Source organism: Actinobacillus genomosp. 1 (assembly GCF_029774175.1).
Lineage (GTDB): Bacteria > Pseudomonadota > Gammaproteobacteria > Enterobacterales > Pasteurellaceae > Actinobacillus.
The window spans coordinates 533,871-591,281 of record NZ_CP103834.1 but is presented as its reverse complement, the minus strand read 5'-3'; the positions used below and the strand labels follow the sequence as shown (position 1 = coordinate 591,281).

Below are 57,411 nucleotides of genomic sequence, written 5' to 3'. Positions count from 1 at the left end.
ATTTTTGATATTTTTCACGATCTAATTTACGTGGTTCATCTGCTAATTTCGGCAACGTATCACGCCATGCAAGACGATTTAACGCTGTATCTAATTCCTTTGGCTTATAGCTGACGAAGCTCTGCCACGCTTCATCCGGCGACTGTTTTAAATAATGCGTTGCCTGTTCTAAAGCGGTCAAAAATGCAGAAAATTTTGCATCGTTCGCTTTATCTTTATGAGCGACAAGAATTAATTCTTCATAAACCGGCACGCCGAAATCTTCCACAAAGAACGCTTTACCTTCCTGTTTTTCTAATTGCATCTGATTTAATTCAAAATTGCGAAAACCGCCGATAATCGCATCAACCTGCCCGCTAATCAGACTGGGAGAAAGTGACCAATTGACATTAACCAGTTCCACATCTTTAGCCGCTAAACCCGAATCGGCTAACATGGTATTCAGCAACGCATCTTCAAACCCGCTTACCGAATAACCGATTTTCTTACCTTTCAAATCGGCGATACTTTTTACCGAGCCGTTTTTTAAAACGATTAGGCTATTCAACGGTGTGGGAACTAGTGTACCGAAACGGACTAATGGCAACCCTTGATCAACTTGTAGCTGTAACTGCGGCTGATAATCCACTGCAATATCCGCCTGCCCTGCGGCAACCAGTTTCGGTGGCATAGACGGATCCGCCGGCTCGACAAGTTCAACATCCAAACCATTTTGCTTAAAATAACCTTTTTGTTGCGCCACAATAATCGCAGCGTGATCAGGATTAACGAACCAATCTAATAAGACGGTCATTTTCTCGCCCGCGTGTGCTTGTAATGCCAAGCTACAAGCGGTCAAAAAAGCCAATTTTTTTACATATTTCATCATTTTCTCCTTTTAAAAACCGACTACATGGCTTGATCAAGCCCCATTTGCCAAAATGAAATTTCCATACGTGTTGCGGTGGTAAATATCTCTTGTAGTTTTGCAAGATGTTCTGCCGGTAAGTTTTCACATAACTGATTAAGATAATCAGCCAGTTTTGCCACTGCCGCTTGGTATTCGGGAGCCGCATAGGTATCAATCCATACCTGATACGGCGTATTTTCTACCGCAATGTCGGCTAACTTTTTACCGATTTCCGCATAGCCGATTGCACAAGGTGCTATCGCTGTAAACAATTCGGCTAATCCGCCTCGCATACCGCAATCGAGTACATACCGTGTATAAGCAACACAAGCCGAACTTTCCGGCGTTTTACGTACTTCTTGTTCCTCAATGCCCCATTCACGACAAAACTGCAAATGCAATTCCACTTCATTCAAAATAGCTTGCGTTGCCTCTAGCGCATAACGCATTTGCTCAAAATTTTCCGCTTTATAAATACCAAGCGATAATGCCCGACAATATTGATAAAGATACAGATAATCTTGTTTCAAATAATGCTGAAAACAACTTTTCGGCAAGCTGCCGTCCGCCATTTTTTGTACAAAAAGATGTTCGGTATATGCTGTCCAATAAGGTTCTGCATTTTGGATAAATTGTTGAATAGCGGTCATTTTTTCTCCTTTTCTAACCATACAACTTAAGATAATGATCTGCCTAAATAAGGTTCCCAATCTTTCCAAACCGGTTGTAATCCTCGTTTAACCAATTCTGCGGCAATAATATGTGGTGGTCGTTCATCGTCCGGCGAAAATTGTTCGAGATGTTTATCATCTTCTTCTGCATAACCACCGGGCTGTGTTTTAGATCCTGCGCTGATCGTATTAATCGCAATCGGAATCACATTATTACGGAAATTGGCACTTTCACGAGTAGAAAGCGAGAGTTCGACTTCCGGGAAACAGATGCGGAATGCACAAATAATTTGTAATAGTTGCTTATCACTCATTTGCGAAGCCGGCTGCAAGCCACCGACACAAGGTCGTAAACGAGGAAATGAGATTGAATAACGGCTTTGCCAATATTTATTTTGCAGATAATTTAAATGCTCGCCGACAAAGTAAATATCAGTACGCCAGTCGTTTGAAAGCCCGATTAATGCACCCAAACCGATTTTATCAATGCCTGCTTGACCTAAACGGTCTTGGCTGTCCAAACGATAAATAAAATCTTGTTTCTGACCACGTAAATGATGTTTAGCATATTCGGCGGCATTATAGGTTTCTTGATAAACTAATACGCCGTCCAAGCCTAGCGTTTTTAACTCGGCATATTCCTCAGATTGAAGCGGCTGTACTTCCATGAATAATGCGGAAAAATGCGGACGAATCAGCTTTAGTTTTTCTCTAAAATAAGCCATACCGACTTTGGCTTCGTGTTCACCGGTCACCAATAATAAATGCTCATAGCCCATAGACTTAATCGCTTTGATTTCTTTGAGAATTTCTTGCTCATCCAGAATCTTACGTTTAATTCGATTACTCATCGAAAAACCGCAATAAGTACAGTCATTGGTACACACATTAGAGAGATAAAGCGGCAAATAAAAACCGACCGTATTACCGAAACGCTGACGAGTGAGTTGCTGTGCAAGTTGTGCCATCGGTTCCAAATAGGCTTCCGCCGCCGGCGATATTAATGCCATAAAATCATTTAAATCTCGGTTTGATGTTTGCAAGGCATTCTCTACATCCATAGCCGTTTTCGCTCTTAACGATAAAGCGAAATGCGCCCAATCCAATGTCTGCCAATAATCGCTAAAATGCGAGAACTGATTCGTTTTCATGGTAACTTCCCTAGCCTAAAAAGCCGGTTAATGGACTGGTTGCCTGTGCGGTTTGGCTCACTTTGCCTAACCCGGCTAAATAACCTAAACGACCGGCATCCACCGCTAATTTAAAGGCTTGTGCAACTTGAATCGGATCACGAGCTACCGCCATTGCCGTATTGACTAATACCGCATCTGCGCCCATTTCCATCGCTTGTGCGGCATGGCTCGGAGCACCGATACCGGCATCAACCACCACAGGTACTCGGCTTTGTTCAATAATAATGCGTAAGAAATCTTGCGTTTTTAGCCCTTGATTGGTACCAATCGGCGCACCTAATGGCATTACCGCCGCACAACCGACTTCTTCCAAGCGTTTACATAACACCGGATCCGCACCGCAATAAGGCAATACGATAAAGCCTTCTTTGACTAACATTTCCGCCCCTTTTAGTGTTTCAATCGGATCCGGCAGCAAATAACGAACATCCGGGTGAATTTCAAGTTTTATCCAGTTCGTTTGTAGTGCTTCGCGTGCCAGTTTTGCCGCAAAGACCGCTTCTTCCGCCGTTTTCGCTCCCGAGGTGTTCGGTAACAGTTTTACCCCACTCTGAATCAACGGCGTTAAAATATCGTCTTGTTCCTGTGCTAAATCCACACGTTTCATCGCCATTGTTGCAAGCTGGGAACCTGATGCGACAATACTTTGTTGCATCACTTTAGGGTTTGAAAATTTGCCCGTACCGGTAAAAAGACGGGAGTGAAATTCGGTATCACCAATTTTAAGAAGATCTGTCATATTCTTTTTCCTTATTTATATGCTTTCCGAATGAAGGATGTTTTTCTAAAATGTTACTATTCCTAATTTGTACTAAACGTTATCAACCACCGGCTATCGCTTTAAATACGGTGAGTTTCGCCCCTTCTTGCAACGGATAATTTTGCCATTCGCTTTTCGGTACAATCTGTTGATTTAATGCGACCGCCACACCTTGTAAATTAGCCTGCGAAAGTGCTAACGCCGTTTGGATAGACGTATTTTCCGCTACGTCAAGCGGTTGATTATTAATGAAAATTTGCATATTTCCTCATTCTGATTCAAAACTTAATTATGGTCTGCCGCATACTCGGCAATGTTTATCTTTTACCATTTCAAGCTGCTGCCACATCAAAGTTCTTCCGTCAAAAACACCGAACTTTCCGTCACAAGAAACCGCTAATCCCAGTAAAAACTTCAGCGTTTCTAATGCTTGTAAACTGCCGATAATGCCGACAATCGGTGCTAAAACACCGGCAGTTCGACAATTCAGATTACCAATCTCGGTATCGGAAAATAGACAGGCGTAGCAGCCGTGTTGATAAGGTGGAAACACGCCCAATAACTGCCCGTCCATACCGACCGCCGAACCGGAAATCAGCGGAATTTGGTTTTCGACACAAACTTTATTGACTGCGTGACGTGTTGCCATATTGTCCGAACAATCCAACACTACATCGACTTTATTCACCCAATACGCCAAATTGTCTGCGGTTAATTGCTTATTGACGGCGACAATTTCGACGGACGGATTAATCTCTTGTAAATTTAGCCGAGCTTGTTCACTTTTCGGCTTATTCAAATCTTTCATACCGAATAGCGTTTGGCGTTGTAAGTTGGTTAAATCCACCTTATCAAAGTCGGCAAGGTAAAGTTTTCCAACGCCGGCAGACGCTAAATATTGTGCAACCGGCGAACCTAGTCCGCCGCAGCCCACCACCAATACTCGACTTTTGGCTAACTTTTGTTGCCCTTCGATACCACACTCTTCTAATAGAATTTGGCGGCTATAACGCAAGAAATCTTGATCAGACAAATTCATAACTATCTCTTAGTAAAAAATCTTAGAAAATCAACCGCTTGTACGCTATCGCATATATTGAACCCACGGCAGCCAACGGCGTAGCAGCCTATCAGTCACAAAATACAAGCAAAGCGTCATCAGTAATAAAATGGTTAAAGCAGCAAATAATAAATCGGTTTGCATTCGAGCATTGGCGTGTAACATTAAATAACCTAGCCCCTGTGAAGATCCGACCCATTCCCCGACAACTGCTCCGATAGGGGCGACCGAAACTGCAATTCGTAATCCGGAAGCTAATGCCGGTAATGCTGCCGGCAGACGTACCCGAAGTAATATGGCAAGCGGTTTAATTTCTAAGGTTTTTGCCAATTCCAAATAGGCTTTGGGCGTATTGCGCAGTCCGTCATAACAGGCTGCCGTAACCGGAAAGTAAATGATCAAAATGGTCATCGCAATCTTGGAAGCCATACCGTATCCGAGCCAAAGCACTAATAAAGGTGCAATCGCAAAGACCGGAATGGCTTGAAAAATCACTAATAACGGCAATAAAAAACCGTTTAACCACTTAGAAAGCGAAAGTAATAAGGCAGACATTACTCCAAGCAAGAAACCCAGACTTAGGCCGGTAATAATTTCAATAAAGGTAATTTGGCTATGCTGCCAAAGTAGCGGAAATTGATTGACGATTTGCTCAAAAACGGTGAGTGGTGTCGGCAACATATAATACGGTAACGCAAACCCCATCACAGTTAATTGCCATAAGAGAATCAGCAATAAGCTCAAACCACTTATTTTGAGTAAGCGTTTAAACATTTTTGCCCCCTTTAGTATCGTTAGAAAGCATATCCAACAGGCGTTGTTCTAATTGCCATTGTTCGGTGTTTGCACTAAAACGAGGGGCTTTGCTTAACGGCTCAATTACATCCGATAGTTGAGTCGGCTGATGTTTAAGAATATAGATTTGATCAGCAAGGCGAATCGCTTCTTGCGGATCATGAGTGATTAACAGCACTGTTTTATCGGCTAAAAGCTGTGCTGCCAGTTGTTGTAGCTGTAAACGCGTAACGGCATCTAAGGCGGAAAATGGCTCGTCCATAAGGATAAGATCCGCATCTCGCATTAATGTACGAGCCAAAGCTACTCGCTGGCGTTGTCCGCCGGAAAGTTGGTAACAAGGCTTATTTTTATGTTCCGACATATTTACCGCCGCTAACAATTGCTCTGCCTTAGCTAAGGTTTCCGCATTTTTCCTACCTTGTAAATGAGCATCTAACTGCACGTTATCTAATACGGACAGCCAAGGAAATAAGGAGTCTTGTTGAGCAAGCCAAGCAATTTTCGTACCGGAGGCAAGTTCGATTGAACCGATTGACGTTGTTTCCAATCCGGCAATTAAACGCAGTAAGGTTGATTTACCAATCCCCGATGCACCGAGCAAAGCGCACCATTTACCTTTCGGCAATACGAAGTCGAAGTTATTAAAAATAACCTGCTGTTTGAATGCAAAATGCAACTGATGAATTTCGATACAATTCATTGAATACCTCGAAAAATGGGTATGAAAAACGACCGCTAATTAACGGCTAAAATGAATTGAACGAGATGAATTTAATGAAAAAAAGATTGGAATAATTGAAATGAAAATAAGCATATTAGTTTCCTACGTCAGTACTAACTGTATCAGGTTCACGGGTTTAATCTCAGCCTCATTGGAGGCACCCCGACTAAAAATTGTTATCAGTTTAAAGAAATTACCGAAAAAAGCCAACCGTTTGCTTAAAAAAATAAGAGAAATCTCACAGATTTAATCGGCAAGCGGTCTAATTTTATTCAAAATTAACAAAACCCGTACTTGTCGTCGGATATAAAAAAGCGATAACACCATAAGATATTATCGCTTCTTTAGCTAATGCTAATAGGTTATTTATTAATCTTCTTTAGACTTCCAAATTAACGGATCTACACCGCGATGAATTAAATCTTGATGTTCTTCAATCTTAAATACCGGCTCTTGTCCCGCTTTTAGCTGACGAAGGTAATCTTTCAATAAACGCCATACAATTGGTGCAAGAATCAAGATTGCAATTAAGTTAATCACCGCCATAGATGCCATTACCGTATCGGCAAACGCCCAAACGATACCGCCGTCACGCACTGCGCCAAAATAAACAAAGAATAGAACGACGGCACGGAAAGCCCAAACAAACCAAGGTTTATTTTTAATATAACGAATATTGGTTTCCGCATAAGCATAGTTACCAATAATTGAGGTATAGCAGAATAATAACAAAATAAACGCTAAGAAATGTACACCGAACTCACCTAAATGGTATTGCAGAGCGGTTTGGGTTAATTCAACCCCTTTTAACGTTTCATTACCGTAGTTATCCGACATTAAAATGATAATTGCCGTACAGGTACACACCACTATCGTATCGACAAATACGCCTAACATTTGGATCAAACCTTGGCTTGCCGGATGTTTTGCATCGGACGTCGCCGCTGAATTCGGTGCGGAACCCATACCCGCTTCGTTTGAGAATAAACCGCGTTTAATCCCCATCAGCATTGTTTTTGAAACCAAAGCACCGAACATACCGCCCGCCGCTGCAGAAAAATCAAAAGCACTATCAATAATTAACCCTAAAACTTCAGGAACTCGTTCTATATTCATACCTAAAATGATGACGGCAATAATCAGATAAAATAACGCCATCATCGGTACAACTTTCGCAGAAACTTGTCCGATAAGTTTTACCCCGCCGGAAATAATAATACCGGTTACAATCACCAATACCAAACCGATATATTGCCCGTCCCATTCCCATGCTTTACTGGTTGCCGCCACAATCGAGTTGGATTGCACCGCATTAAACGCAAAACCGAAGGTAAAAATTAATGTCACCGCAAACGCAATCGCCATAGGCTTAAATTTTAAACCGCGTGTAATATAGTATGCCGGACCACCTCGGAACATACCGTTCGGATCACGTGTTTTATACAACTGGGCAAGTGACGATTCCGCAAACGCCGAACTCATACCCATTAATGCGGTTACCCACATCCAGAATACCGCCCCCGGACCGCCTAATGCGATTGCCGTTGCTACGCCACCGATATTACCTACACCGACACGACTGGCTAAGCCGGTTGTAAATGCTTGGAAAGGCGTTAAAGAATCGCCTTCAGCCGAACGTCCGCCCCACATTTCACGTAAGCTACGCGGTAGCAATCGAAGTTGTACAAAGCCGGTTGTGATCGTAAAAAATAACCCGGTTCCTAAAAGGATTAAAATAGTAATATCCCAAAGCGGACCGTCAATCGTATTCACGATCCACGTCAGGACATTTTCAAAACCTGAAACAATAAAATCCATTAAAGACCTCTATAGTATGAAAAAATAAAAACGAAAACGTTTGCATTTTAATGATTTTTTAACTTTTGAAAAGATTTTTTAATCTTCCGCATGATTAAAATTTATCGTTTAAATAATCCGTTTCCGCTAAAAGTATCAATAAAGCTACTATGGAATAACGTCGTACCAAAGATAATTAATACCATACCGGCAAGAATTTTCAACACTAATACCATATGCTGACCGGTTTGCTCGGAAATGTACCACATACTTAAACGAATAGCTTTATTACGCGCAAGGATCACTAGCCATGCAAAGAGCGTTAATGTCATTCCCGTGCCTATCGCCATAGCTAATGCGGATAACATTCCCCATACGTAAATATCTAACGTATAAGCTAAAAAGAGGACAAGAATCGCACCGGAACACGGTCTGGCTCCGATACTCAAAATAATCATCGCTTGCGCTTTCCAATCTTTTGCTTGATGTATTTGGGTTGAAGACGGTAAATGTTGATGTCCGCAACCGCAATTTTCCGTATGTAAATGAGATTGAGGCTTGATAAGCGGTGTAATTTTGTTATTTTTTTGCAAACTTATTACAGAGATTTTATGAATTTTAGGAACGGTAACGGATTTGCGCTTAAACGCTTTAACCGCCTGATAACACCAATAGACGCCAAATAAGATCATTAAAACGAAGCTGCCTCGTTCCACCCATTTTAAGGTGAGATTGAAATAGCTGCGAGAAAGGGTAAAAGCCACAACAATAATCGAAACAAGCACAATCGCCACCAAACCTTGCGCCAAAGCGGATAGAAGGCTGATCTTCATTGCCTGATTTAATTTGGTTTTTTCCAGAGATAAATAGCTGGTTAAAATAAATTTACCATGCCCCGGCCCGACCGCATGAAATACACCGTATAAAAAACTGATGATAATTAAGGTAATACCGGCCTGCTGACGATTTTCACTCAGACCTGTAAGTGCGGCGGAAAGCTGCTGATTGAAACTTTTCTGCCATTCCATCACTTTGAACAGAAATAAGGAATAATTATTATAAATAGCGAAAAATAACAGAAAACCGACCGCTATCCCGATGATATGTTTTATTCGCATACCGCCACCACTTTCTGAGCAAATTGCGCACCTAGCGTGTTATCTTCGCCTTCAGGCATATCCGGTATTTGCGTTTTATCCAAACTTGAAGCATATAAACGTAACTGGCTATTTACTTTAGGTTGTTCAAGCGTTGCTTTACATACCGAGTTACTGATAGTTAAATCATCTTTGTTATTATATTCCATCGCCATATAATAACTCGGTTCATAAGTATAAAAACGAACCGGATTATTTTTTAAATCATAAGGACGGCTTAAATAGAAGGTAACATAAAAAATGACTTTATTTCCGGCTATTCTAAAGGTCGTATTTGACGGTTTTGTCGTAAATTTTAGCGGTTCGTCTTTGGCATTATACAAATAACTGAAATAGTGGTTTTCAATCGCCGTTTGTACCATTTCCGCCGTAATGGATTTCTTTGTCGCTTCTCTATCCGAACTGCTTTTCACCTCATAAATCAATTCGGCCGAAGCAATTTCATCCATCGTCCATTCCATTTGAAAACCTTTCAGGGATGTTCCCTCTACTAGAATTTTATTTTTAAGGTCAAGAAAGGAATGGGGATGTGCCGCTACTTGTGTAGAAACAAATGAAATGAAACAAAAAAACGCAAATTTAATTAATTTCATTAATTCTCCTTATAAAAGCAAAAAGCGAACAAGTCACCCTGTTCGCTTTCCTAAAAAATAAAATGAGTCGGTCGATAAGCCGAGTTCTGTCGCGGACAATCATTCCTCTAGGCTTGCATTCGCATACAAGCTCAAGCAACCTACCCGAACTCTGGACGGGCCATCCATTGAGTTCCTATTTGGTCTTGCTACGAGTGGAGTTTACCGTGCCGTGGAATGTTGCCACCCACGCGGTGCGCTCTTACCGCACCCTTTCACCCTTACCTGCGCTAATGCACATCGGCGGTTTGCTCTCTGTTGCACTGGTCGTCGGTTCACACCGCCCAGACGTTATCTGGCACTCTGCCCTGTGTAGCTCGGACTTTCCTCTCGTTTACTTGTCCCGCTAGGTCGTTCTTGCGAACAATTAAGGGCTTCAATAAACCAGCGATTGTCTAACCAACTCAGAATAGCGAGTATAGCGGATTTGCAAAGTTTTGCCAATATTTAACCGCTTGTTCGACTAATTATTGGCAAATAAAAAAGGATTAAGTTCCGAAAAACTTAATCCTCTTACTAATTCACATCACGAGCTAAATTAAGCGCGTTTGAAGTCTAAGTGAACTAATTTTGGTTTGGTCGGGTGACGTTGAATCGCTTGTACTTTAACTTGCTCTTCTTTACCCGCTACAACGATAGTTAATACTTCGTTATAGAACGCATCGTGTGCTTGTGCGTTGTTCACTTTATCGTGATCTAAGATGATTGATACAGGCTCTGCGTTACCACCGTAGATGATCGCAGGAACTTGACCATTGTGACGCAGGCGGCGGCTCGCACCCTTACCTTGCGCAGAACGAACTTCAGCTTCAAATTTGAATGACATTGTTTGATTCTCTTAAAGTAAAAAGGAACATAACGTTCCGTGAATATAAAAAATAGCAGGCGACCCAGCTATTTCACAAAATAATTTCGGCTGAAAAAGCCGAGTGCATATTCTACGCACTTTTTTACCAAAATGCAAAACAAAAAGAGGCGAATAATCTCGCCTCTTTCAATTATTTTAAACCGTTAAGCGATAAGCGCTTTCACTTGTTTTGCATACGCATCCCAATCGGTAATCGGGCGAGTCGCAACGCCTGAATCCATCGCAGCTTTAGCAACCGCTGATGAAACCGCCACGATTAAACGTGGATCAAATGGTGTCGGGATGACATAATCTGGACCGAATGATAATTCACCGTAGGTTGATAACACTTCAAACGGAACCGGCTCTTTCGCTAAATCCGCAATCGCGTGTGCCGCTGCCATTTTCATTTCTTCATTAATCGTGGTTGCACCTACGTCTAACGCACCACGGAATAAGAATGGGAAGCAAAGTACGTTATTTACTTGATTCGGATAGTCAGAACGACCGGTACATACGATCGCATCCGCACGTACAGCTTTCGCTTCGTGTGGCGTAGTTTCCGGCACAGGATTCGCTAATGCAAGAATTAACGGATCTTTCGCCATGGTTTTGATCATATCTTGAGTTAATGCCCCCGCTTTAGAACAACCTAAGAATACGTCCGCACCTGCGACCGCATCGGCAAGGGTACGCCAGCCGTTATCTTCAATCGCATAGAATTGTTTGGTTTCATCCATATTATCACCACGACCTTGGTAAATTACTCCTTTAGAGTCGCACATTGTGATATTTTCTTTTTTGAAGCCTAATGAACGTAATAGATTGGTACAAGCAATCGCAGATGCACCGGCACCGTTCACTACTAAACGAACTTCACCAATATTTTTACCTACGATTTGTAAACCGTTTACTGCCGCCGCACCGACAATAATCGCCGTGCCGTGTTGGTCGTCGTGGAATACCGGAATACCCATACGTTCACGTAATTTTTTCTCAATGTAGAAACATTCCGGTGCTTTAATATCTTCTAAGTTAATGCCGCCGAACGTCGGCTCTAATGATGCGATAATATCAACTAATTTATCAGGGTCATGTTCATTAATTTCGATATCAAATACATCAACACCGGCAAATTTTTTGAATAATACACCCTTACCTTCCATTACCGGTTTAGACGCTAACGCACCGATATTACCTAAACCCAATACCGCCGTACCGTTTGAAATTACCGCTACTAAGTTACCACGAGCGGTATAACGGCGAGCTGCAGCAGGATCTTTCTCAATTTCCAAACACGGTTCAGCAACCCCCGGCGAATACGCTAAAGCTAAATCATGTTGCGTTGCAAGTGATTTAGTCGGAGTGACTGAAATTTTTCCCGGTACCGGAAATTCATGGAAGTCTAATGCTTGTTGTTTTAAATCGCTCATGGATATATCCTTTGACATAAATAATTTTGATGATGTGTATTTTATTTATTCATCACTCGGATATCTATTTTATTTTCTTCCGACGTGCTAAATAAACTCTTTGAATTGTACTGCAAAAGTTATTATTTTTGTGTGATTTAGATCTAATTTTTAACATTCCCTTAAAGATAACAAAAAACGGTGAAACGTTGCAAAGCCTATACGGATATTTAGACGTAAAACTACTCTAATTAGGTAGATGGCTGACATATACGATATTCTCGCTTGATTCTTTATATATACTCATTCAAGATAGTGACAAAGTTCCTTTCAGATTTTATCTTCGATTCACTATGTTATTGCTGACCAAACTTCTTACCGCAATTATTTTGCCACCGTTCAATTCGCTTATTCTATGGTTCTCGTCCTTACTGCTGTATAAATTACAGTTTAGAAAATTAAGCCGTTTCTGTACGGTATTTGGGATTGCGATTCTCTATATTTGTAGTACGCCGTATTTCTCTCATAAATTGATTCAAGCGGTCACTTTTAGTGAAAAATTTACTATTGAAGACTACAAAAAAGCCCAAGCGATTATTGTGCTGGGCGGCGGAGTACGTAATAGCGATGAACTTTTCGGTGATTATGCGATTGCCGCTGCACCGTTGGAACGTATGCGTTATGCTGCTTACCTACATAGACAGACCGGTTTACCGATTTTAGTTACCGGCGGTAGCCCGGAAGGTAGAGAACCGGAGGCTAAAATTATGACGCAAGAGTTGCATGATTTCTTTGGCATACAAGTAAAATGGCTTGAATCGAAAGCCAATACTACAGCACAAAATGCACGATTAAGTAAAAATATACTTAATCGGGAAAGTATCAGTCATATTATTCTCGTCACAAATCAGTGGCATATGAAACGGGCAAAAATGCTGTTTGAAAGAGAAGGGTTTAACGTGCTTGCCGCCGGCACCACCGCCCATCAAGCACTGGACATGGGTATTTTACCTTTTATCCCACAAGCGCAAGCACTACAAAACAGTAGTATTGCCCTTAAAGAATGGATTGGATATTGGAAAGAAAAATTGACGGGCTGATAACGTCCCTCAATGAGGGACGTTTTGTTTATTGAGCAGATATTCAATCATTAAACCCGCAATATCTACACCGCTTGCATTTTCAATACCTTCTAAGCCTGGGCTGGCATTCACTTCCAATACGGCTAAACCGTTATAAGAGCGTATTAAATCCACTCCGGCCACATCTAAACCGATAGCTTTCGCCGCATCGACCGCTAATTTTTGTTCTGCTTCGTTTAGATAAATCCATTTAGCATTACCCCCTCGGTGAAGATTCGCTCTGAATTCGCCCTCATTACCTGAACGTTGCATTGCAGCAATTACACGATCACCGATAACAAAAGCACGAATATCTTGCCCTTTTGATTCCGTCACAAAATCTTGCAATAAATAATTAATGTTGGCTTGATGTAATGTTTCCAATACGCTTTGAGCGGTCGGATAACTCTCCGCCAACATCACTCCGACACCCTGTGAGCCGGATAACGTTTTCATTACCATCGGCAAATGATGTTGCGATAAATGACCGTTAAAAGAACAAAGTTCTCCGGCAAATGAGGTAGCAGGAACGGTAATTTGCGCCTCCGCCAACACTTGCAAACTTTGCCATTTATCTCTTGCCAAACGAAAAGCGGTTGCATTGTTCAAGACCTTAATGCGTTGAGCTTCAAAATAACGTAAAACTCGGCAACCCATTTCGGTACTAGCCGTACCGAAACGAGGTAATACCGCATCATATTTCGGTAACAATTCGGGCAACGGTCGATTTTTATCATAAGGTTCTCCCGCTTGATAATAAAGGCGGAAAATCGATTTACCTTGCTCTACGGCTAATTTTATAAGCATCCGATTCGGGTCAAGAATATCTAAGCTAATTCCCCGTTGCTCACAAGCCTGTTGTAAACGCTGACAGCTATATAAACGAGGCTCTCGACATAACATTAAGAATCTCATCGTTTCAGCAATCCTTGTTGTTGAAAAAACGGTAACATATGCGGGCGAACCGCTTTATTTAACGTTTTATCAATCGCCGTTTGCCATTGTTGTCCTTCACCGGTTCTCGCCTGATAATAAGCGGTCAAAATTTCGTTATATTTTGCAAGCTCAGCTTGATCTAACGCTTGATATTGATCTTCATAGCATACCAAACTTAGCGGCAAACGCGGTTTTCGTTCGGGATCTTGAGCCGGATAACCTAAACACATACCGACTAACGGCACACAATATTGCGGTAATCCCAGCACCTCCGCCACTCTGGCAACATCGTTACGCAATGCACCGATATATACGCCGCCCAAACCGACGGACTCCGCCGCAAGCAAAACATTCTGTGCAAAAATGCCCGTATCGACCGCACCGATTACACTCACTTCCGCCCAATCCAATTGGGAATCCGGCACTAATTGCTTATGTTTGTTAAAATCGATACAAAAAACTAAAAACTCGGCACATGCGGTAACATACGTCATACCCGATACGTCACGTAAATGTCGGCGAATCACAGGATCTTTTACACGAATGACGCTCACACATTGTAAATGATTCGAAGTTGATGCTTGTTGTCCGGCTTGAATGAGCGTTTGGAAGAGTTCTTCTGAGATAGGTTGTTCGGTAAATTTACGAATTGAACGATGAGAAAGGATCGTTTCTAATGTTGGTTTGCTTATCATATTTGCCTCCGATGAATAAACGCCGCAAAGTACACGTTTTTTCAATCTTATGTGGCAGTGATGCAAAAATCAAATTATTCGCAATAAAATTTATATAATACCCCTAAAATCGCTTTCACTTTTTCATCTTCTATTCGATAAACTCGTTCGCGATGATTCACTTCCGCCACAATAATTCCGGCTTCTCGCAATATTGCCAATTGGTTAGAAGTTGCGGCTTGCGGTATGCCGATAGCTTGGCATAACTCGCTGACATTGCACTCTTTTTCCAATAAACAGCATAAAATCGCCAATCGATTCGGGTTTGCCAATAATTTCAGAAAATTACTCGCATCGCCCGCCTTTTCAAAAATCTCATTCATCTGACTTTTCTCTTTAATTTAAAAATTCCAAAAATCTTTATTTATTTTAAAAAATTTATTGACAGAATTCAATCACAAAAATATTATATAAAAAAATCGTTATATAACAACTTAATTATATCAAACAATGTAAACATAAGGAGTAATCTATGAAAGCGAATGTCGGTGGCATTGATAAAGTATTACGTATCGTAATCGGCGCACTGCTTACCTTACTTGCCGTAACCGGTACCGTAGGTATTTGGGGATATTTAGGGGTAATTATACTGCTAAGCGGTGTTTTTTCCCGCTGCGGATTGTACGCACTGTTCGGCATTAATACCGCTCAGAACTGCCCGGTTTGTCCGTTCAAAAAGAAATAATAAAAAGCTTAAGCTTAATAAGCTCGATATATAAGGAGCAGATATGTCTGATAAAATCCAACATTTTGATCTTACCCGTCGTTTATTCTTACAAAGTAGTGCATTAGGCTTAACTGCGACAGCAAGCGGTCTATTATTGCCTAAATCCGTACAAGCCGAACCTAAAGTGTCCGCCGCAATAAAAATTGTTATTGCCGGCGGCGGTGCTGCAGGGCTTGCCACCGCATCCCGTTTAGCCGAACGTTTGGATGAAAAAGCCGAAATTATTGTTATCGAGCCGAATAAAAGTCATATCTACCAACCGGGTTTTACCCTAATTGCCGCCGGTTTAAAACCGGCCGATTATTCAGTATCCGAGACAGCCAGCTATCTTCCGTCTCAAGTGAAATGGATTGAAGCCAAAGTCGAAGAATTTAATCCGGATGCCAATCAAGTACGATTATCTAACGGCGAAAATTTAAATTACGACTATCTGTTCGTAACGACCGGACTAAAACTGGATTATGACGCTATTGAAGGAATGGATACCAAGTTAATCGGTACTAACGGTCTGGGTAGTATCTACCATAGTCCTGTCGGTGCGGAAAAAACTTGGAAATTACTTGATGAGTTTAGTCGTAAAGGCGGAAATGCCGTATTACTCCGTCCGAATACCGAAATGAAATGTTCCGGCGCACCGCTAAAATATACTTTTATTGTGCGTGATTACCTCCACCGTCGCGGTACATTAAGTAAATCCCATATCAGCTATAACAGTAACAACGGCTCGTTCTTCAGCGTACCGATTGTTTCTGAAAAAGTACGTATGATGTTCGAAGAACGCGATATTCATTACCACTACCATCGCATCTTAAAAGCGATTGATCCCGTCAAACGTATTGCTACCTTTGAAAGTAAAGACGAAGGTAAAGTAGAACTACCGTACGATTTTATTAATGTTATTCCACCGCAAGTTGCGCCTGATGCCGTTCGAAACTCACCGTTAGCTTGGCAAACCGGCCCATGGAAAAACGAAGGTTGGATGGAAGTATCGAAAAGCACCCTTCGCCATGTTCGTTATCCGAATGTGTTCGGGGTAGGCGATATTGCCGGCGTACCGAAAGGTAAAACGGCCGCCAGCGTAAAATGGCAAGTGCCAGTTGCAGTGGATCATCTGATTTGCGAGCTGCAAGGCAAAGAAAGCAAACAAATTTACAACGGATACACCTCTTGCCCATTGATTACCGAAGTCGGACGAGCGATGTTGGTTGAATTTGATTATAACAACAATTTGCAACCGTCTTTCCCGGGCATAATCCACCCGTTAGAAGACTCGTGGACAAGTTGGTTGCTCGAAACTATCGGTTTAAAACCGACTTATCTCAGTATGTTACGTGGTAAAGCCTAAGGAGCCGAAATGAATAGTTTAGAACTGACGATGCTGATTTCCGTCGTACAAGAAATGTTGGCATGGGCATTTTACCCGTTATTAATTTTAGCTGTGATATTAACGCTTGCTTTAGTCATCTTACTCGTTAAAGAGAAAGGATTTCATCTCAAACGTTTAGTCCAAGCGGAAGTCGTCGGCTTTATCGGCGGATTTATCGGTGTGTTTGTCCTGTTTTGGCTGACTCAATCAGGCTTATCCGATATCGGCGCGCCTATCGATGCCTTTGCGTTACTCGGTACTTATGCGGTGAACTTCGTTGGTTTTGCCGTATTGTACTATACCGTTAAAGGTTGGTTGTTTAAACACACAGAATAGACTAAGAAGGAACTATGTTAAACGAAGCAAATCCGAATCCCTCAGCGGGAAATCCGACAAGCGGTCAAAAATTGGCAAATTTTCCCGTACCGTTATTTGCCAGTGTAATGGGACTCAGCGGACTGACGATAGCTTGGTATAAAGGACACGAAGTGCTGAATTTACCTAGTGTAGTCAGTGACTGTTTACGTTATTTCACCACTTTGATTTGGCTGCTACTGTTCATGATTTATCTGTTGAAAGGCATTCGCTTTCCGCAACAAGTTAAAGCGGACAGTATGCATCCGGTTAAAATGAACTTTTTAACCGCCGTTTCTATCGGTTTACTGCTGTTATCGGTGGCATGGAAGCCCGCTTCAATAGCGGTTTCACAAAGTTTATGGATGGTCGGAGCTATCTTGCATTTAGGTTTTACCTTCTTTGTGATAGATCGTTGGATTTTCAAAAGCCAATTTAAATTGGCACAAATGACACCGGCGTGGTTTATTCCGGTTGTGGGTAACATTATTGTCCCGGTCGTGGGGGTTAATTATGCGCCTAGTGATGTGAACTGGTTCTTTTTCAGTATCGGTTTTCTGTTCTGGATTGTATTGCTAACTCTCGTATTACATCGAATGTTCTTCGCTGATCCGTTACCGACGAAACTGAATCCGACCTTATTCGTTTTAATCGCACCGCCTGCGGTCGGCTTTCTCAGCTACACTAAATTAGTAGGTGAACTCGCACCACTCGGTCAAATACTGTATTTCTTTGCAATGTTTTGGACACTATTTTTAGTCTTGAAAGCACGCTTGTTTTTCAGTACGCCGTTCTTTCTTTCAGCGTGGGGCTACTCTTTCCCACTGGCGGCATTCAGTATTGCCAGCCTTGAAATGAGTAGTTTAGCGAGTATGGAAATGGCAAGTTATTACCGTATTATCGGTGCGGTCATGCTGATTATCAGCACTTTCATTATCACTTATTTAACCGTGAGAACGTTACGGGAAATTATTAACGGTAGCGTTTTCCAACCCGATTAATTCATGCAAATACAAGGAGCAAATCATGTTCACTAACTGGAAAGAACAAACACAAATCACTAAACAAGCATTCGGTAAAATGGCACAAGCCCATCCGAAAATGTTACAAGCAATGGGTGCTTTAAATGCAGCATCGGCAGAAGAAGGGCTAGATGCGAAAACCCGTGAGTTAATTGCGCTTGCTGTTGCGATCACTACACGCTGCGAAAGCTGTATTAGCGTTCATGCAGAAGCGGCAATTAAAGCCGGCGCAACCGATAGCGAAATTGCAGGTGCGTTAGCGACTGCTATCGAAACTAACACCGGTGCTGCCTATGCTTATGCGTTAAGAGCTTTTGAAGCGGTAGAAACCCAACGTTAATTACTCAATCCCCTAAAATAAAAGCGGTGAAATTTACAAATTCTTTTGCAAATTGATCTGACCCCAAAAAGTTAGACTGTTTAATTTAAAGACTGAGTTCTGTATTGTACAGGGCTCAGTCCTTTTAATTTCACTTGAATACGCTCATTGTTGTAATAATGAATGTACTCGTGAATCACTTTCTCAAGCTGTTCGAAAGTTTCAAATCGCTTACCAAAGTAACATTCCGTTTTCAATCGCCCAAAGAAACTTTCCATTGCCCCATTATCCAAGCAATTTCCTTTTCTCGACATACTTTGTTTAATATGATGTTTTCTCAGCATGTCTTGATAGTCAGCCATCTGATATTGCCAGCCTTGGTCGGAATGTAAAATCGGTTTAGCGTCCTTAGGCAGTTTTGCGACCGCTTGCTTTAGCATCCGCATCACTTGCTCAAAGTTCGGGCTTCTTGCTAAATCATGGGCAATAATTTCACCATTAAATAAGTCCTTAATGGGCGATAAATAGAGCTTGCCTTCCGCACATTTAAACTCGGTGATATCCGTGACGAGCTTTTCATTTGGCGCTGTTGCGTGAAAATCTTGTTGCAATACATTCTCGGTAATTTTACCCACTTCACCTTTGTAAGAACGATATTTCCTCTGCTTACATTTTCCCTTTAAATCAAGCTGTTGCATTATCGCTTGAACACGCTTATGGTTAATCGCACCCAAAAAATCACGTAACTTTAATGTAATACGACGATAGCCATAATTGCCATCATTATCCTGATAAATCTCAATCACTTTCTGCCTCATCACAGCATTTTTATCGATTTTAGGCGGTAAGTGATAAAAGAAAGTACTGCGTTTTAAACCTATCAAAGGGAGGAGGATTTCTAAGGGAAAATCCACCCGCAACGTTTTCACGATGGCTGTTTTTGCCGCATTTTTTGTTGGTTGAACTCCCGCAACTTTTTTAGGTAAGCTACCTCCGCTTCCAGCTCTAAAATACGATAACGCAGACGTTCTTCTTCAGTTTTAGGTGGAGGAGGCATTTTCGGGTATTTGGGTTTCATTGTCGGACGACCTTTAGGTTTGGGTAATAAACCGTTTATACCTTGTTCTTCAAAGGTGTGCAACCATTGGCTAATCGAACCTGAATTAGCAATGCCAAAATGAAGGGAGGCTCTTTCCGCAGAAAATTGTCCTTTTTTGACCGCTTGTATGACGGTTAATTTGAATTCGGGGGAATATTTTTGCTTCTTAGCCATTACCGCTAACCCATTAATTCCGTTATGATTAAATTGAGCAATCCACCGAGTTAAGGTTTTCTTGGATAATTGAAAATGTCGTTGAGTGAATGAATAGTTTTTGTCATTTTGAAGATAAAACTCGATGACTTGTTGTTTGAATAGTGGGTTATATTTAGTCATAAAAAATCTGCACCTTAATCCGTTGGAGGTTTAGTCCAACTTTTGGGGTGCAGATCAAATTCCACCGCTTTTTCTATAGTTTTTCTAAGTAATCACGTCCGCCTAATGCGCTAACTTGGCGCATGATCCACGCCTGACGCTTACGCATCGTTGGACCCGGTTTATTCACCCTAAACACTAACGGATTAGGTAACGAAGCGGCTAATAATGCCGATTCTTGTAAAGTCAGATCTTTGGCACGTTTTTTAAAAAAGTGCTTTGCTGCCGCCTCTACGCCAAAAATACCGTCACCAAATTCAGCGATATTCAAATACACTTCCAAAATACGGCGTTTGCCCCAAGTATTTTCCATCACGAAAGTGAGCGGCAATTCAATGCCTTTTCGTAACCAACTTTGTCCGTGCCATAAAAACATATTTTTAACAGTTTGCTGAGAAATGGTGGAAGCTCCCCGCATTTTTTTCGACCTGGCATTGCGCTGTAATGCAATTTCAATCGCTTGTAAATCAATCCCAAAATGACTTTCGAATTTTTGATCTTCCGACGCAATGACCGCCATCTGCATTTGCCAAGCGATTTTATCTAAACTGACCCAATCATATTGAATTTTATAATTATCACCGGCAATCAAATGCTCAACTTTTTTCTGCGCCATATAAGCGGAAAACGGTACGGGTAGTACAGAAAAGGTCATTAAAAACGTCACAAAAAAACCACCAAGTCCCGCACCTAAACGACTCGTTCCGAACCATAACCAACCGGATCGGGAACTTATCGCCTGCGGAATAAAAAACTTGATGATTCTACGGCATAGACGTTTGATCAAACTAAACATACTAACTGACTTCTTTTTGCGCTTTCGTTTACGCCTTGCCATTCAGTTTCTCGTTTAACCATTCGATAAATTGCGGCTCCAATGTTTTCAGCATATTGGAAGCGCGCGTAATGGTTGCGGCACTGGTGTTCAAATTTTGTTGAATCTCCCGCTGCGGAACTTCGCCCTTTAACAAATTACCGACAATTTGGGCTCGTAATCCTAAAGAGTTACGCTCATCCGCCGTTAAAAACGAGGAAAAAAATTGCTCTAATTTATCTTCTGCAACCGCCTGTTGTATTAAAACCATAAACTGTTGCCACTCTTGCGGATCACGCTGACTATAAAGAATTTTCATTGAACCTCCAAAATAAGGAAAGCGGTCTGATTTTGGCAAAATTTTGCGAAAATAAAACCGCTAGTAATATAGATTATTTCTTAGATTTTTTACCGCCGCGTTGGTCGTCTAATTCTGCACCTTTCGGTACGCTGAATTTAAATAAATCGGATGATACGCCACCACCGGTAATATTACGTAATACGTATAAATTGCTCTGTCCGTCTCTTTCAATGGTACTGAAACCTTTTAACATACCGCTTTGATCGATACGCACATCAAACTGTTTTAAATTACTTTTTTTCGATTTCGGTTTTAATACAAAAGTATCCGCATTTTGCATTACATCATATTGATCCCAATGGCTTTTATCGCTGCTGGTTAATAACACGAACGGCGTATTATTAACCGCATCTTGCACCGTATTCACCGTCACTTGCGATACAAACGGATCATAAAACCATAAATTCGCTCCGTCAGAAACAATTAAATTTTCTTGCGGTGATTTAGTATCCATACGGAACAGATTCGGGCGCTTCACTTGGAATTTACCTTTACCCGATTGAATTTGTTTACCTTTGCTCGAACGTACCGTTTGATCAAAATCCGCACTATATTGGCTAACTTGCTCTAAACGTCGTTGTAATTCGGCAACCGACTGCGCATCGGCAAATGCTGCACTAGTCATAGAAAATAAAGCAAAACCTAATAATGATTGCTTAACTAATTTTTTCATTTTTTGTTCCTTCTATCAAAGAGCATCAAGTCCCCCTTTGACAACCAATTCTGTAAAAGTTTCACAAGGTTCGTACTAGCGTAACGATACAATAAAATAAGCCAAACACCAAGAGGCATTTGGCTTTTATTTTACTCACTTAAGCAAGCGGCGGATATAACCGACGAGTATGTAAAATGGTAAGGATGATAATTTCTGACTTCTCATCATCTATTTCATATACAACTCTGTATTTTCTCGGATAAATCTCTCTTGTACCTTTTATATACCCTTCGACCCCCATTTGGGGCATAAACCCGAGTAACTCAATCGAAGCTTTTACATCATTTAATACATTGATAGCACTAAAACACCTGTGAATTCAGTAATATTCACAAAAATATCTTCGATATCTTTTTGAGCGTCACTTGAATAGATAATTTTATGCTGCATCTTGTGTATTTTTCTCAGCTAACACTATCGCCCTCATTGCTCGTTCCCATACTTCTTCATGGGAATAAACATCGCCACGCTCAATACTTTTTCTTGCTTCTGATACTTTTTTCTCAAGAAACTCACGATATTCTTCTGTCATCATTCTCTTTCTCCTTATTTAAATTAAAGGATAAATAGCCTATCAAAAAACAAACAAATTATGTTTATATTCTGTTTGTTTTTCGATCTAGTTCACAAAATTAATGCGCTTCGTCCCAGTTATCGCCAACGCCGACTTCGGCAATTAACGGTACTTTAAGCTGAATCGCTTTTTCCATTTCCGCTTTAATTAATTGGCTGTAATGTTCGATCAATTCTTCTTTCACTTCAAACACCAATTCATCATGCACTTGCATAATCATTTTAATATTGTCATCGCCTCGAATCGCTTTATCGATACCAATCATCGCTACTTTGATAATATCTGCTGCCGTGCCTTGCATTGGTGCATTAATTGCGACACGTTCCGCCGCTTTACGACGCATTGCATTACTGGATTTAATCTCAGGTAAATATAAACGTCTGCCGAAAAGTGTTTCCACATACCCTTTTTCACTCGCACTCTCGCGAATATCGGTCATAAATTGTTGAACCGCCGGATAACGTTGGAAATAGCGTTCCATATATTTTTTCGCATCGGCACGTGAAATGCCTAACTGGTTTGATAAACCGAATTCCGACATACCGTAAATTAAGCCGAAATTAATCGCCTTAGCACTACGGCGTTGCTCACCGGTCACTTGATCCAACGCTAAACCGAAAATTTCCGCTGCCGTTGCACGGTGAATATCTTTGCCTTCGGCGAAGGCGGCAATCATTCCTTCATCACTTGCCAAATGCGCCATAATACGCAACTCAATTTGCGAATAGTCGGCTGCGACAATTTTATAGCCATCACGGGCAATAAACGCTTGGCGAATGCGTCTGCCTTCTTCATTACGGATCGGAATATTTTGTAAATTCGGATCGCTCGATGAAAGACGACCGGTCGCCGTTACCGCTTGGTGATAAGAGGTATGCACTCTACCTGTTTTTTGATTAATCATTGACGGTAACTTATCGGTATAAGTCGATTTCAACTTACTTAAACCTCGATGTTCCATTAATAATTTCGGTACTAAATGCCCTTGCCCTGCTAATTCATCCAACACTTCTTCATTGGTAGAAGGTGCTCCTTTCGGTGTTTTTTTCAAGACAGGCAAACCGAGTTTAGTAAACAAAATCTCTTGTAATTGTTTGGTAGAAGCAAGATTAAAGACTTCACCGGCTTCACTATGTACTAACTGTTCCACCTCAGCTAAACGCTGTTCAATTTCTGCCGATTGCGCCAGTAATTTTTCCGGATCAATCAATACACCGTTACGCTCAATACGAGAAAGTACTTCAACCAACGGCATTTCAATTTCATTAAACAACTTAACCAGTGTCGGCGTTTTGTCTAATTCCGGAGCAAGTACCTGATGTAATTTCATCGTGACATCCGCATCTTCCGCCGCATATTTAGATGCGACATCAATCGTAATTTTATCGAATGTCAGCTGATTTTTACCTTTACCGGCGATCTCTTCAAACTCAATCGTTTTATGCCCTAAATAGCGATCCGCCAATTCGTCCATATTATGACGACCAGTACTATTTAGCGTATAAGATTCCAGCATCGTATCAAATGCAACGCCTGCCACCTGCACACCGTGATTAGCAAAAATGGTCAGATCGTATTTAATGTTTTGCCCGATCTTTTTCACATCCTCACTTTCTAATAACGGCTTAAGTTCGGTTAAACAAGCGGTTAAATTTAGCTGATTTTTTGCAAGTTCAAAGCTTGTGGTCGTTTCCGCTTCTGCCGGCTCGGCAAACAGATCGCTTTGTTGAGGCTCAAGTGTCACCTGTTCTTTGTGTGTTAAGGGAATATAGCAGGCTTCGCCGTTAGCCAAACCGAATGAAATCCCGACTAAATTTGCCGACATAGAATCTAAATTATCGGTTTCGGTATCCACCGCCACTAATTTTGCTTGGTTGATCTTTTCAATCCAACTCTGCAACTGCTCCATTGTGGTTACCGTTTCATATCGGCTACGATCAATCTCCACTTTTGCAAAAGTTTGCTCAGTTTCGACCGCTTGTGGTACTGAAGCGGTCGCTTGATAATTGTTAGGCATTTTTTCTGCTGGATTTTGTGTAACCGGATTGGCATCATTCATCACTTCATTCAGCCAACGCTTAAATTCATAACGCCCAAATAACTCAACTAATTCGTCACGTTTTTGCTGTTGTACCACTAATTGCTCATGGGTGACTTCCAGTTCAACATCGGTCTTAATTGTCGCAAGCAAATAAGATAGATCCGCCGCTTCTTTCTCCGCTTCTAATTTCGGTGCAAGTGTTTTAGCGCCACGGAACGAAAGCGTAGCCACTTGATCCAAATTCGCATAAATCTCTTTTAATGAGCCGATTCCTTGCAGCAAGCCTAATGCGGTTTTCTCACCCACGCCCTTCACACCAGGAATATTATCCGAAGCGTCGCCTTGCAATGCTAAATAATCAATGATCAGCTCCGGCGGAATACCGTACTTATCAATCACGCCTTCACGATCAAGCAAGGTATTGTTCATCGTGTTAATCAGCATAATGTGATCGTTCACCAGTTGTGCCATATCTTTATCGCCGGTACTGATTAACACATTTTTGCCATCATTCGCCGCCTGCACCGCAAGCGTACCGATCACGTCATCCGCTTCCACGCCTTCAATTGAAATCAACGGGATTCCTAACGCTTTAATAATCGTATGTAACGGCTGCACTTGCGCACGCAAATCATCCGGCATCGGCGGACGATGCGATTTATATTGCTCAAATAACTCATCACGGAAGGTTTTACCCTTAGCATCAAAAACCACCGCAATATGGCTCGGCTCAACCTGAGCTATCAAACTTTTCAGCATATTTAACACGCCATACATCGCCCCCGTCGGCTCACCATTTTTATTAGTCAGCGGCGGAAACGCATGAAACGCACGATAAAGATAAGAAGAACCGTCCACAAGAACGAGTGGATTTTGAGCAATTGTAGCCATTTTAACCTTTATTTTAGAAATGAAAATTGTCGTGATTATAGCGGATTTTTCTACTTAAATCTGAAGAAATCGATAACTTTTCGAGTTATATCGAAAAAATCGTTTTTGCCGATTGAAGAATAAAAGGAAAAACTTATTCTCAATTTATCTGATTTAAATTTGTATATACAAAGGTAAAAAATGCTGATAATCTCATATCAAATTTATTTAAAATTGATTCAAAAGCATGGACTTTCTGATCCGGAAACAGAAATTCTCGAAGCATTTTCAAATATAAACGGACAATTTTTAATTGATACTCGTGAAGAACATTTGAGTGATCCGCCAACAGAATGGTTTATTGCGGAGACCAATAGGGGAATAAAACTCAAAGTCTGTTTTATTCGAAAAAATAACGACATTTATATTCGAACAGCTTATCGCCCTAATACGGAAGAAATTCGAATTTACGAAAAATATAAATAGAGGTAAGTATGCAAAATATTGAAAAATGGGAAAACAGAGAACTTGGGAAAGATGAAAAATTTGTACAACGTTCAACTCATACAACGCCAGAAATGTTAGAAGAACTACTTGCTTTACAGCCAATCTCAATTCGCTTATCTAAGGGATTAATTCAAGATCTCAAAGATATCGCCCAACTTCACGGACTAGGCTATCAACCTCTAATCAAACAAATCCTAACGCGTTTCGTTGAGTCTGAAAAACGAATGTTAGCTAATGAAAAGATTCAAGAAGATCTCGCCAAATTACATAATGCAGCTTAAACACAAGCGGTTAAATCCCCTTTAAATTTTGCAAAATTTTTAGAGGATTTAACCGCTTGTCATAGAAAAAACTTTATGCCTGAATATAAGGATAGAAAGGCTTTCCCCAATCCAAATCATTATGATGCTGCATCATAATCTCTAACATAGCCGGAATGAAAGCAATCAAAATATCGCATCCATCTCGTAACTGTTCCCGATTTGCCTTACTGTTAAACGTTGAACCGCCGTGTAAAATCTGATTTCGCAACGTATATAAACGACGGAACAATACATCTAACAATCGTTCGGTATTCTGTTTTTCTAAAGAGGAAAGTAATTTTTCTCGCTCTCTCATTTCTTCAACACGATACTCTTTTTCCGTGATTTTTTGGTTATGAAAATCCCAAAACGGCTGAAAAATATATTGATTATCCGTTAGCATACGAATTGAGTTAGAAAACTTCTTCCAGATAATGTTATAAATTACCTTCTCATCATCATACAGACAGATACGTAAAAGAAACTCATTAAAAGTTGCTCTATCTCTCGCAATATCATCTAAATCTCGAGCATACGCTGCATTAAATGCGATCCATAAAGCGATAAATTGCGTATCTAAATCTTCTGCCACACTCACTTTTTTCAGCCAACTCAGCGAACGATGAATACGCAAACGGAAATTATCGTTATAGCCTTGAATATCTCGATTGGTTTTGTAGAAAGATTCTAATTCGTTAAGTGTTTGTTGAAAGGACATACTAACCTCACTTATTTAAATGAGGTTAGTTTATCACATAAGAAAGGATTATTTATAGATTCAGATCGATATGCAAAGGCTAATTATAATTTCTCACAAATGGCTAAATTCATTCTAACAAACTCATCCCATTCATAAATATCACTAAGATATGTTTTATAATAATCCTCCACTCTGCAAACAAGCGGTCTATTTTCATAAATATTGCACAAGTTTGTATCTGTATTAAAGTGCTGACAAATACCATCACCACGATCTAAAAAAGCGGTTTGCTCACTTAGATTCACACGGCGACAGCATTTGCCACAAGCGGTGCAGGGGAAAGATGTCATTACCAATCTATTGACTTCACGTTAGGATTTTTTACATCTGCTAACATTTGTCTAGCCTGTGCCAATGGAGATTCTTTAGCAATTGAAACAATAGAAGATAATGCCATATTGATTATCTCTAAATTTCCAGTTTCTAATCCTTTATCTAGAGTTTTAAATGTATTATTGAGCATATCCCTACGCTCTTTAAAAATTTCTTTTAGATATGACTCTAAAATTTCTTTTTGCGATTTAATTCGGGCTAACTCAACATCTCTATTTGCCCAAATTGCTTCACGAGTAGTCATTTCACGCTGTTCAACCATTTTAAAATGTTCATAGCTTTCTTTTAATCCTTTAAAAGCGTCTGAAGCCTTTAAAACGTGAGGAACTAATGATTTTGCTCCATTAATTAATGCTGTAGATACCATAATTTATGCTCCTTTATAGGTTAAGAAACCTGTAGAAGAAACTGCTTTCTGAATTCTTGTAACTAGATCAGATACTGGTTTATCATCTGCCGTTAAAATAGGCGTATCAATTAACTGTTTAAGAGCTTTCCCTACTGCAAACATTTTCTCAATTTGAGAATCACTTGCGTGTATTGATGTCACTTTGTTTTCTTCAAAACGTTTGACCATACTAGTGATGATATTTTCCATTTCTTTAGCGTTAGCTCTTATTCCAGCCAAATACGTTACCGAACGATCAATTTCTGCAACGGCTTTATCAACTTTGGCTTCATAATTATAGGCTTCAGTAACGGCTTCTTCAGCTTTACTTGCCATCAAAAAACCACCAATTGCAAGAGCAGGACCTAATACAGCTCCACCTAATACAGCCATACCACCAGCCATTCCTAAACCTCCTGCTGCCAATGACCCTCCACCTAAATAAGCTAATGTTGCACTTTTAGCTGCAGCACCTGATAACGCAGTTATTGCTGTACCTGTTGAAGCGGCTCCAACCGCTCCTGCTGTTCCATAAGCTGCCAAGCCCGCTAATGCACCACCTACTGCGGAAGATCCTAGATTTTTATCGAGTTCTAAAGGAATAGAAACCATTTTTTCCATTTCTTTTAATTGAATAGGTGTAATAAATTCATCAAACCCTTTCAATTTTGCAGAAGAAGATCCTTTTAATTTTTTAGAAAAATCAACTAAGAATTTAAATTGTTCATTAAATACTGCTACTTTAGTTTTGCCCAAATCCTCCAAAACAGTATTTGTATTTTTACGAGCTGTATCTAATTTACTTTTAGCTTCTTCGTGATTTCTTTGAGCTCTCTTTCCAATTCGTTCTGCTCTATCAAAATCTTCTTTAGCATCAAAGCCTTTTTTAGCACCAACAAGACCTGCTGCAACAGCAATACCGCCAATAATAAATGGAATAGCCATAATAAATGCTCCTTAGTATTAATAACTATTTAAATTAATAAATTCCTGCAATTTTTCGATCATTACGCCTTGTAATTTGATAGGCGAAATAATCGTTAAATGCGGGATCCAATATTGAACAAGGGGAATAATTTCCTGTTCATTTACGTTTTTACAAGCAAGTAATAAACCGCCGTCATCTAATTTGTGAAGTAATTCTTGATTTGGGAGTAAGTTACGTCTGGTAAAATAATGCGCGACCTTAGGGGCAACTTTGATTACCACTTCAGGGAGCTGATTACCTAAATAAATACTGTCGTTTTGTGCAATTTCATCAAGAATCTTTTGATTCGGTTCAAAGTGTTCGGATAAAGTTCTTAGCATTGAAATTTGCGTAAAACAGAATGTTTTTTGCTTATTATTTTCTGTGCCGATTAAATACCAAATGCCATTTTTATTGATTAAACGATAGGGACAAATTTGGTAAAATTTTGCCGTTTTTTGACCGCTTTTGTAGTATTGAAAATGAATAACTTGGTGATTGGTAATCGCTTGTTTTAATAGATTAAACTCTTTTTCAAGATGGCTGATTTCTTCGTATTGATAGCCTTTAACATAAATAGAGTGCGTGAGGCTTGCTTGATAAAACTCACGGTCAATTTGAGGAAATAAATTAGCAATGCTGGCAAAATTAGCAAAACGGAGAATTTCTTCCTGTTGCAAATAACCGAATTGGTGGCGATCTAATTTATAATAGCGAGGACCTTGTTCTTCCCAGTTCAGAAAGACAAGGCGTTCATTGAAATCACGTTGAATAGTACGAATATTTACTCGAAACTCTTCGGCAAGTGCTTGAATATCAAGTCGTTCACCTTGATTCAGGCGAGTAAGGATATCACCTAAACGCATTGCTAATTTATGGTTATGGGTATTTTCCATTGGAAATCCTAAAGTAAGCTGATTTGTATGTACTTTAGCAAGTGAAAGTGACAGGTCGTGTCGTGATAAAATTTATTTTTTATAAATTTCAATTTATGATTATCTTACAGGGAATACCCGTAAGGTAAGGTAAGGTAAGGTAAGGTAAGGTAAGGTAAATTATTTGTATATTTAACGTATGGGTCAAGTGGAAAATAAGATTTCATAAAAAAGACTACGTAAAAATCATTATTTATATTCTGCGTAGTCTTTATTTTATAAATCGCCCTTAATTATCGAGTTGCCGCTTTCATCACTTTAACAAATTCCGCTAATTCGCTAAGTAATTGCGTTTGGTTATCTAAATTCTGTTCGATAATTTTCACAATCGCCGAGCCAGAGATCGCACCGTCACAGCCAAGTGCTAACGCTTCTTTGACTTGCTCAGGTTTTGCAATTCCAAAGCCTTGCAAAATCGGCGCAGAATTTGACCGCTTGAGGCATTCGATAAGATTATCTAAATTTTTAGCATGCGCTTGGTTCTCGGCACTGGTCACGCCAGCACGAGAAACCAAATAGGTATAGCCTTCGGTTAAACGTGCAATACGTTCGATCGTTGCCTGATCTGCATTTGGCGGACAAATGAAGACTGATTGAATACCGTATTTTTTAGCAGTTTGCGTAAATTCTTCGGCGGCAAGTACCGGCACATCAGCAATTAACACTGCATCAACGCCGGTTTCGGCGCAACGCTTGAAAAATACGTCTTGAGTCGGCACAAATACTAAATTGGCACACAGTAACAATCCGATAGGAATCTCAGGATATTTTGAGCGAATTTTGGCAATCATTTCAAAACACGCATCGGTGCTGTAGCTACCGTCTAATGCACGTTTATTCGCTGCTTGAATCACCGGGCCGTCCAATAAAGGATCTGAAAATGGGAAACCAAGTTCTAATGCATCTGCGCCGTTGGCGATCAGTGTTTCGATAATTTCAAACGAACGATCAAAATCCGGATCACAGAGGGTAACAAATGGTACAAATGCCCCTTCGTTTTTTGCTTTTAAATTAGCAAACAAAGTATCAAAACGGCTCATATTAGTTTCCCCCATTTAAAATTTTATCTACGGTAAAAATATCTTTATCGCCACGACCGGAGAGATTCACAACCAAAAGCTGCTCTTTATCCGGATTTTGTGTAATCAGTTTTAGTGCGTAAGCCAACGCGTGTGAGCTTTCCAAGGCCGGAATAATCCCTTCGTGCTGAGCTAGTGCTTGGAAAGCCTCTAATGCTTCTTGGTCGCTAATTGAGACATACTCCGCTCTGCCCGTGGCATTTAGATAGGCGTGTTGAGGCCCAACGGATGGGAAATCCAACCCTGCTGAAATCGAATAAGATTCTTCGATTTGCCCGTCTTTAGTTTGCATAATCGGCGATTTCATTCCGAAATAAATGCCGGTTGTACCGTGTTTAAGCGGTGCGCCGTGTTCGCCGGTTTCAATGCCTTTTCCAGCCGGTTCTACACCAATCAGTTGTACACTTTTCTCCTCAATAAAATCTGCAAACATTCCGATTGCATTCGAGCCGCCGCCAACCGCAGCAATTACGGCATCCGGTAAGCGATTTTCTTTTTCTAAAATTTGACGTTTAGTTTCTTCGCCAATCATTTTCTGAAATTCACGTACCATTGTCGGGAACGGGTGCGGGCCTGCCGCCGTACCGATTAAGTAATGGGTTGTTTCATAGTTTGCCGCCCAGTCACGCATTGCTTCACAGCAAGCATCTTTTAATGAGCAAGAACCTTTTTGTACCGGAATCACTTCCGCGCCCATCAAACGCATACGAAATACGTTCGGTGATTGGCGTTCCACATCTTTAGCGCCCATATAAATGACACAAGGTAAATCTAACATTGCACAGGCTAATGCTGTTGCCACCCCATGCTGGCCGGCACCGGTTTCCGCAATAATACGGGTTTTGCCCATGCGCTTTGCCAACAAGGCTTGTCCTAATACTTGGTTAGTCTTATGTGCGCCGCCGTGTAACAGATCTTCACGTTTAAGATAAAGTTTGGTTTTACTTCCTTTGGTAAGATTACGGCAAAGCGTTAATGCGGTCGGGCGACCGGCGTAGTTTTTCAATAAGTCGGTAAATTCCGCTTGGAATAACGGATCATTTTGTGCTTCAACAAAAGCAGCTTCGAGTTGTTTTAAGACCGGTACCAGAATTTCCGGAACATACATTCCGCCAAATTCGCCGAAGTAAGGATTAAGGAGTGTGTTTGACATAGCGTGTTCTCTCTATAAAAATATTATGTACTATTAAAATAGTACATAACTCCACGGTATGCAAGTAAAAATTTCTTTTAAGAATTTAAAAGCGGTCTAATTTAGACCGCTCTTGGTAAGTGAATTAGCCTCTTGACACCGCAAGTGGAGAGAAAGTTTGCGCCACCGGCATTACTTCAATACGATTAATATTGACATGTTCCGGTTGTTGATTCAGCCATAACACAATATTGGCAATATCTTCCGGTGCGACATAATTCACGTTTTCATACACTTTTGCCGCTTTATCGTCATCACCTTTAAAGCGTACATTCGAAAATTCCGTACCGCCACATAAACCGGGCTCTACATTGGTCACACGTACTTTCGTACCGGCTAAATCCGCACGTAAATTGAGGCTGAATTGTTTAACAAAGGCTTTTGTGCCGCCATAAACGTTACCGCCCGGGTAAGGATAATTACCGGCGATTGAACCTAAATTGATAATATGCCCGCTATTACGTTCTACCATTTCCGGTAAAATCAAACGAGTAACCGTCACTAGCCCTTTAATATTAGTATCGATCATCTGATACCAATCTTTTAAATCGGTTTTATAAGCCGGTTCCAACCCTAATGCCAATCCGGCGTTATTGACTAATAAATCCACCGCTTGCCAGCCTGCCGGGCGATTATTTAAGGCTTGAGTGGTAGCCTCCTCATCACTGACATCAAATGCAAGCGGTAAAAAATTATTACCTAACTGCGAATGTAACTCGGCAAGACGTTCTTTACGTCTGCCGGTACCAATCACTTTATAACCTGATTTAATCAGTAATTTACAAATGGCTAAGCCGAATCCTGCCGTTGCCCCAGTAACTAATGCTGTTTTCATTGTGTTTGCCCTCTTATCATTTTTCAAATTATACAAATAACAAGCGGTCATATTTTGCAATTTTTTTACAAAAAATGACCGCTTATTAGCTTAAACTTCATCAATCACAAATTCAAACCAATCTATCACATCTTTTTCATGAATTCCGTTTGGAATGAGAATATTCGCTTTTTTTACCGATTGTGGATCTTTAGAGATCAACGGATGCCAATCAAATAACGACTTACCTTCATAAAGTAAGCGGTAGGCACAGGTTTTCGGCAACCAACCGAAATCAGGCAAATTTTTCTTGGTTAATTTTGTGCAATCCTGCTCAATTTTGAAACGGTTCGGATAATTGGTACAACGTCCGTTATTCACGTCCAGTAAATTACAAGCGACCGAAGTGTAATATAGGCGCTCTCGTTTTCCTCTGCCTTGAATATATTTGCGGTAACAACATTTTCCGCAACCGTCACACAATGCTTCCCATTCTGCATCATTCATTTCAATCAGGCTTTTTGTTTGCCAAAAGTTTGGAGTTAATTGATTCGTCATCTTTTTTGTTAAATATCTGTTACAGTTCTTTATTTTAAACGGATTTTAGCATATTCTAGCAGGGTTTAAAAAAGCAAACGTTTGCCACTGTGGAGGATGAATGAAAAGCGATGTAGAAATTGCTCAAGCTGCCATTATGCAGCCTATTAATAAAATTGCGGAAAAATTAGGTTTAAATGCCGATCAAATCGAACAATACGGCAAATATAAAGCGAAAATTAATCCGGCGGATGCTTTCAAATTACCGGCTAAAAACGGTAAATTAATTTTAGTTACCGCCATTAACCCAACTCCGGCAGGCGAAGGAAAAACCACCGTAACTATCGGTTTAACCGATGCGTTAAACCAGCTTGGTAAAAATGCTGTGGTTGCGGCACGTGAGCCGTCATTAGGTCCGGTATTCGGCGTGAAAGGCGGTGCGGCTGGCGGCGGTTACGCACAAGTGTTGCCGATGGAAGATATCAACTTACACTTTACCGGCGATTTCCACGCTATCACCAGTGCCAATAACCTATTAGCGGCATTATTGGATAACCATATCTACCAAGGCAATGCGTTAAATATTGATACCAAACGTGTGTTATGGCGTCGTGTAATTGATATGAACGATCGTCAATTACGTAACGTATTAGGCGGTTTGGGTAATCCGACAGACGGTGTGATTCGTCCGGACGGTTTCGATATTACTGTGGCTTCGGAAGTGATGGCAATTTTCTGTTTAGCTAAAGATCTTGCCGATTTAAAAACACGTTTAGGTAATATCTTAGTTGCTTACACCACTGACAAACAACCGGTTTATGCAAAAGATTTAAATGCGCACGGTGCAATGGCGGCATTGTTGAAAGATGCGATTAAACCGAATTTAGTACAAACGATTGAAGGCAGCCCAGCCTTTATTCACGGTGGTCCGTTTGCCAATATCGCTCACGGTTGTAACTCGGTTACTGCAACGCGTTTAGCATTACATTTAGGCGATTATGCAGTAACAGAAGCCGGTTTCGGTGCGGATTTAGGTGCAGAAAAATTCTGTGATATTAAATGCCGTTTAGCTGATCTTAAACCGGATGTGGCTGTGGTCGTTGCCACGGTAAAAGCGCTGAAATATAACGGCGGTGTTGAAAAAGCGAATTTAGCTGAAGAAAATTTAACCGCTTTACAACAAGGTTTACCAAATCTACTTAAACATATCAGTAACCTCAAAAATGTATTCGGCTTACCGGTTGTGGTCGCATTGAACCGCTTTGTATCCGATACCGATGCGGAATTAGCCCTAATTCAGACCGCTTGCGCGGAACAAGGCGTGGAAGTATCGCTCACTGAAGTGTGGGGTAAAGGCGGTGCCGGTGGTGTGGACTTAGCACAAAAAGTGTTAAAAGCGATTGATGAACAACAAAATCGTTTTAATTTCGTCTATGACGTAAATGAAAGCGTGCAAAACAAAATCAAAGCAATCGCACAAAAAATCTATGGTGCGGATGATGTGAATTTTAGTGCCGAAGCCTTAGCGGAAATTAAAAATCTGGAAAAATTAGGTTTAGATAAATTACCGATTTGTATGGCGAAAACACAATATTCATTAAGCGATAATGCCAAATTACTCGGTTGCCCAAGCGGTTTTACTGTTACCGTACGCAGTATTAGTGTTTCTGCCGGTGCCGGCTTTATCGTTGCGATTTGCGGTAGCATTATGCGTATGCCGGGCTTACCGAAAGTGCCGGCGGCAAATCGTATTGATGTCGATGAAAACGGTTTGATTACCGGTTTATTCTAAACGTAATGAATATAAAAATCCCCGCCAAATGCGGGGATTTTTTATAGGATAATTTGCAAAAAAGCAGTAAAAAATGACCGCTTGGATGCGTACAATCTGTTAGATCTAACGAATCACCACTGCCGTGCCGGTTGCGACCACAATAAACATGCCTTTATCGCCACCCATTGATTGATATTCCATCGAAACACCAACCACCGCATTGGCACCGACACGTTTCGCTTCTTTTTCCAATTCGGCTAACGCTTCTTGTCTGGCACTATTTAACTTGCTTTCGTAAGCACCTGAACGGCCGCCAATCACATCAGTAATACTCGCAAAAAAATCACGAATAAAATTGGCACCGGAAACCACTTCGCCAAACACTAAACCTTTATATTCAGTGATTTGGTGACCTTCAATAGTTGGTGTGGTGGTAATAATCATATTTTCTCCTCGTAAACGTCACTTCGTTTACTTTAGTAACTGTTGTTTTAACACATCCAGTGCAATTGCACGGTGTGAAATTTTCTTTTTCTCACTGGTTTCTAACTCAGCGAAACTGCAATTTTTGGGCGGATAGAAGAATAGAGAATCGTAACCAAAGCCATTTTGACCGCGTTCTTCACGTAAAATTTCACCAAAACATTCGCCTAAGGCAATTTTCGGTGTCGGATCAGTTTCGTGTTGTAGAAAAACGATACAACTGACAAATTTCGCACCACGTTTTTCATCTGCAACATTTTGCATTTCAGCTAATAATTTTTGACGATTTGCTTGATCGTTGCCTTCTTCGCCCGCATAACGCGCGGAATAAAGCCCCGGTGCGCCGCCCAACGCATCCACCGCCAGTCCCGAATCATCCGCAATTGCCGGTAATCCGGTCATTTTTGAGGCATAGCGTGCTTTTAACAACGCATTTTCAACGAAAGTTAAACCGGTTTCTTCCGGTGATGCGATACCGAATTCACTTTGTGCCACTACATCAAAGCCAAATTGCGCTAACACATCCGCCATTTCTTTGACTTTGCCTTTATTTCCCGTAGCCAGCACGACTTTAGTTCGTTCCATTTCTGTTCCTTTTGCAAAAATTTGATAAAAAATGACCGCTTATTCAATGCCTTTTTGGTAAGACATCATCAATAACGTTCGCCATTTATTCTGCCCTTGTTCATCTTTCCCCATATTGGCAATATGCGGAAATCTGCCCCATTGCTCAAAGCCGTGCTTACGCATCAGATTTTGGCTGACTTGATTTAATTCGAACACATATGCCATTAGGGTATGAATATTATGCTTTAACATTTCCGCTTGCATAAATTCAATGATCTTCGAGCCGTAGCCTTTGCCCTTAGCACTACTATCTAAATAAATACTGATCTCAGAGGTATGTACAAACGCCGGTCGCTCATAAAACGGTGAAAAGCTAAACCAGCCGGCAATACCGTTTTCATCTTCTACCGTCCAAATCGGGTATTGTTCGCTGGTTAAATGAAAGTCAAACCAAGCGCGACGATTAATCGGTGTTGCTAACTCTAAATCCGCCGTAATTTGATGAGTCGGAATCGCTTGGTTATAAATATTTAAAATTGTTTCGAAATCCGCTTCCGTCGATTTTCGAATCTGCATTTAGTGCCTTCCTTTAAAAAATAAAAAATTATGCGGTTATCATATTTGGTAATACAACCATCACTTCGACACCGCCTTCCGGGCGGTTCTTAATGCTAAACTCGCCTTTTAATTCGGCGGCTCGCTCTTTCATAATCGTTAGCCCGTAATGCCCCTCCGGCTCAATATCACTTGCAATACCTTTGCCGTTATCACGAATAATTAAGCAATGTTCACCATCGGCATTGGTTTCCGCCACCACATAGATTTCCGTTGCATTAGCATGTTTAATCGCATTAATGACCGCTTCACGCACAATCTGTAGCGCATGAACTTGTTGCTGCGCACTAAAAATTTGCGAAGGCAGTTTGCAATTCAGACGAATTTGAGCCGATGTTCGAATACGTAACGAATCCAACACTCGTTCTAACGCATGAGTAAGATTAGCTTCCTCAATAGTTAAACGAAACGTAGAAAGTAATTCTCGTAATTGACTATATGCTTCATTCAACGCTTTTTCAAAATCATCGAGAATCGCTTTTTGTTTTTCCCAATCTTGTTTGGTTTCACCATTACGTTTTAATAGGCTCACCTGAATTTTGAAAAAAGTTAAAGATTGTGCCAGCGAATCATGCAGCTCTCGTGCAATAATCGAACGTTCTTCCATTAACAGCAATTGTTGTTGCTGCTTTTGTACCTGCAATACATAAAGACTACGTCCGATCATTTCCGATACGTTTTGAATTAGGCGTTCATCCGGACAAAGTAATGACGGTTTCCAACGTAATAAAGCCAGTTTTTCATTTTCAATTGCAATTTCATTAAACTGCCAGTCTTGTTCCGGTGCATTATCAATCGTTACATTCCAATAATCCGCACCATAGACCTGAATTTCGATGGCTCGTAATTGTTCGTTATCCAGAATCGTTTGTAATACTTTAAACAATACGCTTTGATTAACGGGTTTGGCAGTCAGTAATTGAGAACATTGGAAAAGCACCAATAACGAGCGATTAACCGCCATTAAACGCCGTGTTTTGTCTTCAACTTTTTCTTCCAGAGAAGCATAGAGTTTAGCCAACTCGCTCGCCATTTGCGTAAACGCAGAAGATAAAAGCCCGAGTTCATTCGGCTCATCTACCGCTAGTCGAATATGATCAAAATCTTCATTTTTAACTTGCTGGCTCGCCGTAACCAATTGATTAAGCGGCGTGATAATCCGTTTACGGGTGTACCATACACCAAAATAAGCTAAGGCAATAATCAATAACATAGAGACGGCAATCACGCCAATCGCTACTTTCAATTTCAATTCGACAAATTCTTGTAACTGCCAAACGAAATTATTCACTTGATTTGCATAGCCTTCTATGTTCGCCTCATAGGAATTTCTATCCCGTTTAACGATGAAAGACTCCATTTCCAGCCAGTTTTCTTGTAACTTTATATAGGCTTGCGTGACTTCTTTCGGCAATAAACATTTATGCTCTAGCGAATCCTGAATTTCCGGAGAATTCAAGCTTTGACGATATTCGGCTAAACGAGCAGGAATAGATTGCGGATGATGTTCCATTTCATAAAGAAAACGATAACTCTGCATCCGCAATGAGCCGGAAACATTGATTAAACCCGCATCCGATTTATTACTCCACATAATGCTGAGTGAAATGCCGCTGATTAAAGAGGCAAAGGCAATCATAACAAGGAAATAAAATCCGATACGGCGAGCAATCGAATACTTAGCGTAATTAACCGGTTTGTTCATTATAGATTAAGTAATTCCGTTAAGGCTTTAGCAATACTGTCTTCACGATTAGAACCGATTGTTTTATCCGCGCGCTGTTTGACTTCTTCTTCCGAATCGCCCATAGCAATACCCAATCCAACAAGTTCAAGCATGGAAATATCATTAAAATTATCACCGAAGGCAATCACATTCCGAGGATCAATACCTTCCATTTTTAATAGCTCCGCCAACATAGCACCTTTGCTATTCCCCACACTGGTAATATCTACGCGATCAACCCAAGACCATTCCGGACTAAACTGTTCAAGCGGTAACTTTTTAACAAAAGTTTGCATTTTTTCGAGATTAGGATCACTAATAAGTACTTTCCAAACCGTAGTACCCTTATCGATCTCTTGCTGAAAACTTTCTAATTGATAAACGTTAGGGCGAACAGATTCCGGACAAGAGGCAACCCATTGCTGCAATTTCGCAAAATGAGGATTTAATTGCTCGTAAGTCATCGCATCACGAAAATAAACCGCCGTATGGATACCCTGAGATTTAGCGTCATTAATTAGACGTGAAGCCTGCTCAGCGGTTAATGGCTTGCCGGATAGCACTTTATCGTGCTGGAAATCATATAAATAAGTTCCGTTACAACACACTACCGGCGTATCCAAGCCGATTTCCGCATAATAGGGACGAACGGCGGTATGATGACGTCCTGTTACGAAGAAAACTTTAATGCCTTTTTCACGAGCCTTTTGTATCGCTTGTTTACTGGATTCTAGAATGGTTGCTTGGGGATTAAGAAGGGTTCCGTCGAGATCAAAAGCAATAGCTTGGTAGGTCATAAATTTTCTCCTGTATAGACGTAATAAGGGCTGCTTTTATAGAGCAGCCCTTATTTTACTCCAGTTAAAGAGAAACTGTAAATTATTCCACTCTAGATAACGATACTTTCTACTCTTAATTGTAAATTTTTATTTCCTTTAAACTCATTAATATCCAGTTTATAAATAAGTCTGGCCGATTTAATTGACAAATCGGGGAAAGCACGTAAATCCGCATTAAACCAAATCGCATCAAATAATCCGCCGTAAGGTTTTTCTACCATTAATTTCAAATGTTTACCGCCTAATACCCTTTGTTGCAATATTTTAAACTCGCCTTCAAATATCGGCTCGGGAAAACTTTGCCCCCAAGGTCCGGCTTGTTGTAATAATTCCGCAACTTGAAGATTCAATTCGTTCGAAGATAACTCACCATCGGTATAAATTACCCCTTGTAATTGTTCCGGCTCAATTATTTCATCAATCACTTCATCAAATATATGCTGAAATTTAAGAAAATTATTTTGATGAATGGTTAAACCCGCCGCCATTGCATGACCGCCGAATTTAATAATTAAATCCGGATATTTCACATCAATCCGCTCTAATAAATCACGCATATGCAATCCCGATATAGAACGAGCCGAACCTTTTAAATATTCGCTATCTTCACTTTCTTGAGCAAAGGCGATAACCGGTCGATGAAATTGATCTTTAATACGTGAAGCCAAAATCCCAATCACACCTTGATGCCAATCCGCTTGATATAAAGTGATACCGTGCGCTTGCTCTTTTTGCATTAAACTCGGTAAAGTCGCACAAATCGCCAACGCTTCGGTTTTCATTTCTTGCTCAAATTCTTTACGAGTCTGATTTAGACTGTCCAATTCAAACGCTAATCGGCGGGCAATCTCCATATTTTCCGCAATTAATAACTCTACACCAAGCGACATATTCTCCAAACGTCCTGCCGCATTTAACCGAGGAGCAATAGCAAAGCCCAGATCGCTGGCTTGTAGTGATGTTAGATCACGTTTAGCTACTTCCGCCAATGATCTAATCCCTACCCTGCAATGCCCCGAGCGGATTCGATTTAATCCTTGATGCACTAAAATTCTATTATTGTGATCAAGCGGTACGACGTCCGCGACCGTACCCAATGCGACGAGATCCAATAACTCGGCTAAATTCGGTTCTTTTCCCGAAAATAATTGTTCTTCACGCATTTGGCTACGTAAGGCAAGCATTACATAAAATGCGACACCAACTCCGGCAAGCGATTTTGAAGGAAAGTTACAATCGGCTAAATTCGGATTGACCATTGCATCCGCATTCGGTAAGGTGTCCGCGGGTAAATGGTGATCGGTAACCAATACTTTAATATTATGCGATTTTAATAATGCTATACCTTCAAACGACGAAATGCCGTTATCAACCGTAACCACTAAATCCGTACCTTTTGCTAATACCATCTCAGCCACGGCAACACTTAAACCGTATCCTTGAGAAAAACGATCCGGAATTAAATAATCTACATTTTCAAAGCCTAATTGGCGTAATGCCAATAAGGTTAAAGCTGTACTAGTTGCACCGTCCGCATCAAAATCGCCGACAATCACAATACGAGATTGTTGCTTAAAAGCTTCAACCAATAAACTTACCGCCTGCTGAATATTTGCCAGTTGTTGCGGACGATGAAGATATTGTAAAGATCGCTCCAATTCCTGAACGGAATGAATTCCTCGACTTTGATATAAGCGATTTAATAAAGGATTATCCGATAGGATCGTCGAAGTTAATTGAGATCGTTGTTTGATTAGCTTTTGCACGAGTTATTCTTCTTTTTGTATAAATGAAACAAGCGGTTTAATTTTGCAAAAATTTTACAAAATCAGACCGCTTGTATTCAAGAAATTAATGCTATTCGCTTAACATTTTAAGTAATTCTTTCGGCTCGACATAACCGGCAATTAACTGACCGGCGTCATCTACCATATTCGGCGTTCCGGTTACACCGAATTTAATGCCGAGTTCATAGTGTTTTTTTACGATATTCGGCGTTTTCACTTCTTTCGGTAAAGTACCGTTTTCCGCATCATTTAGTGCTTTCACTTTGTCCGTTGCCGTCCAAATCGCTTCCATCTGTTTTGCTGTTTGCGTATTCATACCGCCACGAGGGAAAGCAAGGAAACGAATGGTAATGCCTAAATCATTATACTCTTTTATACGTTGGAACATTAAATGACAATAGTGACACGTAATATCCATAAACACGGTAACTACATGTTTCTCATTTTTCGCCGGATAAATAATCATCTCTTTTTCCAAAGAATTTAAATCCGCTAGTAATGATTTATTAGTAATATTAACCGCTTTACCATTTTTAAGCTCAAATACTTGACCTTGAATTACAAAACGTCCGTTTTCACTAATTTGTACGACACCTTCATTCGAAACGGCGGTTCTAAAGCCGGGTAACGCCGAATCACTGATTTTAACATTCGTTGCCCCCATACTTTCTAACGTTTTAACAAGATTCATATCATCAGCCATAACGGGAGATGCGAATAACCCCATTAAAGACACAGAGAATAATGCCGTTACCTTTTTTTTCATGATTAAATATCCTTCAGATTATAATTTCAATTTTGCTTCAACATATTTGGCACGCGTTAAGAATTTTTTACGTTCTTTATCCGCCATTCCCGAATTCGAACCCGGTAACTTAACCGTCATCGGATTAACCGGGCGTCCGTTAAGATGAAACTCATAATGTAAGTGCGGTCCGGTCGAAGCCCCCGTATTTCCGGATAAGGCAATACGCTCACCTTTTTTTACACTTTGTCCGACCCTTACCAAGGTTTTACTTAAATGCATATAAACCGTAGTAATATGACCGTGACGAATTTTAATATAACGCCCCGCACCTCTTGCCTGATAGGCGATATGTTCTACTACCCCGTCCGACGGTGCAATAATCGGTGTTCCCGTCGGTATGCCGAAATCCACTCCGTTATGCGGTCTTACTCTACGAGTGACCGGATGTAAACGTTTAGGGTTATAATGTGAAGACACTCTCGCATTAAATAATAACGGAATACGAGCAAATCCTCTGCTAAGCGTTTCACCGTGACTACTATAGTAACGGCCGTTATCCGCTTGAATCGCATAATAACGCTTCTTCCCGCTCACAATTAGAATGCCTTCTACATTCCCGACTTCCGTTACTGTCCCGTTAATATATTCACGTTTTACCAAAATTGCGAAACGATCGCCTTTTTTAAGTTTATTGGTTGCAATTTGTGACTGTAATCCGACCGCTAACTGATTTACTTGACGTTCCGAAAGCCCTACTTCTTTAAGACTCGAAGAGAAATTACCGCTAATCACACCACGTACGACATCTTGTCGCCATTCGCCTTTCTTCTCTATTTTTTGAAAGACCCACTTGCCGTTGTCTCTTCGCTCATAAATACGTTCTTCCTTTTCGGATACCAACCAGTTCATATATTCCAATTCACCATGGTTATCCAAAATCCAGTAAAACTGTTGTCCGCCGTCTAAATTCGCCAATTCCGGAAAACGTTTAATCATTGCTCGGGCATCAGAGGCACCTAGCCCCGACTGTTCCAAAACGTCTTTTAGCTTATCGCCCAAGCCGACGGTGTAACTAAATTGATCCTGAATGCGTAATGCCTCATCCGCAACATCTAAAATATCATTTAATACTTTTTCCGCTTCTTGAGGTAATTTTTCTTCATTTTCTTTGTTATCTAATTTGGCGACTTCACCCTCTTGTCCCTCAACTTCATCGTCTTCCGACAAGAGATCATCATAAGAAGTCGCCGAGCCGTCTTCCGCCGTTAATTCGCTATTTTCTTCGAAATTTTCATTATTACTTTCCGACTCGGCATTCACATTGACAGTCGTATCATTTTTCTCTGCCGTTTGAGTTTGTTGAGTTTGGTTTTCGGAAGCAGTCGATTGTGCGCCAATATCTTCCGGCTGTTCCGGGTCATCCTTTTGATCCGCTTGCTGCTCATCTAATACAACATATTGATCGTAATTTGTCGTTGTATTAATTGACGGTTGATTTTTTAACGCAAGTACAATACCAATCAAAATTGATAAGACCGCCATCAAAAAAACCAATCCCTTTAACCGAGATTTTTTTCGACGCCGATCTCTTGCTAATATAACGTGTTGCAAAATATGTCCTATCGTATCATTTATTTCTTACAGGAGAATCCGACAAAATTTCTTTCTTAAAATTCATTCTTGTCAGAATCTAAAAAATCCGCTAATTTGATCACTAATTTATTATACCCCTAAATTTTTTACATAATGCAAATTAAACAACTTACACAACTTACACCCGCCCCTACATTAAAAGCCAAAGGCGCGCCATTAGTTCAACTTCAACAAATAGAAGTTTCTTTTAATGGACAGAAGGTTTTACAAAATATCAACTTAGCGATTTATGCTAATTCCATTACCACGATTGTCGGCCCTAACGGCGGTGGTAAATCAACGTTACTCAAAGTACTGCTAAAATTACTTTCGCCAAATAGCGGCAAGGTTATTCACCAAAAAGGTTTAAAAGTCGGTTATGTGCCGCAAAAGTTACATCTTGATCATTCAATGCCGATTACCGTTCAGAAATTTTTGTCCTTAAAGCCCCATTGTACGGCACAAGCGATTCAAGAAGCACTTTCTCTATTTTCTATTACGCATTTAGCGCAAAACAGTATGCAGAAACTCTCGGGCGGAGAACTTCAACGCGTATTACTTGCTCGCGCAGTTCTAAACAAGCCGCATTTGCTGGTTCTGGACGAGCCGATGCAAGGTGTGGATATTACAGGGCAAACCGAACTCTATCAACTATTAAATAATACCCGTTCGTGGTTAAATTGTGCAATTTTGATGGTTTCACACGATTTAAATATTGTGATGGCAAATACTGATGAAGTTTTATGCGTAAATAAACATATCTGTTGTGCGGGAACCCCTGAAATGGTGACTAATGATCCGCATTTTATTCATTTCTTCGGCGACCAATTCGCCAAAAATGTCGCATTTTATTCGCACCACCATAATCACCATCATAATTTGCACGGTGACGTATGTAGCGGTCAATGTGAATGCCACCGAACAAGCGGTTAAATTTTTAAGCTTTTTTGTAAAAATATGCACAAACTCAACCGCTTTGTTACTAATTTGTTAAAAATAAGACTTTGCTCACATTCTTTTCAAATATTTTAAGGCATAATACGCATATCACTTTATAAATTGATTAATTACACGGAGTTTTAATCCAATTTATTCGTATTAGCGTATATAATGACGCCCATAACTCGTAAACACATCAATACAAGGTTAGGTCTATATGCAACATAAAAATTTTGAAGATTGGTTGGCTTCTTCTCCGTTTGGCGGTTCCAACCAGGCTTATGTTGAAGAAATCTACGAACAATATCTCGAAAATCCGGCAAATGTCGATGCTAGTTGGCGTGCCATTTTTGATACCCTTCCGAAAACGCAAGTCGTAGAACAGCCCCATTCTCAAGTACGTGATTATTTCCGTAAACTCGCCCGTGAAAACGTCCCCGAATCCGTTACCGTGATTGATCCGGAAGCCAGCGCAAAACAAGTTCGTCTATTACAATGGATTAACGCTCATCGTTTCCGCGGATATTTGGAAGCAAAACTCGACCCAATCAATTATTATCGTTGGAAAACATCCGTCGTACCCGAACTTGATTATCACCATCACGGCTTTACCGATGCGGATCTGAACGAAACCGTTACAATCGGTAAGTATGTCTATGGCAAAGAAACCATGAAATTCGGTGAGCTTGCCGCTGCATTAAAACAAACCTATTTAGGCACAATCGGTTTAGAGTTTATGCACGTGCAAGATATGGAACAACGCAACTGGTTACAAGCTAAAATTGAAAGTACCTTAAATAAACCGTTGTTTACTCACGCTGAAAAAGTCAATTTACTTACCGAATTAACCGCTGCCGACGGACTCGAACGTTACTTAGGTGCGAAATTCCCCGGTGCAAAACGTTTCTCACTCGAAGGTAGCGACGCATTCATTCCAATGATGAAAGAAATCATTCGCCATGCGGGTCGCCAAGGTATGAAAGACGTGGTAATGGGTATGGCGCACCGCGGACGTTTAAATATGTTAGTAAACGTACTCGGTAAAAGACCGGCGGAATTATTTGATGAATTTGCAGGTAAACACGCCGACGATAACCGTACCGGTGACGTAAAATATCATCAAGGCTTCTCGTCCGATTTCGATGTGGACGGCGAACGTGTACATTTAACCCTTGCCTTTAACCCGTCGCATTTAGAAATCGTCAGCCCGGTAGTTATCGGTTCGGTTCGTGCACGTCAAGAACGTATCCGCGATACCGAACATAATAAAGTATTGGCCGTTACCGTACACGGTGACTCTGCGGTTGCCGGTCAAGGTGTGGTGCAAGAAACCTTAAATATGTCGAATGCACGAGGTTATAAGGTAGGCGGTACTATTCGTATCGTGATCAACAACCAGATCGGTTTTACCACCTCTAACCCGAACGACACTCGTTCAACCGAATTTTGTACCGATATTGCCAAAATGATTCAAGCACCGATTATTCATGTGAACGGTGATGATCCGGAAGCGGTCGCATTCGCCGCTCGTATGGCGGTGGAATATCGTACCTTATTCAAACGAGATATTTTTATTGATCTTATTTCTTATCGACGTCACGGTCATAACGAAGCCGATGAGCCGTTAGCTACACAGCCGATGATGTATAGCATTATCAAAAAACATCCTACCCCTCGTAAAGTCTATGCGGATCGTTTGGTTGCCGAAGGCGTATTAAACCAAGATCAAGCTACCGAAATAATGAATAATTACCGTGATGCGCTGGATAACGGTGATCGTGTCGTGCCTGAATGGCGTGAAATGGATATGGCGGCAGTGGATTGGTTACAATACCTCAACTATGACTGGACCGCACCTTATGAGAGCAAATTCCCGTCAGATCGTTTCCATACCTTAGCCAAACGCGTATGCGAATACCCTGAAAGTTTACGTCCGCATTCTCGCGTCGAAAAAATCTATAGTGACCGTAAAGAGATGTATGAAGGTAAAAAACTGCTGGATTGGGGTATGGCGGAAACTATGGCATACGCAACCTTATTAGATGAAGGTACGCACGTGCGTCTATCAGGCGAAGATGCCGGTCGCGGTACGTTCTTCCACCGTCATGCGGTCGTACATAACCAAAATGATGGTACAGGCTACGTACCGCTTGCGCATTTACATGCTAATCAAGGACGTTTTGAAGTGTGGGATTCGGTACTTTCCGAAGAAGCGGTATTAGCCTTTGAATACGGTTATGCGACAACCGATCCGAAAACATTAACGATTTGGGAAGCGCAATTCGGTGACTTTGCCAACGGCGCACAAATTGTGATCGACCAATTTATCAGTTCCGGCGAACAAAAATGGGGCAGAATGTGCGGGCTAGTGATGTTACTTCCGCACGGTTACGAAGGTCAAGGTCCGGAACACTCTTCAGCAAGATTAGAACGTTACCTACAGCTTTGTGCGCAACAAAATATACAAGTCTGTGTACCGAGTACACCGGCGCAGGCTTACCATATGTTACGTCGTCAAGCGATTCGTAAAATGCGTCGTCCGCTAGTAGCGATTACACCGAAATCATTGTTACGCCATCCATTAGCGGTTTCTTCTCTCGAAGAACTGATTGAAGGCGAATTCCAGAATGTTATCGGCGAAACCGACAGTAATATTCATGCCCAAAAAGTAAAACGTGTAGTTATGTGTTCCGGTAAAGTTTATTACGATTTACTCGAACAACGCCGTCAAAACGAACAAACCGACGTAGCGATTATTCGTATCGAACAACTTTATCCGTTCCCGTACGAAGAGATGAAAAAAGTGCTTGAACCTTACGCTCACGTAAAAGATTTTGTTTGGTGCCAAGAAGAACCGCAAAACCAAGGTGCATGGTATTGCAGCAAACATAATTTTGAAGCTTCAATTCCTGAAAAAGCCAAATTAACTTATGCAGGTCGCCCTGCTTCGGCTTCTCCGGCGGTAGGTTATACCTCTTTACATACTCAGCAACAGAAACAACTTGTCGATGATGCTTTAACGATTTAACTAAACAACGTAGGTAACTTACCTGCAAGCTTTAAAACAAGCGGTTCGTTTTTAATATATTTTTACAAAGAATCTTCTAAAAATGACCGCTTACTCAATTATCGGTGCAAGTAAAAACTTATACCGGCGAATTAAGAAAGGAACTAAACCATGACTATTGAAATTTTAACTCCCGTGCTACCCGAATCCGTTGCGGATGCGACCGTTGCAACTTGGCATAAACAAGTCGGCGATACGGTTAAACGTGACGAAGTACTTGTTGAAATTGAAACGGATAAAGTCGTCTTAGAAGTACCGGCACCTAATGACGGTGTACTATCGGAAATCAGTCAGGCGCAAGGCGCAACCGTTACCTCTACACAATTACTTGGAAAAATCTCAACCGTTCAAGCGGGTGATTTTACTCAAGAAACCATCAAACCGGCTAATGAGGCGACTCCGGCTGATCGTAAATCCGCGGCAATCGAATATGATCATTCCGATGCGGACTCTCAAGGCCCTGCTATTCGTCGCTTATTGGCGGAACATAATATTGAAGCGCATTTAGTAAAAGGTACCGGTGTAGGCGGTCGAATCACTCGTGAAGATATCGAACACTACCTAGCACAACGCAAGTCTCAAGAAAACAAACAAGCGATGGTAAGTGAACACAGTACGGTAAGTACCGTAGCTTATTCGGCACGTAGCGAAAAACGTGTTCCGATGACACGTTTACGTAAACGTATCGCTGAACGTTTGTTAGAAGCAAAAAATACCACCGCAATGCTAACCACATTCAATGAAGTGGATATGCAGCCGATTATGACATTGCGTAAAACTTACGGTGAGAAATTTGAAAAACAACACGGCGTGCGTTTAGGCTTTATGTCATTCTATATTAAAGCGGTTGTGGAAGCGTTAAAACGTTATCCGGAAATCAATGCTTCGATTGACGGTGACGATGTGGTATATCACAACTACTTTGACATTAGCATTGCGGTTTCAACCCCTCGCGGCTTAGTCACTCCGGTTATTCGTAACTGTGATAAATTATCGATGGCGGATATTGAAAAAACCATTAAAGCACTTGCTGAAAAAGGTCGTGACGGTAAATTAACCGTAGAAGATTTAACCGGCGGTAACTTCACGATTACCAACGGTGGTGTATTCGGTTCGTTGATGTCCACTCCGATTATCAACCCGCCGCAAAGTGCGATTTTAGGTATGCATGCGATTAAAGATCGTCCCGTTGCGGTAAATGGACAAGTGGTGATTCGCCCGATGATGTATCTTGCGCTCTCTTATGATCACCGTTTGATTGACGGTCGTGAATCGGTAGGTTTCCTCGTGGCGGTAAGAGATTTATTAGAAGATCCGACTCGCTTATTACTTGAAATCTAGTTGCAAATTTTAGACTTTTTCTAACCGCTTGTTATTTTCCGCAAGCGGTTATTTTTTTGAAGGATACTTATCCAAAATCAACTTTGTAAGCTATGTAAATTTATGTTATGATAACGATATTAAATATACGTACTGAAATCAAAGTTTATGGCTTACTGTTATCCGACTCCCAATGTCATTTATCCCGATCAACCCCATAAGTCTTATCGACTAAAACGTTTTCGTTTTTGGTTACGTTCCGTCTTACATAGCGTTCAAGTTAAAAAATTTAGTCGGTTTGTAAATCAACACCCTGAATTTTCCGAGTTACTTCGAGCTTATCCGAATTATAGTTATCCGGTAATTCATCGTTTCTTGGATAAACGATTTAATGCGGAAAAACGCTTAGAAATTGTATGTGACAATCTTACCTTTTTGCCACAAAAATTAGCGCAATATCATCTTCCGCCGCTTTGGGTAAAACCTATTAACTTTGGTGAAGTTATTCCTGATTTTGAAATACGCTTAAATATCAATGAATATCAAGCGATGGAAGGCTTTTGGGCGTTAGAGTTACGCCAAAAAAGCAGCCGACAAGTCGTTTATTTGCTGACATTCGGTAAAATAGCGCAATCATTGCTTATCGGTGTCATTCAAGGAGCTAATACGGAAAATGCTAAAGACTTGGTTAAATATTTAACAAAGCAATGCCACGGTTTACGTCCGGCGTATTTATTAATTGAAGTGATGAAGTTGTTGGCTGATACGCTTGGTTATTCTCTATTAGGGATTCCGCATAAATATCAAAATAAGTCACGTTTTATTCAAAGTAAACGTTATACCGTCAATTATGATACCTTGTTTAAGGAATCGGGCGGATTACGCCAAGAATACTGGCAATTACCGCTGACTTTAGATAAAGATTTAACGGATGTACCGAGCAACAAACGTTCTATGTATCGTAAACGTTTTGAGATGTTAGAAAAATTGGCGGATGTGATTCATCAAATATTTAACTTACCGACCTCTTCATAATCTCTCGCAAAAGAATAGCTTTGCAAGCGGTCTTCTTTTTGTGATTTTTTGCTTATAAATCCGTATTTTACCGTTTGCTTTTTTATAGTAGATGAATTAAATTCTTGGATACAATCCTAATAATTATCCTATACAGGAAATTTTATGAATCTACACGAATATCAAGCAAAACAAATTTTTTCACAATATCAACTTCCCGTTAATAAAGGTATCGTTTGCCATTCTATTGATGAGGCGGTTTCGGCTATTCACTCCTTAGCCGGAGAAATATGGGCGGCAAAATGCCAAGTTCATGCCGGCGGCAGAGGCAAAGCCGGCGGGGTAAAATTAGTGCATAATGAAACGGAAGTCCGTGAATTTTGTAATAAATGGCTCGGTCAGCGGCTAGTGACTTTTCAAACCGATGCTAACGGACAGCCTGTTAATTCGATTTATCTCGAAGAAACTTGTCAAATTGAACGTGAATTATACTTGGGTGCAGCGGTTGATCGTTCCTCTCAAAAAATAGTTTTTATGGCATCGAGTGCCGGTGGTATGAATATTGAAGACGTTGCCCATCACACACCTGAACTTATCCACAAAGCGACTATTGATCCGACTACCGGAGCACAGCCCTTTCAAAGTCGAGAATTAGCTTTCCAACTCGGACTCGCCGGCGATCAAATCAAACAGTTCTCACATATTTTTGTGCAACTCGCTAAATTATTTATTGAAAAAGATCTCTCTTTATTAGAAGTTAATCCATTGGTAGTGACTAAACAAGGTCAATTACTCTGTTTAGATGCCAAAATGGTAGTCGATAGTAATGCGCTCTACCGCCAGCCCGAACTTAAAGCTCTCCAAGACCCAAGCCAAGAAGACGTACGAGAAGCCGATGCGGCGAAATGGGATCTCAACTATGTCGCTTTAGACGGAAATATCGGCTGTATGGTCAATGGTGCGGGCTTAGCCATGGGTACGATGGATATTATTAAATTACACGGCGGTCGTCCGGCTAACTTTTTAGATGTCGGTGGCGGTGCCACTAAAGAGCGTGTAACGGAAGCCTTTAAACTGATTCTTTCCGATCACAATGTTAAAGCCGTATTAGTGAATATCTTCGGCGGTATCGTAAGATGTGATCTCATTGCTGAAGGTATTATTGCGGCGGTTAATGAAGTCGGTGTCAATATTCCGGTTATAGTTCGTTTAGAAGGTACTAATGCGGAATTAGGTCGTGAAATTTTAGCAAACAGTAACTTAAGCCTAATTGCGGCAACAACATTAACACAAGCGGCACAACTTGCGGTCACCGCAGCGGAAGGAAAATAATATGGCGATTTTAATTGATAAGAATACAAAAGTTATCTGTCAAGGTTTTACCGGTGGGCAAGGCACCTTTCATAGTGAACAAGCGTTAGCATACGGTACCAAATTGGTCGGCGGTGTTTCGCCGAATAAAGGCGGTACAACCCATTTGGGACTACCGGTCTTTAATACCGTACGTGAGGCGGTGCAAAAAACAGGGGCGACTGCAAGTGTAATTTATGTACCGGCTCCCGGTTGTAAAGATGCGATTTTAGAAGCGATTGATGCGGGCATTGAACTAATCGTTTGTATTACCGAAGGGATTCCTACGCTGGATATGGTTTGTATAAAACAGAAATTAAAAGAAACTGGCGTACGTATGATCGGTCCGAACTGTCCGGGTATTATCACACCTGAAGAATGTAAAATCGGTATCATGCCGGCACATATTCATAAAAAAGGTAAAATCGGTATTGTTTCTCGTTCCGGAACACTAACCTATGAAGCGGTAAAACAAACAACGGATGAAGGATTCGGGCAATCAACTTGTGTCGGTATCGGCGGTGATCCGATTCCCGGTTCAAGTTTTATTGATATTTTAAAACTATTCCAAGCGGATCCTGAAACTGAAGCGATAGTAATGATTGGTGAAATCGGCGGTAGTGCCGAAGAAGAAGCCGCCGAGTTTATTAAAATGCACGTAACAAAACCTGTAGTAAGTTATATCGCCGGCGTGACGGCTCCTAAGGGAAAACGCATGGGTCATGCCGGGGCTATCATTAGCGGAGGTAAAGGCACGGCAGACGAGAAATTTAAGGCATTAGCGGAAGCAGGGGTTAAAACCGTTAGAAGCCTTGCTGAAATAGGTAGTGCATTAAAGGAAGTACTATATAAATAAATTCCTCCAACTAATTAGCTATTTTTTATAGTTAAAAGAAAAGGACTGAATTCAACAACACATTAGTTCAGTCCTTAAATGTTTTTTAGGTTAAATTAGAAATCACTGATATTGCCTCTATCAATCGACATTGCCGGAATCCGCAATACTCTATTATCAAGTTTCCATTGACTGTTTTCCGGCACTTCGCCTTTTACAAGTAAACGAGAAAAATCAATAATCGCTCGACTTTGAGAACGCCAATCGTTTGTCACCGTACCGGCTAATTTTCCTTTTCTAATTAAATCTAGTGCTTCCGGTAATGCATCAACACCATAAATAGGCAATGTTTTATTTTTTTCACTTGCAACCTCTAATGCACCTATCGCCATACTATCATTATTAGAAATAATCACCTCAATATTATTTTGCGGTGTCGATAACCAAGCATTTACTTTATTTTTTGCAATTTCTTTATTCCAAACGGCGGATTCCAATGCTAATTGCTCCGTCTTAATGCCTTGCACACTTAACTCTTCAATCACTGCTTTGGTACGTATTTCCGCATCCGGATGCCCTAATTCCCCTTTTAAGAGCGCATATTGCATTTTTCCGTCGTGATTTAAATCCAATGCCTTACTATTTTTCCAATGACTCGCAATCATCTTAGCTTGTGCTTTACCAGCTTCTTCAGGATTCGAACCGACATAATAAGCCTTTTTGTAGCTACTGATTGCCTTCACACCCGGATCTTTGTTAAACAAAATAATCGGCAAATTAGCCTCTTTAGCTTTACCGATAACCGTGACCCACGCGCTAGGATCAACTAAATTGACCGCAAGCACCTTCACTTTATGATTAACTAATGTTTGTACCTGTTTATTTTGTACGAATTGAGAATTTTGCGCATCGTTCATCAATAAAGAAAGAGATGGATTTTCTGAGGAATATTCAATTAATTTATCATGCATTAATCGGATAAAATTATCATCATACTGATATAAACTCACACCCAATGTATCTTGAGCCATAACAGAAGAAGACAAACCAATCCCAACCGCTAATGCACATATTGCTAGATTTTTCATACTATTCCTCCTCAAGATCATTAATACTACTTTTTATATCAAATTTACTATATCAAGGATAGTACACAATTAAATATGGAAAAAATGTGAGGTAATTCACACATTTAACAAATTCATTGAGATAAATAATCATAAAAAAACAAGCGGTAAAATTTGCAAAAATTCTTACAAATTTCACCGCTTGTCAAAAACTTAGAGCATATTCTAAGCTGTAGCTTGTTTAGATTTAAATATAAAAATCAATGCAATCATAACAATCGCCGTAGTGATAAATCCGAATACGGCTGATCCGCTAAAGCCAAGTACTAAATACCCGAAGATAGAAGCCACTGCCACAAGTAACGCATACGGTAACTGAGAAGTCACATGATCCATATGATTACATTGTGCGCCGGTTGAAGACAGAATCGTCGTATCTGAAATCGGTGAGCAATGATCGCCACATACCGCCCCCGCCATCACTGCAGACATACATGGAATTAATAAGCTCGCATCCACATTAATCGCCATTGCCGCGGCAATCGGTAACATAATCCCGAATGTTCCCCAACTTGTACCTGTTGCAAACGCCATAACAGTGGCAAGCACAAATAAAATAGCAGGTAAAAAAGCAGGATTGATATTGCCGGCTACTAATGTCGATAAATAATCACCGGTATGCATATCTTTCACGACACTGCTAATTAACCAAGCAAGCGTTAAGATTAAAATCGCACCGAACATTGATTTACAGCCGAGCCAAATTGCTTTCGGATAATCCGCCGCTTTAATTAAACCGAGGGTACAGATCACTACCGCTAATACGCCTGCCGACCCACCGATAACTAAAGAAAGGTTTACATTGGTATTTTCAAACGCTCCCAATAAGCTAAAGGTATCCAGTGCTTGAGCTCCGGTATAAATCATTGAAGTAACGGTTGTAAAAATCAAGACTAAAATCGGCACGATCAAAGCATAAACACGGCCTTGAGATTCAACATCCGAATCTTCGTTACTATGTGCTTCGGAAGCTAACGCCTTTCTTTCAAAGCGACTCATAGAACCGATATCAAATGAGAAATATGCCACGATAAACACCATCACTAACGCAAATAACGCATAGTAGTTCATCAGACTCATTGAAGCAAAAGCACTAATCGCCGTATATTCGGTAATATTATAAGTCGCTAAAAGACCACCAATCGTTGCGATAATTGAAGCTCCCCAACTGGAAACCGGCATAAGTACGCACATAGGTGCGGCGGTTGAGTCAAGAATATAGGCTAATTTTGCACGAGAAACTTTAAATTTATCCGTAACCGGACGAGCAATCGCACCGACAGCCAAACTGTGGAAATAGTCATCGATAAAAGTCACAAACACTAAACAAGCGGTTAATAATTTCGCACCTCTGCGACCTTTAATATGTTTTTTCGCCCAATTAGCAAAAGCCTGATTACTACCCGAATATGTCAATAAAGAGGTAAATACCCCTAATAAAAGTAAGAAAATTAAGATCTGTACTTTTCCAAATGAATATTCACCGTCAGAATAAACCAAACCGACAACAATATTTTTTAAATAAACAAAACCGTCTGCGAACGTTGCAGAAAGCATAAAAGCACCGACTAATATACCGATCCCTAAAGATAGCAGCACTCTACGGGTCAGAATAGCTAAAAGTAGTGCCAATGATGCAGGTATCACCGACAGCAACGAACTTGAATAATCAATTAAATTCATAAAACCTCTAAAAAATAACTTTGTAATGAAATACTAGCCAAACAAAGAAGAGGATCTACTGAGAAAATTTATGCAATGCATAAGATGAGGTAGGCAATCTGAAATAATAAGAATAGAACCGACCCTAGCAGTAGCACTCCGTAATACAAGGATTACGACAGTGTCGTCCCTTTCGGCAACGACCCCAACCAATTAAGATGACGCTTAACTGATTTCGGCAAATACGCCTTTCTTTTTTCCTCATCGTTCTCCACTCAGAAAAAGTACTTATCGGATTTGCACCTCTACAATTTGTAGGACGACATAAGATTACCCGAATCTTATCCGCTTGCCAAGAGATAAACAGCATATTTTTACTAACATTATTCTCATAACTAATATAGATAATAAATTTATTCCATATAATCATAAAATTTAAAAATAATGAATCTACTCGCTTTACCTCAAAAAAGTATTCCGTTAATATATAAATATATTTTCGGGATAAATATTATTCTGGAATTTTACAATAATTATACTATTTTTATTATTTTATATGGTCTTTATTTGGAGATAAAAAATGTCAGACATTTTAAAAACATTATCGAATATCCGTAACTTGCGAAGCATTGCGAAAGATTCAACGCTAGAACAAATGGAATCTTTACTTGAAAAAGTATCTAGTGTGGTTGAAGAAAAGCGTGAAGCTGTAAAAGCGCAAGAACTCGAACAGAACAAACTTATGGAAGGACTCAAAAAATATAAGGAATTATTAGCACAAGACGGAATCTCTGCCGAAGAACTTGTTGTATTATTAAATAATACGACGGAACATAAAAAACGAGAGCCTCGCGCCCCTCGTCCGGCAAAATATAAATTCATTGACGAAAACGGCAATGAAAAAACATGGACCGGTCAGGGTCGAACACCTCGTCCGATTCAAAAAGCATTAGATGAAGGTAAAAGTTTAGAATCTTTCGCAATTTAATTTTTCATTTAAAAAAACAGGATTAATATAATATTAATCCTGTTTTTTTATTAATTTTAATCTTATGCGACATAATTCTATTCACATTTAAAATAATTATTTTCCTATAAAATCAACGATTAAAACTTAGAACTCATCTTATTTATAACGCTACATTTTTAAATAAAAATACCGTATTTATATATCTCATATTACATAATTAGGTCTTCAATTTTATTCCTTACCAATTTCTTTTTTACTTCTATATTCTTTCTCTTTTCTTTACCTCCTTAGAGGTAATTTAAAATAATTGTTAAATTTTTGCTTATTTTGGTGGTTGTTTTTTAATCAATCATTTCTAAAAAGTGTGATCTTCATCATAAATTTACACATACCCTCTATTTTTTTGAAAAATCTTACATACAATGCAGTTACCTATTTAACATTATTTTAACCATTCATTATTAAATTGCATTACGAGGCTTTTTATGGCGTTATTCCTTAGTATTTTCCCAATCGTTTTACTCATTTACTTAATGGTAAAACGTAACGCATTACCATCCTATGTTGCATTACCATGGGTTGCGGTAGTAGTACTCATTATCCACCTTCTCTTCTTTGCAACCGATATTACGATTATCAGTGCAAATATCTCATCGGCTATTATGTCGGTATTTACCCCGATTACCGTTATCTTCGGTGCAATTTTATTCAACCGTTTTTCCGAAGCGTCCGGTGTCACTAATACGCTACGCAAATGGTTAGGTACAATTAACCCTAATCCGGTAGCACAGCTTATGATTATCGGTTGGGCATTCGCATTTATGATTGAAGGTGCAAGCGGTTTCGGTACACCGGCGGCAATCGCTGCTCCGATTCTTGTCGGTTTAGGTTTTAATCCGATTAAAGTGGCGATTCTTGCATTAGTAATGAACTCGGTACCGGTATCGTTCGGTGCGGTAGGTACTCCGACTTGGTTCGGTTTCGGCTCATTAAACTTGGCGGAAACGCAAATTCTTGAAATCGGCTCAATGACTGCGTTAATCCACTCATTTGCTGCATTAATCATTCCGGTCATTGCATTAAGCTTTATCGTAAGCTGGAAAGAAATTCGTCAAAATATCGTATTCATTTACTTAAGCGTATTTGCTTGCGTTATTCCTTATTTCTTCCTTGCGCAAGTAAACTACGAATTCCCTTCATTAGTGGGCGGTGCAATCGGTATGTTTATTTCGATTTTCCTTGCCAATAAAGGTGTAGGCTTAGCGAAAGTAGAAAACACTTTAGACACCTCTGACGTTACGACTAAAGAAGTGGCAAAAGCATTACTTCCTACCGGTTTATTAATCGGCTTCTTAATCGTAACGCGTATCCAGCAGTTACCGTTTAAAGCCATGATGAATAATGCAACGACTTGGATCAGCACTCAATTAGGTTCATTAGGTCAATTTGAAATCAGTGAAGGTTTAATCTTTAGCTTAAAAAATATCTTTGGTACGACCGTAAGTGCAAACTATAAATTACTTTATGTACCTGCATTAATTCCGTTCGTCATTACCGTATTAATTTGTATTCCGTTATTTGCTTTAAGCGGTGCTAAAGTGAAAGAAGTATTTTCAGGTAGCTTCAAACAAACGAAAAACCCGTTTATCGCATTAGTCGGTGCGTTAATCATGGTGAACTTAATGTTAGTCGGTAACGACGGCTCAATGGTAAAAATCATCGGTAAGAACTTTGCTGCGGCAACCGGTGAATATTGGACAATCTTCGCTTCATACTT

General features: G+C 40.4%; 59 protein-coding genes, 1 other RNA gene and 2 riboswitches (2 of these 62 running past the window's edge). Of the genes, 17 read left to right on the top strand and 43 right to left on the bottom strand.

Annotated features, from left to right (window positions below; genetic code table 11):
* The 14 genes from NYR63_RS02785 to NYR63_RS02720 form a co-directional block, all read right to left on the bottom strand.
* On the bottom strand, window positions 1-868 hold the 5' portion of the coding sequence (locus NYR63_RS02785; protein WP_431831765.1) for an ABC transporter substrate-binding protein. Its footprint begins 80 nt before the window's first position; 868 of the gene's 948 nt are visible here — the first part of the coding sequence; it begins with the start codon at window positions 866-868; its stop codon lies off the left edge, out of view.
* A gap of 20 nt (window positions 869-888) precedes the next feature.
* On the bottom strand, window positions 889-1,560 hold the full coding sequence (gene tenA / locus NYR63_RS02780; RefSeq protein WP_431831764.1) for a thiaminase II: 672 nt from the start codon (window positions 1,558-1,560) through the stop codon (window positions 889-891).
* A gap of 5 nt (window positions 1,561-1,565) precedes the next feature.
* A complete protein-coding gene (gene thiH, locus NYR63_RS02775; RefSeq protein WP_279458081.1) occupies window positions 1,566-2,711 on the bottom strand; it encodes a 2-iminoacetate synthase ThiH in 1,146 nt (381 codons plus the stop codon).
* A gap of 10 nt (window positions 2,712-2,721) precedes the next feature.
* On the bottom strand, window positions 2,722-3,492 hold the full coding sequence (locus NYR63_RS02770) for a thiazole synthase (protein WP_279458080.1): 771 nt from the start codon (window positions 3,490-3,492) through the stop codon (window positions 2,722-2,724).
* A gap of 82 nt (window positions 3,493-3,574) precedes the next feature.
* Entirely contained in the window at window positions 3,575-3,775 is a 201-nt protein-coding gene (gene thiS, locus NYR63_RS02765) for a sulfur carrier protein ThiS (protein WP_279458079.1), read from the bottom strand.
* A 27-nt stretch (window positions 3,776-3,802) separates the two neighbouring features.
* Entirely contained in the window at window positions 3,803-4,552 is a 750-nt protein-coding gene (locus tag NYR63_RS02760) for a HesA/MoeB/ThiF family protein (RefSeq protein ID WP_279458078.1), read from the bottom strand.
* A gap of 45 nt (window positions 4,553-4,597) precedes the next feature.
* Window positions 4,598-5,347, bottom strand: coding sequence for an ABC transporter permease (locus NYR63_RS02755; protein ID WP_279458077.1), 750 nt, complete (start codon window positions 5,345-5,347; stop codon window positions 4,598-4,600).
* Window positions 5,340-6,071, bottom strand: a complete 732-nt coding sequence (locus NYR63_RS02750) for an ABC transporter ATP-binding protein (RefSeq protein WP_279458076.1) — start codon at window positions 6,069-6,071, stop codon at window positions 5,340-5,342. Before NYR63_RS02750 ends, NYR63_RS02755 begins: the two co-directional genes overlap by 8 nt.
* A gap of 103 nt (window positions 6,072-6,174) precedes the next feature.
* A riboswitch (TPP riboswitch) is annotated at window positions 6,175-6,267 on the bottom strand.
* A 194-nt stretch (window positions 6,268-6,461) separates the two neighbouring features.
* On the bottom strand, window positions 6,462-7,910 hold the full coding sequence (locus NYR63_RS02745) for an alanine/glycine:cation symporter family protein (protein WP_279458075.1): 1,449 nt from the start codon (window positions 7,908-7,910) through the stop codon (window positions 6,462-6,464).
* A gap of 101 nt (window positions 7,911-8,011) precedes the next feature.
* Window positions 8,012-9,007: a nickel/cobalt transporter gene (locus tag NYR63_RS02740; RefSeq protein WP_279458074.1), complete on the bottom strand. Its 996-nt coding sequence runs from the start codon at window positions 9,005-9,007 to the stop codon at window positions 8,012-8,014.
* A complete protein-coding gene (locus NYR63_RS02735) occupies window positions 8,998-9,639 on the bottom strand; it encodes a DUF1007 family protein (RefSeq protein ID WP_279458073.1) in 642 nt (213 codons plus the stop codon). The genes NYR63_RS02740 and NYR63_RS02735 overlap by 10 nt, the downstream gene beginning before the upstream one ends.
* A 59-nt stretch (window positions 9,640-9,698) precedes the next feature.
* Window positions 9,699-10,085: RNase P RNA component class A (gene rnpB / locus NYR63_RS02730), an RNA gene on the bottom strand.
* A 131-nt stretch (window positions 10,086-10,216) separates the two neighbouring features.
* Complete coding sequence (gene rplY / locus NYR63_RS02725) at window positions 10,217-10,504, bottom strand: 50S ribosomal protein L25 (RefSeq protein WP_005600595.1); 288 nt, start codon at window positions 10,502-10,504, stop codon at window positions 10,217-10,219.
* Between the two features lie 185 nt (window positions 10,505-10,689).
* On the bottom strand, window positions 10,690-11,958 hold the full coding sequence (locus NYR63_RS02720) for a malic enzyme-like NAD(P)-binding protein (RefSeq protein WP_279458072.1): 1,269 nt from the start codon (window positions 11,956-11,958) through the stop codon (window positions 10,690-10,692).
* A 332-nt stretch (window positions 11,959-12,290) separates the two neighbouring features.
* On the opposite strand from NYR63_RS02720, the gene NYR63_RS02715 reads away from it, so the two are divergent.
* Complete coding sequence (locus NYR63_RS02715; protein ID WP_279458071.1) at window positions 12,291-13,037, top strand: YdcF family protein; 747 nt, start codon at window positions 12,291-12,293, stop codon at window positions 13,035-13,037.
* A 9-nt stretch (window positions 13,038-13,046) separates the two neighbouring features.
* Here the strand turns inward: NYR63_RS02715 and NYR63_RS02710 are convergent, their stop codons facing one another.
* The 3 genes from NYR63_RS02710 to NYR63_RS02700 form a co-directional block, all read right to left on the bottom strand.
* On the bottom strand, window positions 13,047-13,973 hold the full coding sequence (locus tag NYR63_RS02710) for an ATP-grasp domain-containing protein (protein ID WP_279458070.1): 927 nt from the start codon (window positions 13,971-13,973) through the stop codon (window positions 13,047-13,049).
* Entirely contained in the window at window positions 13,970-14,689 is a 720-nt protein-coding gene (gene nfsA, locus NYR63_RS02705) for an oxygen-insensitive NADPH nitroreductase (protein ID WP_279458069.1), read from the bottom strand. The genes NYR63_RS02710 and nfsA overlap by 4 nt, the downstream gene beginning before the upstream one ends.
* 74 nt (window positions 14,690-14,763) lie before the next feature.
* Window positions 14,764-15,051, bottom strand: a complete 288-nt coding sequence (locus NYR63_RS02700) for an ArsR/SmtB family transcription factor (RefSeq protein WP_279458068.1) — start codon at window positions 15,049-15,051, stop codon at window positions 14,764-14,766.
* Window positions 15,052-15,200: 149 nt separating this feature from the next.
* Here NYR63_RS02700 and NYR63_RS02695 point away from each other — a divergent pair, with 149 nt between their 5' ends.
* The 5 genes from NYR63_RS02695 to NYR63_RS02675 are packed head-to-tail and all read left to right on the top strand — an operon-like array spanning window position 15,201 to window position 18,537.
* Window positions 15,201-15,413, top strand: coding sequence for a YgaP family membrane protein (locus tag NYR63_RS02695; protein WP_279458067.1), 213 nt, complete (start codon window positions 15,201-15,203; stop codon window positions 15,411-15,413).
* A 43-nt stretch (window positions 15,414-15,456) separates the two neighbouring features.
* Window positions 15,457-16,800 (top strand): NAD(P)/FAD-dependent oxidoreductase, encoded by a 1,344-nt coding sequence (locus NYR63_RS02690; protein ID WP_279458066.1) that lies wholly within the window; start codon window positions 15,457-15,459, stop codon window positions 16,798-16,800.
* Between the two features lie 9 nt (window positions 16,801-16,809).
* On the top strand, window positions 16,810-17,157 hold the full coding sequence (locus NYR63_RS02685; protein WP_279458065.1) for a DUF5368 family protein: 348 nt from the start codon (window positions 16,810-16,812) through the stop codon (window positions 17,155-17,157).
* Between the two features lie 14 nt (window positions 17,158-17,171).
* Window positions 17,172-18,176: an SLAC1 anion channel family protein gene (locus tag NYR63_RS02680; RefSeq protein ID WP_279458064.1), complete on the top strand. Its 1,005-nt coding sequence runs from the start codon at window positions 17,172-17,174 to the stop codon at window positions 18,174-18,176.
* A gap of 25 nt (window positions 18,177-18,201) precedes the next feature.
* Window positions 18,202-18,537: a carboxymuconolactone decarboxylase family protein gene (locus NYR63_RS02675; protein ID WP_279458063.1), complete on the top strand. Its 336-nt coding sequence runs from the start codon at window positions 18,202-18,204 to the stop codon at window positions 18,535-18,537.
* An 80-nt stretch (window positions 18,538-18,617) separates the two neighbouring features.
* On the opposite strand, the gene NYR63_RS02670 is transcribed toward NYR63_RS02675, so the two are convergent.
* From NYR63_RS02670 to polA, 7 genes are all read right to left on the bottom strand, one after another.
* A protein-coding gene (locus tag NYR63_RS02670; RefSeq protein ID WP_279457583.1) for an IS3 family transposase occupies window positions 18,618-19,951 on the bottom strand; the annotation gives its coding sequence in 2 pieces (ribosomal slippage) (window positions 18,618-19,498 and window positions 19,498-19,951; 1,335 coding nt in all).
* A gap of 73 nt (window positions 19,952-20,024) precedes the next feature.
* Entirely contained in the window at window positions 20,025-20,786 is a 762-nt protein-coding gene (gene mtgA, locus NYR63_RS02665) for a monofunctional biosynthetic peptidoglycan transglycosylase (RefSeq protein ID WP_279458062.1), read from the bottom strand.
* 28 nt (window positions 20,787-20,814) lie between these two features.
* Entirely contained in the window at window positions 20,815-21,123 is a 309-nt protein-coding gene (gene trpR / locus NYR63_RS02660; protein ID WP_279458061.1) for a trp operon repressor, read from the bottom strand.
* Window positions 21,124-21,196: 73 nt separating this feature from the next.
* Window positions 21,197-21,838 carry an outer membrane lipoprotein chaperone LolA gene (gene lolA, locus NYR63_RS02655; protein ID WP_279458060.1) on the bottom strand — a complete coding sequence of 214 codons (642 nt, stop codon included), beginning with the start codon at window positions 21,836-21,838 and terminating at the stop codon, window positions 21,197-21,199.
* 139 nt (window positions 21,839-21,977) lie between these two features.
* On the bottom strand, window positions 21,978-22,121 hold the full coding sequence (locus NYR63_RS11300; protein WP_279458526.1) for a type II toxin-antitoxin system RelE/ParE family toxin: 144 nt from the start codon (window positions 22,119-22,121) through the stop codon (window positions 21,978-21,980).
* Window positions 22,122-22,259: 138 nt separating this feature from the next.
* The gene (locus NYR63_RS02645; protein ID WP_279458059.1) at window positions 22,260-22,415 is read right to left on the bottom strand and encodes a hypothetical protein; all 156 of its coding nucleotides are present in this window, start codon (window positions 22,413-22,415) and stop codon (window positions 22,260-22,262) included.
* 97 nt (window positions 22,416-22,512) lie between these two features.
* Window positions 22,513-25,386 carry a DNA polymerase I gene (gene polA / locus NYR63_RS02640; RefSeq protein WP_279458058.1) on the bottom strand — a complete coding sequence of 958 codons (2,874 nt, stop codon included), beginning with the start codon at window positions 25,384-25,386 and terminating at the stop codon, window positions 22,513-22,515.
* 180 nt (window positions 25,387-25,566) lie between these two features.
* Between polA and NYR63_RS02635 the strand changes: the two genes are divergently transcribed.
* Both NYR63_RS02635 and NYR63_RS02630 read left to right on the top strand, forming a co-directional pair.
* Window positions 25,567-25,851 carry an ADP-ribosyl-(dinitrogen reductase) hydrolase gene (locus NYR63_RS02635; RefSeq protein WP_279458057.1) on the top strand — a complete coding sequence of 95 codons (285 nt, stop codon included), beginning with the start codon at window positions 25,567-25,569 and terminating at the stop codon, window positions 25,849-25,851.
* 8 nt (window positions 25,852-25,859) lie between these two features.
* Window positions 25,860-26,153, top strand: coding sequence for a hypothetical protein (locus NYR63_RS02630; protein WP_279458056.1), 294 nt, complete (start codon window positions 25,860-25,862; stop codon window positions 26,151-26,153).
* A gap of 73 nt (window positions 26,154-26,226) precedes the next feature.
* Here the strand turns inward: NYR63_RS02630 and NYR63_RS02625 are convergent, their stop codons facing one another.
* The 9 genes from NYR63_RS02625 to NYR63_RS02585 form a co-directional block, all read right to left on the bottom strand.
* A complete protein-coding gene (locus NYR63_RS02625; RefSeq protein WP_279458055.1) occupies window positions 26,227-26,892 on the bottom strand; it encodes a HEPN domain-containing protein in 666 nt (221 codons plus the stop codon).
* An 83-nt stretch (window positions 26,893-26,975) separates the two neighbouring features.
* Window positions 26,976-27,224, bottom strand: a complete 249-nt coding sequence (locus NYR63_RS02620; RefSeq protein WP_279458054.1) for a YkgJ family cysteine cluster protein — start codon at window positions 27,222-27,224, stop codon at window positions 26,976-26,978.
* Window positions 27,224-27,634: a hypothetical protein gene (locus NYR63_RS02615; protein ID WP_279458053.1), complete on the bottom strand. Its 411-nt coding sequence runs from the start codon at window positions 27,632-27,634 to the stop codon at window positions 27,224-27,226. The genes NYR63_RS02620 and NYR63_RS02615 overlap by 1 nt, the downstream gene beginning before the upstream one ends.
* Window positions 27,635-27,637: 3 nt before the next feature.
* Complete coding sequence (locus NYR63_RS02610; protein ID WP_279458052.1) at window positions 27,638-28,600, bottom strand: hypothetical protein; 963 nt, start codon at window positions 28,598-28,600, stop codon at window positions 27,638-27,640.
* Window positions 28,601-28,618: 18 nt separating this feature from the next.
* Window positions 28,619-29,518 carry a helix-turn-helix transcriptional regulator gene (locus NYR63_RS02605; RefSeq protein ID WP_279458051.1) on the bottom strand — a complete coding sequence of 300 codons (900 nt, stop codon included), beginning with the start codon at window positions 29,516-29,518 and terminating at the stop codon, window positions 28,619-28,621.
* 272 nt (window positions 29,519-29,790) lie between these two features.
* A complete protein-coding gene (trpA, locus tag NYR63_RS02600; RefSeq protein WP_279458050.1) occupies window positions 29,791-30,597 on the bottom strand; it encodes a tryptophan synthase subunit alpha in 807 nt (268 codons plus the stop codon).
* A gap of 1 nt (window position 30,598) precedes the next feature.
* Window positions 30,599-31,789: a tryptophan synthase subunit beta gene (gene trpB / locus NYR63_RS02595; RefSeq protein ID WP_279458049.1), complete on the bottom strand. Its 1,191-nt coding sequence runs from the start codon at window positions 31,787-31,789 to the stop codon at window positions 30,599-30,601.
* Between the two features lie 124 nt (window positions 31,790-31,913).
* On the bottom strand, window positions 31,914-32,663 hold the full coding sequence (locus NYR63_RS02590; RefSeq protein ID WP_279442398.1) for an SDR family oxidoreductase: 750 nt from the start codon (window positions 32,661-32,663) through the stop codon (window positions 31,914-31,916).
* Window positions 32,664-32,753: 90 nt separating this feature from the next.
* Window positions 32,754-33,200 carry a YcgN family cysteine cluster protein gene (locus tag NYR63_RS02585; protein WP_279456315.1) on the bottom strand — a complete coding sequence of 149 codons (447 nt, stop codon included), beginning with the start codon at window positions 33,198-33,200 and terminating at the stop codon, window positions 32,754-32,756.
* Between the two features lie 100 nt (window positions 33,201-33,300).
* On the opposite strand from NYR63_RS02585, the gene NYR63_RS02580 reads away from it, so the two are divergent.
* Window positions 33,301-34,971, top strand: a complete 1,671-nt coding sequence (locus NYR63_RS02580) for a formate--tetrahydrofolate ligase (protein ID WP_279458048.1) — start codon at window positions 33,301-33,303, stop codon at window positions 34,969-34,971.
* A gap of 105 nt (window positions 34,972-35,076) precedes the next feature.
* On the opposite strand, the gene NYR63_RS02575 is transcribed toward NYR63_RS02580, so the two are convergent.
* The 8 genes from NYR63_RS02575 to mepM form a co-directional block, all read right to left on the bottom strand.
* Window positions 35,077-35,397, bottom strand: a complete 321-nt coding sequence (locus tag NYR63_RS02575; protein WP_005622442.1) for a YbjQ family protein — start codon at window positions 35,395-35,397, stop codon at window positions 35,077-35,079.
* A gap of 27 nt (window positions 35,398-35,424) precedes the next feature.
* Window positions 35,425-36,021, bottom strand: a complete 597-nt coding sequence (gene rdgB, locus NYR63_RS02570; RefSeq protein WP_279458047.1) for an RdgB/HAM1 family non-canonical purine NTP pyrophosphatase — start codon at window positions 36,019-36,021, stop codon at window positions 35,425-35,427.
* 39 nt (window positions 36,022-36,060) lie between these two features.
* Window positions 36,061-36,579, bottom strand: coding sequence for a GNAT family N-acetyltransferase (locus NYR63_RS02565; RefSeq protein WP_279458046.1), 519 nt, complete (start codon window positions 36,577-36,579; stop codon window positions 36,061-36,063).
* Between the two features lie 28 nt (window positions 36,580-36,607).
* On the bottom strand, window positions 36,608-38,323 hold the full coding sequence (gene narQ / locus NYR63_RS02560) for a nitrate/nitrite two-component system sensor histidine kinase NarQ (protein ID WP_279458045.1): 1,716 nt from the start codon (window positions 38,321-38,323) through the stop codon (window positions 36,608-36,610).
* Window positions 38,323-39,141, bottom strand: coding sequence for a pyridoxal phosphatase (locus NYR63_RS02555; protein WP_279458044.1), 819 nt, complete (start codon window positions 39,139-39,141; stop codon window positions 38,323-38,325). The genes narQ and NYR63_RS02555 overlap by 1 nt, the downstream gene beginning before the upstream one ends.
* Window positions 39,142-39,233: 92 nt before the next feature.
* The gene (gene recJ, locus NYR63_RS02550) at window positions 39,234-40,949 is read right to left on the bottom strand and encodes a single-stranded-DNA-specific exonuclease RecJ (protein ID WP_279458042.1); all 1,716 of its coding nucleotides are present in this window, start codon (window positions 40,947-40,949) and stop codon (window positions 39,234-39,236) included.
* Between the two features lie 91 nt (window positions 40,950-41,040).
* A complete protein-coding gene (gene dsbC / locus NYR63_RS02545) occupies window positions 41,041-41,736 on the bottom strand; it encodes a bifunctional protein-disulfide isomerase/oxidoreductase DsbC (protein ID WP_279458041.1) in 696 nt (231 codons plus the stop codon).
* An 18-nt stretch (window positions 41,737-41,754) separates the two neighbouring features.
* Window positions 41,755-43,260 (bottom strand): murein DD-endopeptidase MepM, encoded by a 1,506-nt coding sequence (gene mepM / locus NYR63_RS02540; RefSeq protein WP_279458040.1) that lies wholly within the window; start codon window positions 43,258-43,260, stop codon window positions 41,755-41,757.
* A 204-nt stretch (window positions 43,261-43,464) separates the two neighbouring features.
* On the opposite strand from mepM, the gene znuC reads away from it, so the two are divergent.
* From znuC to sucD, 6 genes are all read left to right on the top strand, one after another.
* The gene (gene znuC / locus NYR63_RS02535; protein WP_279458039.1) at window positions 43,465-44,283 is read left to right on the top strand and encodes a zinc ABC transporter ATP-binding protein ZnuC; all 819 of its coding nucleotides are present in this window, start codon (window positions 43,465-43,467) and stop codon (window positions 44,281-44,283) included.
* 223 nt (window positions 44,284-44,506) lie between these two features.
* Window positions 44,507-47,317, top strand: coding sequence for a 2-oxoglutarate dehydrogenase E1 component (sucA, locus tag NYR63_RS02530; RefSeq protein WP_279458038.1), 2,811 nt, complete (start codon window positions 44,507-44,509; stop codon window positions 47,315-47,317).
* A 150-nt stretch (window positions 47,318-47,467) separates the two neighbouring features.
* Complete coding sequence (odhB, locus tag NYR63_RS02525) at window positions 47,468-48,697, top strand: 2-oxoglutarate dehydrogenase complex dihydrolipoyllysine-residue succinyltransferase (protein WP_279458037.1); 1,230 nt, start codon at window positions 47,468-47,470, stop codon at window positions 48,695-48,697.
* Window positions 48,698-48,844: 147 nt separating this feature from the next.
* Window positions 48,845-49,711: a VirK/YbjX family protein gene (locus NYR63_RS02520; RefSeq protein ID WP_279458036.1), complete on the top strand. Its 867-nt coding sequence runs from the start codon at window positions 48,845-48,847 to the stop codon at window positions 49,709-49,711.
* A 144-nt stretch (window positions 49,712-49,855) separates the two neighbouring features.
* Complete coding sequence (sucC, locus tag NYR63_RS02515; RefSeq protein ID WP_279458035.1) at window positions 49,856-51,022, top strand: ADP-forming succinate--CoA ligase subunit beta; 1,167 nt, start codon at window positions 49,856-49,858, stop codon at window positions 51,020-51,022.
* A 1-nt stretch (window position 51,023) separates the two neighbouring features.
* A complete protein-coding gene (gene sucD, locus NYR63_RS02510) occupies window positions 51,024-51,896 on the top strand; it encodes a succinate--CoA ligase subunit alpha (RefSeq protein WP_279458034.1) in 873 nt (290 codons plus the stop codon).
* A gap of 95 nt (window positions 51,897-51,991) precedes the next feature.
* Here sucD and NYR63_RS02505 read toward each other — a convergent pair whose 3' ends face one another.
* Window positions 51,992-52,963, bottom strand: a complete 972-nt coding sequence (locus tag NYR63_RS02505; protein WP_279458033.1) for a substrate-binding domain-containing protein — start codon at window positions 52,961-52,963, stop codon at window positions 51,992-51,994.
* 204 nt (window positions 52,964-53,167) lie between these two features.
* Entirely contained in the window at window positions 53,168-54,685 is a 1,518-nt protein-coding gene (locus NYR63_RS02500; protein ID WP_279458032.1) for a Na+/H+ antiporter NhaC family protein, read from the bottom strand.
* Window positions 54,686-54,808: 123 nt separating this feature from the next.
* A riboswitch (Lysine riboswitch) is annotated at window positions 54,809-54,980 on the bottom strand.
* A gap of 264 nt (window positions 54,981-55,244) precedes the next feature.
* On the opposite strand from NYR63_RS02500, the gene NYR63_RS02495 reads away from it, so the two are divergent.
* Both NYR63_RS02495 and NYR63_RS02490 read left to right on the top strand, forming a co-directional pair.
* On the top strand, window positions 55,245-55,652 hold the full coding sequence (locus NYR63_RS02495) for an H-NS family nucleoid-associated regulatory protein (RefSeq protein WP_279458031.1): 408 nt from the start codon (window positions 55,245-55,247) through the stop codon (window positions 55,650-55,652).
* A gap of 467 nt (window positions 55,653-56,119) precedes the next feature.
* Window positions 56,120-57,411, top strand: partial view of an L-lactate permease gene (locus NYR63_RS02490; protein ID WP_279458030.1) — the 5' portion only. The gene runs 304 nt beyond the window's last position; the window shows 1,292 of its 1,596 coding nt (coding positions 1-1,292); it begins with the start codon at window positions 56,120-56,122; the stop codon falls past the right edge of the window.

What these genes read in the sequence shown, in the direction of transcription:
- tenA (WP_431831764.1), bottom strand. Translation starts at nt 1,560, where the DNA reads ATGGTTAGAAAAGGAGAAAAAATGACCGCTATTCAACAATTTATCCAA.
- thiH (WP_279458081.1), bottom strand. Translation starts at nt 2,711, where the DNA reads ATGAAAACGAATCAGTTCTCGCATTTTAGCGATTATTGGCAGACATTG.
- NYR63_RS02770 (WP_279458080.1), bottom strand. Translation starts at nt 3,492, where the DNA reads ATGACAGATCTTCTTAAAATTGGTGATACCGAATTTCACTCCCGTCTT.
- thiS (WP_279458079.1), bottom strand. Translation starts at nt 3,775, where the DNA reads ATGCAAATTTTCATTAATAATCAACCGCTTGACGTAGCGGAAAATACG.
- NYR63_RS02760 (WP_279458078.1), bottom strand. Translation starts at nt 4,552, where the DNA reads ATGAATTTGTCTGATCAAGATTTCTTGCGTTATAGCCGCCAAATTCTA.
- NYR63_RS02755 (WP_279458077.1), bottom strand. Translation starts at nt 5,347, where the DNA reads ATGTTTAAACGCTTACTCAAAATAAGTGGTTTGAGCTTATTGCTGATT.
- NYR63_RS02750 (WP_279458076.1), bottom strand. Translation starts at nt 6,071, where the DNA reads ATGAATTGTATCGAAATTCATCAGTTGCATTTTGCATTCAAACAGCAG.
- NYR63_RS02745 (WP_279458075.1), bottom strand. Translation starts at nt 7,910, where the DNA reads ATGGATTTTATTGTTTCAGGTTTTGAAAATGTCCTGACGTGGATCGTG.
- NYR63_RS02740 (WP_279458074.1), bottom strand. Translation starts at nt 9,007, where the DNA reads ATGCGAATAAAACATATCATCGGGATAGCGGTCGGTTTTCTGTTATTT.
- NYR63_RS02735 (WP_279458073.1), bottom strand. Translation starts at nt 9,639, where the DNA reads ATGAAATTAATTAAATTTGCGTTTTTTTGTTTCATTTCATTTGTTTCT.
- rplY (WP_005600595.1), bottom strand. Translation starts at nt 10,504, where the DNA reads ATGTCATTCAAATTTGAAGCTGAAGTTCGTTCTGCGCAAGGTAAGGGT.
- NYR63_RS02720 (WP_279458072.1), bottom strand. Translation starts at nt 11,958, where the DNA reads ATGAGCGATTTAAAACAACAAGCATTAGACTTCCATGAATTTCCGGTA.
- NYR63_RS02715 (WP_279458071.1), top strand. Translation starts at nt 12,291, where the DNA reads ATGTTATTGCTGACCAAACTTCTTACCGCAATTATTTTGCCACCGTTC.
- NYR63_RS02710 (WP_279458070.1), bottom strand. Translation starts at nt 13,973, where the DNA reads ATGAGATTCTTAATGTTATGTCGAGAGCCTCGTTTATATAGCTGTCAG.
- nfsA (WP_279458069.1), bottom strand. Translation starts at nt 14,689, where the DNA reads ATGATAAGCAAACCAACATTAGAAACGATCCTTTCTCATCGTTCAATT.
- NYR63_RS02700 (WP_279458068.1), bottom strand. Translation starts at nt 15,051, where the DNA reads ATGAATGAGATTTTTGAAAAGGCGGGCGATGCGAGTAATTTTCTGAAA.
- NYR63_RS02695 (WP_279458067.1), top strand. Translation starts at nt 15,201, where the DNA reads ATGAAAGCGAATGTCGGTGGCATTGATAAAGTATTACGTATCGTAATC.
- NYR63_RS02690 (WP_279458066.1), top strand. Translation starts at nt 15,457, where the DNA reads ATGTCTGATAAAATCCAACATTTTGATCTTACCCGTCGTTTATTCTTA.
- NYR63_RS02685 (WP_279458065.1), top strand. Translation starts at nt 16,810, where the DNA reads ATGAATAGTTTAGAACTGACGATGCTGATTTCCGTCGTACAAGAAATG.
- NYR63_RS02680 (WP_279458064.1), top strand. Translation starts at nt 17,172, where the DNA reads ATGTTAAACGAAGCAAATCCGAATCCCTCAGCGGGAAATCCGACAAGC.
- NYR63_RS02675 (WP_279458063.1), top strand. Translation starts at nt 18,202, where the DNA reads ATGTTCACTAACTGGAAAGAACAAACACAAATCACTAAACAAGCATTC.
- mtgA (WP_279458062.1), bottom strand. Translation starts at nt 20,786, where the DNA reads ATGTTTAGTTTGATCAAACGTCTATGCCGTAGAATCATCAAGTTTTTT.
- trpR (WP_279458061.1), bottom strand. Translation starts at nt 21,123, where the DNA reads ATGAAAATTCTTTATAGTCAGCGTGATCCGCAAGAGTGGCAACAGTTT.
- lolA (WP_279458060.1), bottom strand. Translation starts at nt 21,838, where the DNA reads ATGAAAAAATTAGTTAAGCAATCATTATTAGGTTTTGCTTTATTTTCT.
- NYR63_RS11300 (WP_279458526.1), bottom strand. Translation starts at nt 22,121, where the DNA reads ATGGGGGTCGAAGGGTATATAAAAGGTACAAGAGAGATTTATCCGAGA.
- NYR63_RS02645 (WP_279458059.1), bottom strand. Translation starts at nt 22,415, where the DNA reads ATGATGACAGAAGAATATCGTGAGTTTCTTGAGAAAAAAGTATCAGAA.
- polA (WP_279458058.1), bottom strand. Translation starts at nt 25,386, where the DNA reads ATGGCTACAATTGCTCAAAATCCACTCGTTCTTGTGGACGGTTCTTCT.
- NYR63_RS02635 (WP_279458057.1), top strand. Translation starts at nt 25,567, where the DNA reads ATGCTGATAATCTCATATCAAATTTATTTAAAATTGATTCAAAAGCAT.
- NYR63_RS02630 (WP_279458056.1), top strand. Translation starts at nt 25,860, where the DNA reads ATGCAAAATATTGAAAAATGGGAAAACAGAGAACTTGGGAAAGATGAA.
- NYR63_RS02625 (WP_279458055.1), bottom strand. Translation starts at nt 26,892, where the DNA reads ATGTCCTTTCAACAAACACTTAACGAATTAGAATCTTTCTACAAAACC.
- NYR63_RS02620 (WP_279458054.1), bottom strand. Translation starts at nt 27,224, where the DNA reads ATGACATCTTTCCCCTGCACCGCTTGTGGCAAATGCTGTCGCCGTGTG.
- NYR63_RS02615 (WP_279458053.1), bottom strand. Translation starts at nt 27,634, where the DNA reads ATGGTATCTACAGCATTAATTAATGGAGCAAAATCATTAGTTCCTCAC.
- NYR63_RS02610 (WP_279458052.1), bottom strand. Translation starts at nt 28,600, where the DNA reads ATGGCTATTCCATTTATTATTGGCGGTATTGCTGTTGCAGCAGGTCTT.
- NYR63_RS02605 (WP_279458051.1), bottom strand. Translation starts at nt 29,518, where the DNA reads ATGGAAAATACCCATAACCATAAATTAGCAATGCGTTTAGGTGATATC.
- trpA (WP_279458050.1), bottom strand. Translation starts at nt 30,597, where the DNA reads ATGAGCCGTTTTGATACTTTGTTTGCTAATTTAAAAGCAAAAAACGAA.
- trpB (WP_279458049.1), bottom strand. Translation starts at nt 31,789, where the DNA reads ATGTCAAACACACTCCTTAATCCTTACTTCGGCGAATTTGGCGGAATG.
- NYR63_RS02590 (WP_279442398.1), bottom strand. Translation starts at nt 32,663, where the DNA reads ATGAAAACAGCATTAGTTACTGGGGCAACGGCAGGATTCGGCTTAGCC.
- NYR63_RS02585 (WP_279456315.1), bottom strand. Translation starts at nt 33,200, where the DNA reads ATGACGAATCAATTAACTCCAAACTTTTGGCAAACAAAAAGCCTGATT.
- NYR63_RS02580 (WP_279458048.1), top strand. Translation starts at nt 33,301, where the DNA reads ATGAAAAGCGATGTAGAAATTGCTCAAGCTGCCATTATGCAGCCTATT.
- NYR63_RS02575 (WP_005622442.1), bottom strand. Translation starts at nt 35,397, where the DNA reads ATGATTATTACCACCACACCAACTATTGAAGGTCACCAAATCACTGAA.
- rdgB (WP_279458047.1), bottom strand. Translation starts at nt 36,021, where the DNA reads ATGGAACGAACTAAAGTCGTGCTGGCTACGGGAAATAAAGGCAAAGTC.
- NYR63_RS02565 (WP_279458046.1), bottom strand. Translation starts at nt 36,579, where the DNA reads ATGCAGATTCGAAAATCGACGGAAGCGGATTTCGAAACAATTTTAAAT.
- narQ (WP_279458045.1), bottom strand. Translation starts at nt 38,323, where the DNA reads ATGAACAAACCGGTTAATTACGCTAAGTATTCGATTGCTCGCCGTATC.
- NYR63_RS02555 (WP_279458044.1), bottom strand. Translation starts at nt 39,141, where the DNA reads ATGACCTACCAAGCTATTGCTTTTGATCTCGACGGAACCCTTCTTAAT.
- dsbC (WP_279458041.1), bottom strand. Translation starts at nt 41,736, where the DNA reads ATGAAAAAAAAGGTAACGGCATTATTCTCTGTGTCTTTAATGGGGTTA.
- mepM (WP_279458040.1), bottom strand. Translation starts at nt 43,260, where the DNA reads ATGGCGGTCTTATCAATTTTGATTGGTATTGTACTTGCGTTAAAAAAT.
- znuC (WP_279458039.1), top strand. Translation starts at nt 43,465, where the DNA reads ATGCAAATTAAACAACTTACACAACTTACACCCGCCCCTACATTAAAA.
- sucA (WP_279458038.1), top strand. Translation starts at nt 44,507, where the DNA reads ATGCAACATAAAAATTTTGAAGATTGGTTGGCTTCTTCTCCGTTTGGC.
- odhB (WP_279458037.1), top strand. Translation starts at nt 47,468, where the DNA reads ATGACTATTGAAATTTTAACTCCCGTGCTACCCGAATCCGTTGCGGAT.
- NYR63_RS02520 (WP_279458036.1), top strand. Translation starts at nt 48,845, where the DNA reads ATGGCTTACTGTTATCCGACTCCCAATGTCATTTATCCCGATCAACCC.
- sucC (WP_279458035.1), top strand. Translation starts at nt 49,856, where the DNA reads ATGAATCTACACGAATATCAAGCAAAACAAATTTTTTCACAATATCAA.
- sucD (WP_279458034.1), top strand. Translation starts at nt 51,024, where the DNA reads ATGGCGATTTTAATTGATAAGAATACAAAAGTTATCTGTCAAGGTTTT.
- NYR63_RS02505 (WP_279458033.1), bottom strand. Translation starts at nt 52,963, where the DNA reads ATGAAAAATCTAGCAATATGTGCATTAGCGGTTGGGATTGGTTTGTCT.
- NYR63_RS02500 (WP_279458032.1), bottom strand. Translation starts at nt 54,685, where the DNA reads ATGAATTTAATTGATTATTCAAGTTCGTTGCTGTCGGTGATACCTGCA.
- NYR63_RS02495 (WP_279458031.1), top strand. Translation starts at nt 55,245, where the DNA reads ATGTCAGACATTTTAAAAACATTATCGAATATCCGTAACTTGCGAAGC.